At 64.9% G+C, this 56391-nt stretch carries 58 protein-coding genes, 2 tRNA genes and 2 riboswitches (2 of these 62 cut by a window edge); of the genes, 32 read left to right on the top strand and 28 right to left on the bottom strand.

Features of this window, described 5'->3' with window-relative positions; all coding sequences use genetic code 11:
• A protein-coding gene (locus IPG14_RS07885) for a hypothetical protein (protein WP_343391432.1) crosses the window boundary here: on the top strand, window positions 1-891 show its 3' portion. It extends 366 nt beyond the left edge of the window; 891 of the gene's 1257 nt are visible here — the last part of the coding sequence; its start codon lies beyond the left edge, outside the window; the stop codon is at window positions 889-891.
• A gap of 156 nt (window positions 892-1047) precedes the next feature.
• On the opposite strand, the gene IPG14_RS07880 is transcribed toward IPG14_RS07885, so the two are convergent.
• The 6 genes from IPG14_RS07880 to IPG14_RS07855 form a co-directional block, all read right to left on the bottom strand.
• Complete coding sequence (locus IPG14_RS07880) at window positions 1048-1869, bottom strand: ABC transporter permease (RefSeq protein WP_343386866.1); 822 nt, start codon at window positions 1867-1869, stop codon at window positions 1048-1050.
• Entirely contained in the window at window positions 1866-2777 is a 912-nt protein-coding gene (locus tag IPG14_RS07875; RefSeq protein WP_343386867.1) for an ABC transporter ATP-binding protein, read from the bottom strand. Before IPG14_RS07875 ends, IPG14_RS07880 begins: the two co-directional genes overlap by 4 nt.
• 7 nt (window positions 2778-2784) lie before the next feature.
• Window positions 2785-4812, bottom strand: a complete 2028-nt coding sequence (gene nosD, locus IPG14_RS07870; RefSeq protein ID WP_343391431.1) for a nitrous oxide reductase family maturation protein NosD — start codon at window positions 4810-4812, stop codon at window positions 2785-2787.
• Window positions 4813-4815: 3 nt separating this feature from the next.
• Entirely contained in the window at window positions 4816-5295 is a 480-nt protein-coding gene (locus IPG14_RS07865) for a nitrous oxide reductase accessory protein NosL (RefSeq protein ID WP_343391430.1), read from the bottom strand.
• A 76-nt stretch (window positions 5296-5371) separates the two neighbouring features.
• Window positions 5372-7411 (bottom strand): Sec-dependent nitrous-oxide reductase, encoded by a 2040-nt coding sequence (gene nosZ / locus IPG14_RS07860; RefSeq protein ID WP_343391429.1) that lies wholly within the window; start codon window positions 7409-7411, stop codon window positions 5372-5374.
• A gap of 92 nt (window positions 7412-7503) precedes the next feature.
• Entirely contained in the window at window positions 7504-7983 is a 480-nt protein-coding gene (locus IPG14_RS07855) for a cupredoxin domain-containing protein (protein WP_343386871.1), read from the bottom strand.
• A gap of 275 nt (window positions 7984-8258) precedes the next feature.
• A riboswitch (SAM-I-IV-variant riboswitch) is annotated at window positions 8259-8359 on the top strand.
• A gap of 117 nt (window positions 8360-8476) precedes the next feature.
• Between IPG14_RS07855 and metK the strand changes: the two genes are divergently transcribed.
• From metK to IPG14_RS07825, 6 genes are all read left to right on the top strand, one after another.
• The gene (gene metK / locus IPG14_RS07850) at window positions 8477-9637 is read left to right on the top strand and encodes a methionine adenosyltransferase (protein WP_343386872.1); all 1161 of its coding nucleotides are present in this window, start codon (window positions 8477-8479) and stop codon (window positions 9635-9637) included.
• A gap of 10 nt (window positions 9638-9647) precedes the next feature.
• Entirely contained in the window at window positions 9648-10646 is a 999-nt protein-coding gene (locus IPG14_RS07845) for an NDP-sugar synthase (RefSeq protein ID WP_343391428.1), read from the top strand.
• Between the two features lie 5 nt (window positions 10647-10651).
• Entirely contained in the window at window positions 10652-11905 is a 1254-nt protein-coding gene (locus IPG14_RS07840) for a phosphoglucomutase/phosphomannomutase family protein (protein ID WP_343391427.1), read from the top strand.
• A 163-nt stretch (window positions 11906-12068) separates the two neighbouring features.
• Window positions 12069-13136 (top strand): SIS domain-containing protein, encoded by a 1068-nt coding sequence (locus IPG14_RS07835; RefSeq protein ID WP_343391426.1) that lies wholly within the window; start codon window positions 12069-12071, stop codon window positions 13134-13136.
• A 71-nt stretch (window positions 13137-13207) separates the two neighbouring features.
• Entirely contained in the window at window positions 13208-14014 is an 807-nt protein-coding gene (locus IPG14_RS07830; RefSeq protein WP_343386876.1) for an enoyl-CoA hydratase/isomerase family protein, read from the top strand.
• A gap of 19 nt (window positions 14015-14033) precedes the next feature.
• Window positions 14034-14534: an 8-oxo-dGTP diphosphatase gene (locus tag IPG14_RS07825; protein ID WP_343386912.1), complete on the top strand. Its 501-nt coding sequence runs from the start codon at window positions 14034-14036 to the stop codon at window positions 14532-14534.
• A 31-nt stretch (window positions 14535-14565) separates the two neighbouring features.
• On the opposite strand, the gene IPG14_RS07820 is transcribed toward IPG14_RS07825, so the two are convergent.
• The 3 genes from IPG14_RS07820 to IPG14_RS07810 are packed head-to-tail and all read right to left on the bottom strand — an operon-like array spanning window position 14566 to window position 17154.
• Entirely contained in the window at window positions 14566-15015 is a 450-nt protein-coding gene (locus IPG14_RS07820) for a hypothetical protein (RefSeq protein ID WP_343389007.1), read from the bottom strand.
• Window positions 15012-16607 (bottom strand): SPFH domain-containing protein, encoded by a 1596-nt coding sequence (locus IPG14_RS07815; protein ID WP_343386878.1) that lies wholly within the window; start codon window positions 16605-16607, stop codon window positions 15012-15014. Before IPG14_RS07815 ends, IPG14_RS07820 begins: the two co-directional genes overlap by 4 nt.
• Window positions 16608-16617: 10 nt before the next feature.
• Window positions 16618-17154 carry a hypothetical protein gene (locus IPG14_RS07810; protein ID WP_343386879.1) on the bottom strand — a complete coding sequence of 179 codons (537 nt, stop codon included), beginning with the start codon at window positions 17152-17154 and terminating at the stop codon, window positions 16618-16620.
• Between the two features lie 154 nt (window positions 17155-17308).
• Between IPG14_RS07810 and IPG14_RS07805 the strand changes: the two genes are divergently transcribed.
• The 7 genes from IPG14_RS07805 to IPG14_RS07775 all read left to right on the top strand — a co-directional run bounded on the left by IPG14_RS07805 (window position 17309) and on the right by IPG14_RS07775 (window position 21574).
• Complete coding sequence (locus tag IPG14_RS07805) at window positions 17309-17764, top strand: redoxin domain-containing protein (protein WP_343391425.1); 456 nt, start codon at window positions 17309-17311, stop codon at window positions 17762-17764.
• A gap of 221 nt (window positions 17765-17985) precedes the next feature.
• Entirely contained in the window at window positions 17986-18516 is a 531-nt protein-coding gene (locus IPG14_RS07800) for a GNAT family protein (RefSeq protein WP_343391424.1), read from the top strand.
• Entirely contained in the window at window positions 18513-19091 is a 579-nt protein-coding gene (locus IPG14_RS07795; protein WP_343391423.1) for a GNAT family protein, read from the top strand. The genes IPG14_RS07800 and IPG14_RS07795 overlap by 4 nt, the downstream gene beginning before the upstream one ends.
• 67 nt (window positions 19092-19158) lie before the next feature.
• Entirely contained in the window at window positions 19159-19482 is a 324-nt protein-coding gene (locus tag IPG14_RS07790) for a SemiSWEET family transporter (RefSeq protein WP_343389012.1), read from the top strand.
• 144 nt (window positions 19483-19626) lie between these two features.
• A riboswitch (cyclic di-AMP (ydaO/yuaA leader) is annotated at window positions 19627-19771 on the top strand.
• 78 nt (window positions 19772-19849) lie between these two features.
• Window positions 19850-20068, top strand: a complete 219-nt coding sequence (locus tag IPG14_RS07785; RefSeq protein WP_133117461.1) for a hypothetical protein — start codon at window positions 19850-19852, stop codon at window positions 20066-20068.
• 108 nt (window positions 20069-20176) lie between these two features.
• On the top strand, window positions 20177-20464 hold the full coding sequence (locus IPG14_RS07780; RefSeq protein WP_343386885.1) for an antibiotic biosynthesis monooxygenase: 288 nt from the start codon (window positions 20177-20179) through the stop codon (window positions 20462-20464).
• A gap of 318 nt (window positions 20465-20782) precedes the next feature.
• Window positions 20783-21574 (top strand): response regulator transcription factor, encoded by a 792-nt coding sequence (locus IPG14_RS07775; protein ID WP_343389013.1) that lies wholly within the window; start codon window positions 20783-20785, stop codon window positions 21572-21574.
• 109 nt (window positions 21575-21683) lie between these two features.
• Here the strand turns inward: IPG14_RS07775 and IPG14_RS07770 are convergent, their stop codons facing one another.
• Complete coding sequence (locus IPG14_RS07770) at window positions 21684-21839, bottom strand: hypothetical protein (protein WP_343386887.1); 156 nt, start codon at window positions 21837-21839, stop codon at window positions 21684-21686.
• Between the two features lie 142 nt (window positions 21840-21981).
• The gene (locus IPG14_RS07765) at window positions 21982-22170 is read right to left on the bottom strand and encodes a hypothetical protein (protein ID WP_343386888.1); all 189 of its coding nucleotides are present in this window, start codon (window positions 22168-22170) and stop codon (window positions 21982-21984) included.
• Window positions 22171-22326: 156 nt separating this feature from the next.
• Here IPG14_RS07765 and IPG14_RS07760 point away from each other — a divergent pair, with 156 nt between their 5' ends.
• Window positions 22327-24072 carry an NAD+ synthase gene (locus IPG14_RS07760; RefSeq protein WP_343389015.1) on the top strand — a complete coding sequence of 582 codons (1746 nt, stop codon included), beginning with the start codon at window positions 22327-22329 and terminating at the stop codon, window positions 24070-24072.
• Between the two features lie 90 nt (window positions 24073-24162).
• Window positions 24163-25197 (top strand): alcohol dehydrogenase catalytic domain-containing protein, encoded by a 1035-nt coding sequence (locus IPG14_RS07755; protein WP_343389016.1) that lies wholly within the window; start codon window positions 24163-24165, stop codon window positions 25195-25197.
• Window positions 25198-25206: 9 nt separating this feature from the next.
• Here the strand turns inward: IPG14_RS07755 and IPG14_RS07750 are convergent, their stop codons facing one another.
• Together IPG14_RS07750 and IPG14_RS07745 are read right to left on the bottom strand one after the other, a co-directional pair.
• Window positions 25207-26019 (bottom strand): enoyl-CoA hydratase-related protein, encoded by an 813-nt coding sequence (locus IPG14_RS07750; protein ID WP_343386891.1) that lies wholly within the window; start codon window positions 26017-26019, stop codon window positions 25207-25209.
• Between the two features lie 20 nt (window positions 26020-26039).
• A complete protein-coding gene (locus IPG14_RS07745) occupies window positions 26040-26996 on the bottom strand; it encodes a hypothetical protein (protein WP_343391422.1) in 957 nt (318 codons plus the stop codon).
• A 45-nt stretch (window positions 26997-27041) separates the two neighbouring features.
• On the opposite strand from IPG14_RS07745, the gene IPG14_RS07740 reads away from it, so the two are divergent.
• The 4 genes from IPG14_RS07740 (at window position 27042) to IPG14_RS07725 (ending at window position 30162) form a co-directional block, all read left to right on the top strand.
• Complete coding sequence (locus tag IPG14_RS07740; protein WP_343386893.1) at window positions 27042-27950, top strand: lysophospholipid acyltransferase family protein; 909 nt, start codon at window positions 27042-27044, stop codon at window positions 27948-27950.
• A complete protein-coding gene (locus IPG14_RS07735; protein WP_343391421.1) occupies window positions 27947-28816 on the top strand; it encodes a hypothetical protein in 870 nt (289 codons plus the stop codon). Before IPG14_RS07740 ends, IPG14_RS07735 begins: the two co-directional genes overlap by 4 nt.
• The gene (locus IPG14_RS07730; RefSeq protein ID WP_343386895.1) at window positions 28809-29525 is read left to right on the top strand and encodes a PHP-associated domain-containing protein; all 717 of its coding nucleotides are present in this window, start codon (window positions 28809-28811) and stop codon (window positions 29523-29525) included. The genes IPG14_RS07735 and IPG14_RS07730 overlap by 8 nt, the downstream gene beginning before the upstream one ends.
• 61 nt (window positions 29526-29586) lie before the next feature.
• Entirely contained in the window at window positions 29587-30162 is a 576-nt protein-coding gene (locus IPG14_RS07725; RefSeq protein WP_343391617.1) for a CDP-alcohol phosphatidyltransferase family protein, read from the top strand.
• Between the two features lie 50 nt (window positions 30163-30212).
• Here IPG14_RS07725 and IPG14_RS07720 read toward each other — a convergent pair whose 3' ends face one another.
• Together IPG14_RS07720 and prfB are read right to left on the bottom strand one after the other, a co-directional pair.
• On the bottom strand, window positions 30213-31610 hold the full coding sequence (locus IPG14_RS07720) for a peptidase MA family metallohydrolase (protein ID WP_343391420.1): 1398 nt from the start codon (window positions 31608-31610) through the stop codon (window positions 30213-30215).
• A protein-coding gene (gene prfB, locus IPG14_RS07715) for a peptide chain release factor 2 (protein WP_343389021.1) occupies window positions 31610-32714 on the bottom strand; the annotation gives its coding sequence in 2 pieces (ribosomal slippage) (window positions 31610-32659 and window positions 32661-32714; 1104 coding nt in all). The genes IPG14_RS07720 and prfB overlap by 1 nt, the downstream gene beginning before the upstream one ends.
• A gap of 76 nt (window positions 32715-32790) precedes the next feature.
• On the opposite strand from prfB, the gene IPG14_RS07710 reads away from it, so the two are divergent.
• Complete coding sequence (locus tag IPG14_RS07710) at window positions 32791-32976, top strand: hypothetical protein (protein ID WP_343391419.1); 186 nt, start codon at window positions 32791-32793, stop codon at window positions 32974-32976.
• A gap of 440 nt (window positions 32977-33416) precedes the next feature.
• Here IPG14_RS07710 and IPG14_RS07705 read toward each other — a convergent pair whose 3' ends face one another.
• Window positions 33417-34298 (bottom strand): tetrahydrofolate dehydrogenase/cyclohydrolase catalytic domain-containing protein, encoded by an 882-nt coding sequence (locus IPG14_RS07705; RefSeq protein ID WP_343391418.1) that lies wholly within the window; start codon window positions 34296-34298, stop codon window positions 33417-33419.
• Window positions 34299-34387: 89 nt separating this feature from the next.
• Between IPG14_RS07705 and IPG14_RS07700 the strand changes: the two genes are divergently transcribed.
• Window positions 34388-34463, top strand: a tRNA-Arg gene (locus tag IPG14_RS07700).
• Between the two features lie 131 nt (window positions 34464-34594).
• Here IPG14_RS07700 and IPG14_RS07695 read toward each other — a convergent pair.
• Entirely contained in the window at window positions 34595-34987 is a 393-nt protein-coding gene (locus tag IPG14_RS07695) for a hypothetical protein (protein ID WP_343391417.1), read from the bottom strand.
• Window positions 34988-35188: 201 nt separating this feature from the next.
• Between IPG14_RS07695 and IPG14_RS07690 the strand changes: the two genes are divergently transcribed.
• The 3 genes from IPG14_RS07690 (at window position 35189) to IPG14_RS07680 (ending at window position 38031) form a co-directional block, all read left to right on the top strand.
• Complete coding sequence (locus tag IPG14_RS07690; protein ID WP_343391416.1) at window positions 35189-36193, top strand: MBL fold metallo-hydrolase; 1005 nt, start codon at window positions 35189-35191, stop codon at window positions 36191-36193.
• Between the two features lie 760 nt (window positions 36194-36953).
• The gene (locus IPG14_RS07685) at window positions 36954-37556 is read left to right on the top strand and encodes a GNAT family protein (RefSeq protein WP_343391415.1); all 603 of its coding nucleotides are present in this window, start codon (window positions 36954-36956) and stop codon (window positions 37554-37556) included.
• Entirely contained in the window at window positions 37537-38031 is a 495-nt protein-coding gene (locus tag IPG14_RS07680; RefSeq protein ID WP_343391414.1) for a pyridoxamine 5'-phosphate oxidase family protein, read from the top strand. The genes IPG14_RS07685 and IPG14_RS07680 overlap by 20 nt, the downstream gene beginning before the upstream one ends.
• Window positions 38032-38033: 2 nt before the next feature.
• Here IPG14_RS07680 and IPG14_RS07675 read toward each other — a convergent pair whose 3' ends face one another.
• Window positions 38034-38582, bottom strand: coding sequence for a carboxymuconolactone decarboxylase family protein (locus IPG14_RS07675; RefSeq protein ID WP_343391413.1), 549 nt, complete (start codon window positions 38580-38582; stop codon window positions 38034-38036).
• A 147-nt stretch (window positions 38583-38729) separates the two neighbouring features.
• Here IPG14_RS07675 and gltA point away from each other — a divergent pair, with 147 nt between their 5' ends.
• The 3 genes from gltA (at window position 38730) to IPG14_RS07660 (ending at window position 41596) form a co-directional block, all read left to right on the top strand.
• Entirely contained in the window at window positions 38730-40178 is a 1449-nt protein-coding gene (gene gltA / locus IPG14_RS07670; protein WP_343391412.1) for an NADPH-dependent glutamate synthase, read from the top strand.
• A gap of 112 nt (window positions 40179-40290) precedes the next feature.
• Window positions 40291-41088, top strand: coding sequence for a GGDEF domain-containing protein (locus tag IPG14_RS07665; protein ID WP_343389032.1), 798 nt, complete (start codon window positions 40291-40293; stop codon window positions 41086-41088).
• A gap of 136 nt (window positions 41089-41224) precedes the next feature.
• Window positions 41225-41596 carry a limonene-1,2-epoxide hydrolase family protein gene (locus tag IPG14_RS07660; protein WP_343391411.1) on the top strand — a complete coding sequence of 124 codons (372 nt, stop codon included), beginning with the start codon at window positions 41225-41227 and terminating at the stop codon, window positions 41594-41596.
• A 12-nt stretch (window positions 41597-41608) separates the two neighbouring features.
• Here the strand turns inward: IPG14_RS07660 and IPG14_RS07655 are convergent.
• A tRNA-Gly gene (locus IPG14_RS07655) sits at window positions 41609-41682 on the bottom strand.
• A gap of 61 nt (window positions 41683-41743) precedes the next feature.
• On the opposite strand from IPG14_RS07655, the gene IPG14_RS07650 reads away from it, so the two are divergent.
• A complete protein-coding gene (locus IPG14_RS07650) occupies window positions 41744-42220 on the top strand; it encodes a pyridoxamine 5'-phosphate oxidase family protein (protein WP_343389035.1) in 477 nt (158 codons plus the stop codon).
• A 149-nt stretch (window positions 42221-42369) separates the two neighbouring features.
• Window positions 42370-42807, top strand: coding sequence for a CBS domain-containing protein (locus tag IPG14_RS07645; RefSeq protein ID WP_343389036.1), 438 nt, complete (start codon window positions 42370-42372; stop codon window positions 42805-42807).
• A 2-nt stretch (window positions 42808-42809) separates the two neighbouring features.
• Here the strand turns inward: IPG14_RS07645 and IPG14_RS07640 are convergent, their stop codons facing one another.
• The 4 genes from IPG14_RS07640 to IPG14_RS07625 form a co-directional block, all read right to left on the bottom strand.
• Complete coding sequence (locus IPG14_RS07640; RefSeq protein WP_343391410.1) at window positions 42810-43742, bottom strand: succinylglutamate desuccinylase/aspartoacylase family protein; 933 nt, start codon at window positions 43740-43742, stop codon at window positions 42810-42812.
• Between the two features lie 44 nt (window positions 43743-43786).
• Window positions 43787-45139, bottom strand: a complete 1353-nt coding sequence (gene radA, locus IPG14_RS07635) for a DNA repair protein RadA (RefSeq protein ID WP_343391409.1) — start codon at window positions 45137-45139, stop codon at window positions 43787-43789.
• A 73-nt stretch (window positions 45140-45212) separates the two neighbouring features.
• Window positions 45213-47735, bottom strand: coding sequence for an ATP-dependent DNA helicase RecG (gene recG / locus IPG14_RS07630; protein ID WP_343391408.1), 2523 nt, complete (start codon window positions 47733-47735; stop codon window positions 45213-45215).
• Window positions 47732-48571 (bottom strand): DegV family protein, encoded by an 840-nt coding sequence (locus IPG14_RS07625; RefSeq protein WP_343391407.1) that lies wholly within the window; start codon window positions 48569-48571, stop codon window positions 47732-47734. Before IPG14_RS07625 ends, recG begins: the two co-directional genes overlap by 4 nt.
• 63 nt (window positions 48572-48634) lie before the next feature.
• On the opposite strand from IPG14_RS07625, the gene rpe reads away from it, so the two are divergent.
• Both rpe and IPG14_RS07615 read left to right on the top strand, forming a co-directional pair.
• Window positions 48635-49294: a ribulose-phosphate 3-epimerase gene (gene rpe, locus IPG14_RS07620; protein ID WP_343389042.1), complete on the top strand. Its 660-nt coding sequence runs from the start codon at window positions 48635-48637 to the stop codon at window positions 49292-49294.
• Window positions 49295-49438: 144 nt separating this feature from the next.
• Entirely contained in the window at window positions 49439-50119 is a 681-nt protein-coding gene (locus IPG14_RS07615; RefSeq protein WP_343391406.1) for a hypothetical protein, read from the top strand.
• Window positions 50120-50197: 78 nt separating this feature from the next.
• Here IPG14_RS07615 and IPG14_RS07610 read toward each other — a convergent pair whose 3' ends face one another.
• The 5 genes from IPG14_RS07610 to IPG14_RS07590 all read right to left on the bottom strand — a co-directional run.
• A complete protein-coding gene (locus IPG14_RS07610; RefSeq protein ID WP_343391405.1) occupies window positions 50198-52642 on the bottom strand; it encodes a V-type H(+)-translocating pyrophosphatase in 2445 nt (814 codons plus the stop codon).
• A 198-nt stretch (window positions 52643-52840) separates the two neighbouring features.
• A complete protein-coding gene (locus IPG14_RS07605) occupies window positions 52841-53167 on the bottom strand; it encodes a hypothetical protein (RefSeq protein ID WP_343391404.1) in 327 nt (108 codons plus the stop codon).
• Window positions 53168-53347: 180 nt separating this feature from the next.
• Window positions 53348-54919 carry a sigma-70 family RNA polymerase sigma factor gene (locus IPG14_RS07600; protein WP_343391403.1) on the bottom strand — a complete coding sequence of 524 codons (1572 nt, stop codon included), beginning with the start codon at window positions 54917-54919 and terminating at the stop codon, window positions 53348-53350.
• 162 nt (window positions 54920-55081) lie between these two features.
• Window positions 55082-55876: a hypothetical protein gene (locus IPG14_RS07595; protein ID WP_343391402.1), complete on the bottom strand. Its 795-nt coding sequence runs from the start codon at window positions 55874-55876 to the stop codon at window positions 55082-55084.
• A 124-nt stretch (window positions 55877-56000) separates the two neighbouring features.
• Window positions 56001-56391, bottom strand: partial view of a DUF2332 domain-containing protein gene (locus IPG14_RS07590; RefSeq protein ID WP_343391401.1) — the final stretch only. It continues 689 nt past the right edge of the window; the window shows 391 of its 1080 coding nt (coding positions 690-1080); its start codon lies beyond the right edge, outside the window; its stop codon occupies window positions 56001-56003.

The raw sequence follows: 56391 nt of genomic DNA, 5'->3' as shown, positions 1-56391 counted from the left end.
ATACACCCGGGGTCTGTCGTCGTGGAGTTCGGCGAGGTGAGGGTCCACGAAGGTCGCGACAGAGTCGCGGGACGTTGGACGCTGCCGCTGGTTGGCCCCTCTGAAACCGAGTTCGGTGACGTGATGCGGGTTGAGGAACTCCAAGTAGGGACTGTGGACGTTGAGGGGGAGAAGGTGACTTTGACCGGCCGGCGTTCAACGAGCCGTACGATCATCGAATATGACCCGCCGTTGACACTCCGCGAGCTCGCGCTCCCCACGATCACCGTGGACGGCAAGACCTTGCTATCACTCGGCAGCCGAACCGGGCCCTCAACCGTGGGGGTGGCGTTTCCAGGAACAGCCTTCGGAAGGCCGGTTACCGTCTTTCTCGGCCCGTTCGCTACCGCGGGGGAGCCACCGGATGCGATGGTGCTCGCGGTTGGCGACGCCCTCGACGATGCGGCGAAGGGGACAGATGTCGCGTTGACGGCGAGCCAAGTGATCTCCGGGCCGAGCGGACTGGTGTTGGCAGTGAACAGTCACGAGGAAGACCTTGGCATGAGCATTGGTCGGTCGAGCGACCCACGGCCCTCGGGCCGAGTGGATGTGCTCGAGTTCACACTTCGGGGAAACTGGCATCCAACGGATCCAATTGTGACGGAAACCACTATCCTGGCAGATCCCAAGACCACGACCCCGGCCCTTTACGATGCTCACGGGCGCCAACTGTTTCGGATCCACGCCGTGATCAACTACAGCAAGGATTGGAAGGGCAACATCGGGGAAGGCCAGACCAGGGTGGCCTTCTGGCTTCAGGATGATATCGACGTAGCGCGTATGACCGTGGTTTTGGGCCCGCCGTCGCGAGTGCTCAACGGCCCCTGGAGCGTGACACTCGACGCTCCTTAGAAACCCGCTCGGCGGCGTTCAGCGGCCGGCCCCTGACTATGGCCGTCATGGCTTTGAATGCACTGTTTCACGCGACCCCGCCGTCAGCGGGCCAAAGGCGGCCTCCGTCGACCGCCACTACCGCGAGTTCGGTTACTGGCCGTAACGGGTAACTGTTCAGGCGTCCTGGTTGCGGAGGAAGTAGGCAGCGGCGGCGAGCGGGGCAACCGTCCATGCGGCGACGGCGCCGCCGAGGAGGGTGGCTGCCTTCGCCGTGCCAAGCCGTTCGGTGAGGTAGGCGCCGAGCGGGCCGAGGATTTCGAGGTCCGGTTCCAGGCTCATTACGGCGATGATGCGGATGGCTTCGACCGGGTTCAGGACCGCCACAGCGGTGAGGGCTCGGCCAGAGGAGGCGACGGCGAGCGCGAGGGCGATCGCACCGAGGTCGTAAGCCAGGACGAGAAAGAACCAGAGGAGGATGGCCGCGCCCAGCGCCTTCGCACGGTTGTCTGAAAGCACCGAAACGAACAGGCCGGCGCTAAGCATGGCGCAGGCCAGAGCGGCGGAGAGGACGACGAAGAAGAGGTAGTGGCCGATATCGGTGAATGGTTCGACGAGCGAGACAAGGAGCCCGGCGCCGCCAAAGCCGGCGGCGAGCGCGCCCCAGACGGCGACAGTCAGGCCAAGGTACTTCCCGAGCAGGAGTTCGGTGGAGGTGATGGGCTGGGAGAGAAGGGTCGCGAGGGTCCCGCGTTCGCGCTCTCCAGAAATGGCGCCCGCGCCGAGGATGAGCGAGAGAAGCGGTACGAGAAGCAGGCAGAGGTTGATCAGCCCGGCTGTGGTGCGGTTGAAGCCCTGCTCGCCGAGGCCGCCAGAATCGGACTGGACGCGGGAGATGACGAGCGCAAGGGCAGCGAAGGTAATGGCGAATGCGATGAGCCAGCGGCTGCGGATGGCATCGCGCAGTTCCTTCCTGGCGACGATGACGATGGCGTTCACTGGCGTGCTCCATCGGCGGCGTGGACCTTGAGGGCCGAGGCATCGATCGAGGCTTCTTCGACGCGAAAGTCGAGGATGTGGACCCCGGCGCGGACGAGAGCTTCGACAACGCGCGCTTTATCGGCCGCGACGCAGGTGAGGATGATCCAGTCTCCGGAGCGGGTGATATCGCTCGCGACGGAAGTGGATTCGAGGACATGGATGGCATCGGGGCTGCTGCCGTTGAGCCGGAGGAACAGCCGGCTGCCGGTAACGCCGGACGCGGCAAGGGCGAGTGCCGGTCCCTGGAAAGCGGCTTTGCCGTGGTCAAGGACGAGGGCGTGGTCGGCGATATACGGGACGTCCTCGATCCAGTGGGTGGAGAGAAGGATGGCCTTGCCGGCGCCGCGCTGGTCTTTCACAAGTTCCCGAAGTTCCAGCCGGGCTCTGGTGTCGAGGCTGGCGGCAGGCTCATCCAGGATGAGGAGGGGGGGATCGGCGAGGAGAGCGATGGCGAGACCGAGCCGCTGGCGCATGCCGCCGGAGAGGGCGGCCACCTTCTTGTCGACGTGGTCTCCGAGGCCGACCTGCTCGATGCGTTTGTGGGCTGCGGGGCCTTCCACGCGCTTGAGCGCGGCGTAGAGCAGCGCTGTCTCACGAACGCTCAGGTCACCGTGAAAGGCGGGGATCTGGGGAAGGTAGCCGATCATCCGGCGCGTGTCCTTCCCCTTGCGGGCGACATCGACACCGCCCACGGTGATGGTGCCCTCGAACTTGATCAAGCCAACCACGCTCTTGATGAGCGTTGTCTTACCGGCGCCGTTTTCTCCGACGACTGCGGTCACGCTGCCGGCATCGAGTGCCAGGGAGACCGAGTCCAGGACGGTGGTGTTCCCGTAGCGGCGCGAGACACCCTCAATCCGAAGCATCAGAAAGTCACCATTTCTTCCAGGTTCGCCCTGAGACGCCGAGGACGGCGACAGCGGCAACAATGAGGATAGCGAAGGCCGAGGTGGTCGCCCAGCGACCGGCGTCCTCGGAGGACTCGCGGAGGTGGCGGGTCGGCTGCATAAGCGGACTGGTATCGATGACGGCTGGAGCATTGCGATAGACCGGGAACCAGCGCGCAGCGAGATCGATGGCCAGCTGGGCGGGAGTGTTGGCGAACGCTGTGAGGGCTTCGTTTCGTTGCACCAGTTCGCCATAGGCCGGCCGGTACCGGTACTCGATGTCTCCCATGCCGTCGCCGTCCGCGTCGTAGCCGCGGTAGTCGTCCCAGTAGTTGCCGCGGCCGTCGATCTGCCAGGAATTGTGATGTTCGATGCTGCCGCCGGTGGTATCGGCCTGGCGCAAGTTGCCAACGAAGGTGTTTCCGCCGAACTGGGCGCCGACGGTGGTCGACATGGCGATCGCGAGCTGGTTGAAACCGATGAGGTTATCGCGGAGGCGAACATAGGCGCCGGGGGTGAACGGCGCCCCTTCGAAGGTCAGGCCGATCCGGTTGTGGTGGAACGAGTTGTGGAGCATCTCGACGTTGTCGACATCCTTAAAGAGGAGCCCGTAACCCGAGGCCTTCGACTGGCTCCGCGAGAACTCGTTGTCTTCGAAATAGAGGTCGTTCGAATACATCAGGGAGCCGCCGGTCAGGTTGTCACGGAAGACGTTGTCGATGATCCGGGCATTGTTGGCATACATGAAGTGAATGCCGTAGCGGAGCTCGGTCACTCTGTTTCGGAAGATGTCGTTGTGGTCTGAGAAGTTGATGTAGATGCCGTCCTTGGCGTGGGAGATGACGTTGTCTTCCAGGACGTTGTTCTTGGTGTAGTAGAGATAGAGCGCATGGCCGCGGCGTTCAGGCAGGAATTCGCGGATGCTTTCGACGGTATTGCCGCGGACGACATGGTTGTCACTTTCGTGGAGGGTGATGCCGTAGAGGACGTCGCGGACGCGGTTGCCTTCGATGCGCGACCCGCTGGCGCGGACGAGGATGCCGGAGGGCTCATCGGAGACTTCACGACCCGACCCCTGGATAACAAGACCGCGGAGGGTGACTCCCTCCGCGGTGACCTTCACGACGTTGCCGGTGCGCTGCCCGTCGATGACCGGCCACCCGACGCCTTCGATGGTGAGGGGTTTGTCGATGAGGACGCCACCGGGATAGACGCCCGCGGGGACAGTCAGTGTGGAACCGGCGGGAGCAGCGTCGATCATGGCCTGGAGGTCGCCGGCGGCGTTTGCCGCTGTGACACCGCCCGGCCGGCCGGAGAATGCGGCCCCAACCACGACCAGGGCCACGATCGCGGTGGTGACCGCCTTCGCGGTCCCGGTGTTCGACCAGCTGTCGCGGAGGAAGCGAATAGCGGGACTGCCGAAGGTTATCAGGACGGCGCCGGCGAGCATCACCCACCAGCCCCAGTCAACCATGCACTCGCTGTGGAAATTCACGACCTTGGTACTGCCCAGTACGTGAGGAGTGAAGGGCCCGGGGTAGAGCGGCGCCTCTTCGTTCAGGTCGTGGCCGTAGTTGTAGAGCCAGTACTGGATGTCGACGAGGAACCCGATGATGAAGCCCCAGGCGACCAGCATTGCGGCGAGACGGACTATCCGGCGCTTGACCAGCGCCGCGGCGACCATGAGGCCGACCGTCCCGGCGAGGAGGAAGGGGAAGAGCTTCAGTTCAAGCACGTCATCGGGGTGAATCTCTTTCACGCCTGCGTAGTGATTCAGCGAATTGATTTCCTGGAGGTCGCCCTTCATGGTCGTCCCATAGGCCGTCAGGTAGAGGTTGCCGGGGTACTGAGGAGCGACCAGTGCCATGTGCCAGAGGGGCATGAACGCGGCAGCGACGAAAAGGACGGCCGCAGCGATGGCGCAAAGCGACCAGGTGTCGAAGCGTGCCGTGATCGAACTGAGCGGAGAGGCGGCGGAGCGCCCGGCCTCCTCGGTGATGATGCTTTGAGCCACGACTTAGCCTCGATCCTTCAGGCTGGCGAGCAGCCCCTCCCAGGTCTGAGGCTGACCATCCCGAGTGTGGGAGTTGGTGGTCGCCTCCGCGTTGGAGGCGAAGGCGGCGATGTCATAGGACATTGGGCTCTTGATGCCGGGAGCCACCATGTAGGCGGCAGTCTCGGCGTTGAGCCAGGCGTCGGCGGCGAAGGCCCGGACGAAGAAGACCGGTGGTTCGGCCGGCGGCTTCGCTTTGAAGGAGGCCACCATGCATCCGACATCGTCGAAGTACCGTTCGCGTTTGGTCCCTTCGCGCCAGGCTGCGGCGAAGCGGTCATCTGAAATGACCATCGTGCAGTGCGTGCACGAGTCTTCGCCGTACTTGACCCTGGGATCGCCGGTCAGTGGCTCCGAGCCCGGGAGCAGGAGATAACTGCCCCCTCCGGCGACAACCACGGCAGCGGATCCGGCCGAGAGTGTCAGGAACTTCCTTCTCGTCATCATCGTCGTGCCCCCTTCGACGAATGGACGGGGCGGCGAGGGTTGAGCCCACCGCCGCCCCGCTGTGGATGCGGCCTTAGCCGACGACCAGCCACCCCTGCATTTCGAGGTGGAGTGCCGAGCAGAACTCGGTGCAGTAGAACGCGAACGTCCCCTGTGCATCGGCGGTGAATTCGACCTTCGAGTACTCACCCGGGTCGAGGCTGACGTTGATGTTGTACCGCGGGATCGAGAACCCGTGGGTGGCGTCCGGCGTCTTTTCGACGTTGGTGAGGTGAAGGATGACCTTGTCGCCCTTCTTGGCCCGGATGATGTCGGGCTTGAACTGGCTTCGCTTCACGCTGACCCAGGCTTCGACGGTGGTGCCGTTGCGCTGGTACTTCTCGCCGCCGGTGTCGATGGAGTTGGGATCCTTCTCCATCGTGCCGGGGTTGGTACCGAGCGGGTAGACCTCCCAGGCCTTGACCTTGTCGACGGCGATTGCCTGCACATAGTGCGGCTCACCGAGGCCGATAGAGGTCTCGGACAGGATTTCCATTTTCTCGCCGGTGAGGTCAACGAGCTGGAAGTTCTGGGGCTTGAGCGTGCCGACGACCGGGAACCGGTCGATGGACCACTTGTTGAGGGCGATGAGGTACTTGCCTTTGGGCGAGACCGTGTCACCTTCCATCGTGCACAGGTGGCCGATGTTGTAGTGGACGGGCAGCTTGTCAACGAGCTGGAACGCCTTGTCTCCGGAGAAGTAGGGCTCGCCGAGGGAGAACTTCGCGACGGCGCTGTCGAGGAAGAGGCTGATGTAGCCATGTCCCTCGGCGTCGTACTGGGTGTGCAACGGCCCCAGGCCGACTTCGACCCGGCCGGCGACGACGGAGTCGAGCTTCAGGACTGGGACGCCGAACTGGTCGACCTTCTCGTAGTCCTTCTTTTCGATCGCGGCCTTGATCTTCTCCATGGAGTAGATGGTGACGTGCGGGTCGAGCTTACCGCCGACGGAGATGTAGTTGCCGTTGGGGGCAACGTCGACACCGTGAGGGCTCTTCGGTTCCGGCGCCAGGTGGAGGATGCCTTCGGAAACCGCGACATCCATCGGGATGACGCGCATGCCGTTAATCGTCTTCGCCTTGCTGGCGACGACCTGTTCGGCCTTCTTCCAGTTGATGATGTGCATCATGTCGAAGTCGTTGGCGGAGGCGCCGACTTCGAGCGGCTTTCCGCCCTCGTTGTTGCCGCCGAAGGCCATCTCGGAGTTGTAGGAGTTGATGAACACCCAACCATCGCTGACGAGCTTGCCGGAATCGGCGAGGTCCTGGGTGTAAGGAGGCAACTCGATCTGGAAGCTCTTGGCGAGATCCATGCGCCCGGTCTTCTCATCGACCTTGAGGAAGGTTGAGAAGCCGCGGAAAGCGTCCTTGAAGTTCGCGAGCGCCGTTTCGGCCTTCGTGGGGTCGAGGAGCGTCGGCGACATGGTCGAGATGTGGACGTACTCGGAGTTGGGGGTGCAGAAGACGCCGCCGTGCGAGCTATCGAGGTTCGGGACATCGACGATCTGCTTCACCTTGAAGTCGCGGAGGTCGATCATCGCGATACGGCCGTTGGCGCGGTCGTTGATGTACGCCCAGCGGCCGTCGTACTCGCCCTTGGTCTCGCTGAGGGCCGGGTGGTGGGTGTCGCCCCAGGTGAGGTTTCCACCGGCCGCCGAAGTTGGCTTGGACTTGGCGTCGGTGCCCTTGGAGATGATCTCGTTCGAGTGGGCAGCGCCGGTGGCGTGACCCTGCCAGGGCTCTGGCGCGAACACACCGATGACCTTGAGGGTGCGCATGGAAGGCACGCCCATGACGATGACCTGACCCGAGTGACCACCTGAGCAGATCAGGAAGAACTCATCCTTGGCTTCGCCGCCCGGTGGGATGAACGTCTTGACGGCGCGGGTTACGTCGTCCGGGCTGAGCTTGCGCTCTTCGGCGACCTTCGCGGCCTGGCCGCTGAGGCTGGTTTCCCCGCCACCGCCGCCGCCATCGTCACCGCCGCCGATGAGGCTGCCGGTGACGCCGCCGATGACGAGGCCACCCGCGCCCGCAGCCGCTCCGGTGATCAGTTCCCTTCGTGTGATAGGCATTCGGATACTCCCTCTCCATGTGCCGGCACGGCCGGCGTTCTTGACTCACCCGGCACCCGGCCTCGATGGCCCGGGCGCCGGGAATGGGGCCGTTACTGGACTTCGATCGTGCCGACCATGTCCGGCAGGTGGTAGTCGCACTGGAACTTGACGGTACCCTTCTTGTTGAAGGTGGCGGTGAACTTGCTTTCCGTTTCCGGGTTCACCAGGGCGTCACTCATGAAGTCCTTGCCTTCGGTGGCCTTGGACAGGATCTTCATGTCGTGGACGGCCGCACCTTCGTTCTTGGCGATGAAGGTGATCTTCTTGCCGACGGGCACCTTGATCGCGCTGGGGGTGAACTTGTTATCGGTCATCACGACGGTGATGGTTTCGCTGGCCGGCGCATCGCCGCCGCCACTGGGCTTGGTGGGGCTGGTGTCGCCACTGCCGCCGCCGATGGTCGCGACGGAGATGCCACCGTCGCCGGAATCGGCATCGTCGTCATCCCCGGCACAGCCAGCGAACGCCAAAGCGAATGCTGCCGCCGGGGCAAGCAGGACCCATTTGTAAGACCTGATTTTCGTGAACATTTCCCCCTCCTTGGTGGGTCAATCGGCCAGGCTCCTTGCCCGGCTCTTTACTTTTGATTGTAGAACAAGGGTCGACTCCGGGCTGTCGGCAAAATGTGATAATCGTCACAAGTGGCCCTACTCGCGTCCATCGGGCTATAGAAGTCTTCGATGTCGCTGGCCCAGCTTGTCCGGACGCCGGTGTTCATTCTACGGCCGGAAGGGTGAAGACCAGGGCACCGTTCGGGCAAGAAACGGTAGTGCTACCGGCAATCGCCGGGTATCTGCTACCATCGCGGGTGCGTTAAGAGGGCGACCGGCGCCCGGCAACCTGGTAAGCCTCCAAGGTGCCAAGACGACGCGGTCCTTCCGTGGAAGGGCAACAAAAGGCGGGTCCTACGGGAAGGACTCGCCCCTCACGATGAGGGGCGCACCCATTCGGGAGCGAACAGAAACCCCTTACCGGAACGCGAGGGTGTATCCCTTACCATTTCAACGCGACGGATGGGCTGCGATGACTGAACGGAAGCTCCTGACCTCGGAGTCGGTGACCGAGGGCCACCCCGACAAGATGTGTGACCAGATCTCGGATTCCGTGCTCGATACGCTCCTCGCACAGGACAGGATGTCCCGCGTGGCCTGTGAGACAGCCACGACGAACGGACTCGTGCTGGTGATGGGCGAGATCACGACGAAGGGGTATGCCGACATCTCCAAGATCGTCCGGCAGGCGGTGCTCGACATCGGGTACGACTCCTCGGAGAAGGGATTCGACGGTCACACGTGCGGAGTGATGGTCGCGATCAGCGAACAATCACCCGACATCGCAATGGGCGTGAGCCGCGGCGAAGAAATCGAGAACGGTGCGGGTGACCAGGGCATGATGATGGGCTTCGCCTGTACTGAGACTCCGGAATACATGCCGCTGACGATCTCGCTGGCCCACAAGCTGACCAAACACCTCGCCGAGGTACGCAAGAGCGGCAAACTGACGTGGCTGTGGCCGGACGGCAAGTCCCAGGTGACCGTTGAGTACGACGAGAAGTGGAATCCTATCCGCGTCGACACCGTCGTGATCTCGACGCAGCACCGGGACGACATCGACCTCGAGACGATCCAGACGCAGATCGTCAAGGAGGTGATCCGTCCGGTCGCCGGGAAGCTGATGGACGCTGAGACGAAGATCCACGTGAACCCGACGGGGCGGTTCGTGATCGGGGGGCCGCGTGGCGACGCCGGCCTGACGGGCCGGAAGATCATCGTCGACACCTATGGCGGGGTGGGGCGCCACGGCGGAGGGGCGTTCAGCGGAAAGGACCCGACCAAGGTCGACCGGTCGGGCGCATATGCCGCGCGCTGGGTAGCGAAGAACATCGTGGCGGCCGGGTTGGCGACACGCTGCGAGTTCATGCTTTCGTACGCGATCGGGGTGGCGCAGCCGACCAGCATCGGGATCGAGACGTTCGGCACGGGTGTGGTGGACGATTCGGCGATCCTGCGAGCGGTGCGGAAGCACTTCGACCTGCGCCCCGGCGCGATCATCCAGGAGTTGGACCTGCGGCGGCCAATTTACCGGCAGACTGCAGCCTACGGGCACTTCGGGAGGATCGACCTGGACCTGCCATGGGAAGACACGTCGCGGGCGGCCGACCTGCGGAAAACCGCGGGCCGGTAGAGCTCGCCTGGTGGATGCGATTCTGCTTGTCGGTGGCCAGGGCACCCGGCTTCGGCCACTGACGAGTCACCGCCACAAGAGCCTGGTGCCGCTACTGAACCGGCCCGCTATCGAGTACCTGTTCGAGTGGCTTGAGCGTTCGGGATTCGACCGCGTGGTGCTCGCGCTTGGGCAGGCGAACGAAGACCTCGCAACGGCCTACCCCGCCGGGCAGAGAGGCCGCCTCGAGATCATCCCGATACTGGAGCGCGAACGGCTGGAGAGCGGCGGAGCCATTCGAAACGCGGTGAAGACTGCCGGGATCGCCGGCCGGTTCGCGGTCCTGAACGGCGACGTATACGTGGACTTCGATTTCGCCCCGGCCCTGGCAGCGCACATCGAGCGGGAGGCGGACCTCACGATGGCGCTGAAAGCGCTGCCGGACCCCTCCCAGTTCGGCGTTGCCGTGACCGATGGCACGGGGCTCATCACTGGATTCGTGGAGAAACCTCCACCGGGGACTGCACCAAGCAACCTGGTTAACGCGGGCGTCTGGATTTTCGAACCGGGACTGGTGGATGAGATCCCCAGCGGGGCAGTCCGGGTTGAGGAGACGCTGTTCCCATCGCTGGTCGCCCGGCGAAGGACGGTGCTTGGCCACCAATTTTCCGGAACGTGGGCCGACCTCGGCACGCCGGCCCGCTACTTGCAGGTCTCGAAAGAACTGCTCGGCACTCGGAACGAGATCGCTCCCGGCGTGAAGCTCTCGGCGACGGGCAGTCTCTCCGGGTCGGCAATCGGGATGAGTTCCCAGCTCCAGATGGGAACGACGGTCCAGAACTCCATCCTGTGGGAGAACGTGACCGTCTCAGCGGGCGCACAGGTGATCGACTCCATCCTCGCGGACAACGTGTTCGTTGGGACCGGAGCAGTCTTGCAGGGGGTGGTCGCGGGGAGGGGGGCGCAAATCGGGGCGGGCGTGGTGCTCCCGCCGGGGACGAGCGTCGAAGCGGGCGGCCGGTATGATTGAGGCCGATGACTGAGAACCCGGTCCACTTCGGCACCGACGGCTGGCGGGCGATCATTGCGGAGACCTTCACGTTCGAGAACGTGATGGCATGTGCGCAGGCGGCAGCCGACCACTTCGCTGCGACCTATGGCAAGGGACAGCCAATGGTGGTCGGTTATGACACGAGGTTCCTTTCCGATGAATTCGCCCTGTCCGTCGCCCGGGTGTTGGCAGGCAACGGCTTTCGAGTGCAACTCGCCAACCGGCCAGCGCCGACACCGGCACTGAGCTACCGGATTATTGAGACGCAGGCGTGCGGCGGCATCGTCGTTACCAGTTCGCACAACCCGTTCCGCTGGAACGGTATCAAGGTGAAGCCGCACTACGGCGGTAGTGCCAGTCCAGAGTTCGTCGCCGAAATTGAGCGGCGCGTTCCCGCGATACTTGCGACTCCTGGGGCCGTGAAGCTCGCGCCGTCGACGGCTGAGAGCATCGAGCGATTCGACCCGATACCCGGGTATCTCGCGACCCTGGGAGAGAAGGTCGACATTCCGCGAATCAAAGCCGCCGGACTGCGGGTGGCGGTCGACCCGATGTACGGTTCGGGGGCGGGCTTGTTCGAAGAACTCCTCGCGGGCGGAAAGAGCACCGTCACGGAAATCCACGGCGAGCGGAACCCGGCGTTCCCTGGTATCCGCGCCCCCGAGCCAATCGAGTCGAACCTGGGCGAGTTCATGCACCTGATGGCGAGCGGGCGGTACGACATCGGCATCGCGAACGATGGGGATGCCGACCGGGTCGGGCTGGTGGATGAGAAGGGGAACTACGTCGACCAACTGCGTGCGTTCGCCCTGCTTGTGAACTACATGCTCGGCGAGCGGGGACTGCGCGGGCCCATCGTAAAGTCGGTTACGACGACGAACATGGTCGCGCTGCTTGCCAAGCACTACGGAGTGGACTTGTACGAGACTCCGGTCGGGTTCAAGCACATTGGGCCACTGATGATGGAAAAGGATGCACTGATCGGCGGCGAGGAGAGCGGCGGTTACGGATTCCGGGGGCACCTGCCCGAACGCGATGGCATCCTCGCCGGGTTGTACCTCCTGGACTACGCGGCGGCGACGGGAAAGCCGCCTTCGGAGTTGCTTGAACGCGTCTTCCAGATTACGGGGCCGCACTACTACGAACGGATCGACATCGAACTGGAACCGGGCTCGAATGAGCGGTTCAAGCGAACCTTGATGCGGCGAGACCGGGCGAAATCGCGGGGAGGCCGGTAAGGAGCTCCGACCGGACAGACGGCTGGCGATTCTTTATCGACGAGGGCTGGCTCCTCTTCCGGCTCTCCGGGACGGAACCGCTGTTGCGGATCTATACCGAAGTGACTGCAAGCACGCTCGTGCGTCCGGTCCTCGATGCCGGCCGGCAGATTGCCGGACTGGCATGACACGGCTGGACGATCCCGGCGCCTACGCGATCGATGCGTCGGGCATGTTCGGCCACATCGAGAAGCTTGGTGAGGAGTTTGAGCGCGCATGGCTGGCATCGCTTTCGCTGGGCGTGCCGGGGGCGAGCTATGACAGCGTCGTGATCGCCGCGATGGGCGGCTCGGCGGCCGCTGGCGATTACTTCGCCGCTCATTCGGACAAACAGGCCCCAATTCCGATCGAAGTCGTGCGGGGTTACTCGCTTCCCGCCTACGCGGGACCGCGGACGCTCGTCGTAGCGCTCTCGTACTCGGGCGCCACGGAGGAATCGCTGTCGTGCTACCGCGAGGCGCGGATGCGCGGAGCGTCGGTCATGGCCATCTCCACGGGAGGAGAACTGGCGCGGCGAGCGGAAGCAGATGGTATCCACTGGCACCGGATCGCCTACGCTTCTCCACCGCGGGCGGCCCTTGGGCACACGCTCGCGGCGCTAATGCGCATCGGCCAGCGGCTGGGCCTGAACGCGCTATGCGACCCGGATGTCGCCGATGTGGCGCAGGCTCACCGGGAACTCGTCCGTGGGCATGTTGGCCGGAAAGTCGCCGCGGAGCGGAACCCTGCGAAGCAGCTGGCCGAGTTGCTGGCTGAGGCCGACCCCCTGGTGGTACTGGCCGCGGAGCACCTGGCCCCGGTTGGGCGCAGGACCAAGAACCAGTTCGCGGAGAACGCGAAGGCAGTCGCGGTGTTCGAAGAAGTCCCGGAGGCGACACATAATTTTGTCGTTGGACTGGAGACGGGCCAGGTAGCCCACCCCGTGGGGCTCGCGTTCACGTCTCCGAAAGCGTCCGTGGGGAACCAGCGGCGATTCGAGCTGCTTTCGGGGATCTTCGACACGTTGGGTGGTGCGATGGCGGGGCTGCCAACTCGCGGAATCTCGCGGCTGGCCGACCAGTTCGAGGCGACAGCGTGGGGCGACCACCTGTCGTGCTACCTGGCCCTGCTGCGAGGGGTTGACCCCACTCCGACGCCGAGCCTGCAGCGCGTCCGTGCGGCAATGGCTCAGGAGACCGCCCGGCGAGCCTGAAGGATGCACGCCCCCGTGTTCGCGCCAACGCGGCTAGAATGCGCGGACACTTCTCCCGGGGGTTGGACCCGTTGACCTACGAAGCCATTCTCTACGACGTCGCGGACCGCGTGGCGACCATTACGCTGAACAAGCCAGAGCGCCTGAACGCATTTGACGACCACATGCTGACCGAATGGGCGGACGCGATCGGTCGCGCCGACCAGGACCGCGGCGTAGGGGCGGTGATCATCACGGGCGCGGGACGTGGGTTCTGCAGTGGGATGAACGTGGCAGCGGAAGCGGGTGGCAGCGGGGTGCTGCGGACGCAGGCTTCGGTAGCCGACCGGCGGCACAGCTTACGTGACCGGGTGCACCCGATCCCTCGCGCGCTCATCCAGCTGGAGAAGCCATACATCGCGGCAATCAACGGGGCAGCCGCGGGCGCGGGAATGGACATGGCGACGATGGCGGACATCCGGTTCATGAGCACGACGGCGCGGGTGGGAATGACCTATGTGCGCATGGGCCTCATCCCGGGCGACGGCGGCACGTACTCCTTGCCCCGCGTCGTCGGGACGCAACGCGCGCTGGACATGATCTGGACCGGGAAGATGATCACCGCCCAGGAAGCGTTGGAGATCGGCTACGCGCTCGCCGTTTACGAACCGGAAGAGCTGATGCCGCGGGTGACGGAGTACGCGAAGAAGATCGCAAACGGGCCTGGGGTCGCAGTGCAGCTTTCGAAAAAACTGGTGTACCGCTCCGCGAATATCCCGTTCGATGAGCACCTGGACATGGCACAGATGGCGATGTTCATCGCCCAGTCTACCGAGGATGCCCGGGAGGGCCCGCGCGCATTCGTGGAGAAGCGCGAACCGCAGTTCAAGGGAAGCTGACTCCTTTGCCGGTGATGTCCTGATGTATGCGCCGATCCTGGCGACCCTGGGGTATGTGCTGTCCGGGGACGGCCTTTCGGTGCTCATGGTGCATCGCAACGCCCGTCCGCAGGACCACGCTTACGGGAAGTACAACGGCCTCGGCGGCAAGATGGAACCGGGCGAAGACCTCGCCGCCTGCATGGTCCGGGAAATCCGCGAGGAAGCCGGGATCGAGGTCACGTCGCTACGGTTGCGCGGCACGCTCTCCTGGCCGGGTTTTGGCGACCGGCGGGAAGGCTGGTTCGGGTTCGTGTTCCTGGTCGAGGGGTGGGAGGGGACGCCGATGGCTTCCAACCCGGAGGGCGACCTCCACTGGATCTCGATTGCGCGCCTCCTCAACGGCGAACTTCCCATGTGGGAAGGCGACCGGCTCTGGCTGCCGATGGTATTCGACAGCGACCCGCGGCCGTTCCACGGCGTCGAGCCGTATGACGGACTGGCCGTCGTCCCGGACGGCTGGGCTTTCAGCCGGATGTGACGCCGGGACTCGCGGTTCGGCGCTCGACTCCTCACTCGGGGAACAACTGCCGGGGCGTGAACTCGGCTCCCGCGCGTCGGATGAGGACGTGGCCGGTGACCGTCAGGGCGCGACCAGCGACGCGCAGGATCTCATCGCGGGCGATGTAAAGGTCCTGGCCGATGCGGCGGACAAGTTCACCTGGACCGGCGGCAGGAGCACGGTCGTGATACCAGTGGCAGTCCTGGTGGCCAAGGAGCGCGACCTCGCTGACAGAATCACCAGAAATCATCGCTGAGACGCCATCGAGAGCGGCGCTACGGCTGGCGATGATCCGCTTGAGACGGCCTGCCGAGGCAGCCTCGGCGAGCCACCAGCAGCCGCCGGGGAGCAAGACGCGCTCGACCGGCAGGCCAGAAAACCGGGCCGCTTCGAACGCGGCGAGCGCGGCACTCACAGCCGGTTCGCCACAGGCGATCAGGAAGGCCCGGGGCGCAGTCACAGGCCCGGTGCTTCAGACCGTTCAGACGGGGGATCGAGGGGCCGAGCGGAGGCCTCCACCTCGGCGGCGAGACTGTCCAGGGCGGATGCGCTTGAGCCATCGCCCGGGGCCGGCGCCTTCTCGGGACTGAACAGAGCCGGGAGGTCCAAACCGACGGCGCGCAGGGTCTCAATAGCCTGGGCAAGGAGCAGCGGGACGGTGCTGCCGTACTTGCCAAGCGGACCGCTGCCGTTCGCGCCGCCGCCATCGATCATGACGATGCGGTCCACGGACGCGAAGGGCGCTGCAAGCGCGCCAGCGATCTCGGGAAGCCTGGCAATCAGCTCCGGGTAGACGGAGAGCTGAAGTGCGGCCTGGTTGTAAGCGTTAAGCGATTCAGCCAGCTGGCGCTTGCCTTCGGCTTCGCCGAGGAGGATGGCCTTCTGGCCGGCGCCATCGGCTTCGAGTTCGAGGCGATGGGCTTCCGCGTTCAGAGTTCGGGCGCGGGCTTCGCCCTCGCCCTTGGCTTCGATTTCCTTTTGTTGCGCTTCGGCAATCGAGATGCGCTGTTTCATTTCGCCTTCGCCGGCGAGGGCGCGCGCATCGGCCTGGCCTTGTGCACGTTCGACCATCGCCAGCCGCTCACCCTCGGCGCGCAGGACGGCCGCGTGGCGCTCGGCCTCGGCGGGCTTGATGATGCTGGCTTCGAGCGCCTGCTGCTGGCGAAGCACTTCCTGTTGTTCGACGGCGATGTTCGAGCGGACGCGCTCTTCTTCGACGGCGACCTCGGCTCGCGTGACTTGCTTGCGAGATTCCGCATCGGCAAGTGGGCCCGCCTGTTGTGCGCGGGCCCGTTCGGCCTCCACGTCGGCCTGCGCCTTGGCGACGCGCAAGTCCCGGTCACGTTGTGCCTCGGCGATCGAGGCATCGGCGATTGCCTGGGCCGTCTGGCCTTCGCGTTTGGCCTCCGCGGAGCGCATCATCGCGTCGCGCGCGGCTTCGGCTTCGCCGATCTCAGCATCGCGCTTCACTTCGGCGACGCGCTTGCGTCCGAGGCTCTCGAGGTAGCCGTTGTCGTCGCTGATGTGCTGAATGGTGAGGACGTCGAGGTTCATGCCGAGCCCGGCGAAGTCCGAGCCAGCTTCGTTCGTGACAGCCGAGACGAGGGCTTCGCGCGAACTGTTGATCTCCTCGACGGTCATCTTCGCGCAGATGCTGCGGAGGTGGCCGGAGAGGATCTCCTGGACGGTGGCGTGGAGCTGGTCGCGGTCGGCGTTGAGGAAACGCTCGGCAGCAGTGCGGATGGCTGCGTCTTCAGAATCAAAGCGGACGAGAGCGACTGCGTCGACGTTAACCTGGACTCCTTCCTTCGAATATGCGCCCTTGATCGGAAGCGTGGTTTCGAAGGGTGCGAGGGTCATGTAGTCGACGCGTTCGATGATCGGGACGCGGATGCTGGCGCCACCGCGGACGACACGAAAGCCGCCGCGGCCGGTGAAGACGGCGACCTGGTCTGGCGGGACCTTGATGTAGAACCGCGCAAAGAGCGCGGCCACCAGGATGACAGCGAGGACGATGCCTCCGACGACGAAGGGGATTGCGGTTGCGACCACGAGGGGCTCCTTACTGGGCTTCCGTAGCAGGGGACGAACTTGGGGTTACGACGGCCGGGCCTGGGCCCGCCATCTCGATTCGGACCGTTGCCCCGAAGGGGATCCGCTGGCCATCAGCGGACCGGGCAGGCAGACCGATCCGGGCCTTACTGGTGGGCGCGATGACGGTCACGCGGCCGAGGCCACCTTCGGGTATTTCCGAAGTGACCTGCCCCTGGAGGCCTGTGAAGTCCGCTTCGTGGACGTCGGTCGAACCCTGCTGGCGGGAAATGGGCAGGACGATGAGGAAGAATGTGCCGCCTGCGACGCCGAGCCCCCCGCCGACCGCGAGGAGGGCGGAAGCCCAGGCAGGCCAGTCGAGCGCAGTGCCGATGAAGCCGCAGCCGCCAAATGCGGTGGCGAAGACGAAGATCACGCGCGAGCTCAGGGGACTCGGATCGGCGCCGAGGTCTCCGTGGTCACCGAAATCGAAGATCTCGCCGAGGATGAAGGTCACAGCGAGGAGCGCCAGGCCGACTCCGAAGATGACGAGGAACGCAAACTGCATAGTGCCTCCACTCAGCCGCGCGATGGGCGTGCCGTCTTGCCGGCAGGACGGGGGAATCATAGGGCCGCAGGCACCCGGCGTCAGCAGTCGGACCAGGGGTGCCATCGCTGCGGTGTGAGTGGGCCATGAAATTCGCAGCTGGTACGGTTGGAACATGACGATAGAAGTTGGTCAACCTGCCCCGGCATTCGCCCTTCGGAACAAGAAGCGCGAAGAAGTCACTCTCGATTCGTTCCCAGGGAAACACCTGGTGCTCGCGTTCTACCCTCTCGCGTTCACCGGTGGCTGAACGAGTGAGATGACGGCCTTCCGGACCCACACTGACCGGTTCGTGGAGGCCAATGCCCAGGTCCTGGGCATCTCAGTCGATTCTTTCGCGGCAGCAGGTGAGTTCGAGGAGAAGCTTGGGCTGGAGTTCCCCCTGGTGAGCGACTTTCCGAAGAACGAGGCCGGCAAGGCGTATGGCGTTTACAACGAGGCTGCCGGAGTGATGAACCGGACGACGGTAGTGATCGACAAAAACCACGTCGTCCGGGGCATCTACATCGAAGCGCGCGACTTCGAATCGCACCCGGTGAAGGCGCTGGAATTGCTGGCGGCATTGACGTAGACCAAAGGCTGGCCGGGCCGCTTGCCGGTACAAGCGTTGTGATCCCCCGCGTCCTTCGCTTAGGATTCGGGCACGACGAAGGTATCGGTATGCATGTGTCAAACTGCATTTTCGGAGCCCCGGATCGAACATAGAACCACCTGGCCGCTGAACCGGCACGAGGCCCGCCAGAACCTGGCGGGCCTCTTCCGGTTCTCTGTAGCCGAGAGAGAAGTGGAGCCATGCCGCAACCCTTACAGGGGGAACTCATTCGCCTGCGCGCGCGGGAAGAGACGGACGTCGACCATTTCTACCGTTGGATCAACGACTGGCAGGTGACGAAGTTCCTTGGTGCCCGCTATGTCCAGAGCCGAAAGTTCGAATCCGAGTGGCTCGCCTCGGGAGATCCCGGTCCCCAGGAGGCGCGTTTCGTCGTCGAGACTCTGGACGACCAGAAGCCGATCGGCTGGGTGGGCCTCCACCCCGGCTTCCCCGAGAACCGCACCGCTGGACTCGGTATCGCCATCGGAGAGCACGAATTCCTCGACGGAGGCTACGGCACCGATACGATGCGCACAGTCTGCCGCTTCGGGCTCGAGATGATGAACCTCCACCGAATCGAGCTCAGTGTGTTCGATTGGAACACGCGCGCGATCCGCGTGTACGAAAAGGTCGGCTTCAAGCACGAGGGCGTCGCCCGGGACGCGATGTGGAAAGCCAATAGATGGCACCAGTTGGCCCATATGGGCCTCCTGCGAGGAGAGCTTCGATGAGCCAGGCAAAAGCCGAACCCACCAGCACGTCGTACGCCGAGTCGCCGTACGAGGGACGACTGATCAGGCTTCGGGCCAGGGAACCCGAGGATGAGCAGCTCCTGCACGAATGGTTCAACGACCCGGAGGTGACCGAACATCTCGCCCTTCGCTATCCCCTCTCGCATCGGACCGAGCGCGGGTTCATAGAGAGGATGTCGGAGGTTCGGTACGGAAACGCGAGCTTCGCCGTCGAAACGCTGGAAGGGCGCATGATCGGCGGTTGCGGGCTTGAAGGCGCCAGCCCGGAGAACCGGTCAGCGACACTCGGCATCGCGATCGGCGACAAAGCGTACTGGGATGGCGGCTACGGGACGGACACCATGCGCGTGCTCTGTCGAGTCGGGTTCGAGGTAATGAACCTGCACCGCATTGAGCTGGATGTCTACGCAAACAACAAGCGCGCCATCCGCGTGTACGAGAAGGTCGGCTTCCAGCTCGAAGTGACGAAACGGAAGGCGCTTTACAAGTTCGGGCAATACCACGACATCCACGTGATGGGGTTGCTGGAAGGGGAGCTTAAGCTGGAGGACTGACCGGCCGGCCCGCCGTACTAACGCGTTATTCATCGGAAAGCTACGCTGGGGCGGAGGAGACAACTCGTTGTCGATTGAGCTCGTTGGCTGGGTGGCGGTTGTGCTGACCCAGGTTTTCTGGATCCCCAACATCCTGCGGATCTTCCGGACGAAAGACGTCCAGGGCTATTCGCTGAGCGCCTGGCTGATCATGTTCGGTGGGTTGAGCTGCTGGCTCGTCTACTTTGTCTCCAAGGGCGACCTTGTGGGCACGGTCGCGAATATTTCCGGCGTGGCCGGGGCAGGAGTCACACTGGCCTGTATCTGGCACTGGGGGCGGAAACGGCCCGATGCGGCCGCCGACGGGGCACGAAGTCGGGTGGGCGAAGTGTTCACGACGGATCAGGGATAACCCCAATAACGGCTCGAATTCTGTCAACCAAGCGGTAAATTTGTGACGAAAATCGCAATCAGGGGTTGACACCCTTGTCCGAAGATTGGTAGCTTCCGGCTGTAAGCGGTTTTCCCGCCGTTTACAAAGCGCTCGGTTAAACAGTGCAAACACCTGCCTAGTGCGCCGACAAGGCGCAACGGGGGACCCAGTTCCTCGGGGCGAATTTAGCTGCTCCCGCTGTGCAGCTAATAGGGCGCCTTCCGCCCGAGCCCGTCAGCTAACCCCGGAGGCAGTCTCGGAAGGCCTGGCGAGCAGGTCGCCCGCATCGAGGTCTTTTTTTCTGCCCTCGACTACTACTTACGACTCGTTAGAGGAGGAGATCCCTATGCCAGCTTTGCAGGAAGCCCCCCCCAAGTCATGCCCGAAGTGCCGCGGCTCGATGATCGTCGAGCGGGACTGGCACGGCACGTACGGTAGTTGCATCATGTGCGGCTACGTTCATGAAGTGCTGACGAGCCCGCCGGTGGACCTCGCGGCCGAGGAAGCGGCACTGCCGCAGCGGCAGCGCCGCCGCCAACCGTCCCATGGCAAGCTTCGGCTCTGAGTCGAAAACAGCGAAAAGCATCACACGAGCCCCCGATTACGGGGGCTTCGCTTTTCCCGGAGATAGGTTGTTCCCTATGATTCCGGGGCACAGGGGGTTCTCCAACTCATGGCATACATACGACTGACGATCGCCAAGCCAACGCGGGGCCAGGAAGCACGGCTCGAAGAACTCATGCGGAAGCTCGACGCGCTTTCCGAGGGCCGGCCGGGATTCATCCAGAGTTACTTGCTTCGCCCGCATGACGACTCGGGCGACATCGCCCGAATTGGAATTTACGAGAACGAGGCAGCGGCCGAAGGGCTGGCCAACACCCAGTCGTGGATGGCGCTGCGTTCCGAGATTCACCTGTGTTCCGAAGCGGGGCACACGGATCGGGCTTTCTTCAGCATCTAAGAGAGGCCCCGGCGCGAAGGCCGGAGGCTTCACACTGTGGCGGGGGCAAGAGCCCCCGCTGTTGGCGTTTTCGCTGCCGAGCGTGCGGCGGAACCCGTCGGCGGAAGGCCGACGTAGACCTGCGGGACGGCCCAGCCGAGTCGTCGGGAAACGCCAATTCCTTATGCGGGTTTTTCCCAATACGCCCCCCGGATGCCGTGCCTAGACTTCAGGGAGTCTTAAGGGAATCGGAATCGAAGTTCTTAGGACGGGGGAGGCGGCGCTATCGCGAGCGGATTTCGAGGCGCTGACCACGGGAACTCACTGAGGGAGCACACCTTGAATACCACTCGCACCATCGGCCGGCCGGTTGGTCTCCGGCACGCGGCTTCGAACACCCAGCAGGGCTCGCGAGGTCCGAATGTCATCCGGATCGTCCTTGTTGATGACCACGCGGTCATCCGGCAGGCGTTGCGGATGCTTCTCGAAAGCCATGCGGAACTCGAAGTCGTCGCCGATGTGGAGAACGGCCGCGAGGCCGTCCAGGCAGTCGAAAAGCTGCAGCCAGACGTGGTCCTCATGGACGTCGTGATGCCCGGCCTGAATGGCCTGGAAGCGACACGCCAGATCCGGCGCTCTTGCCCGGGCACGCGAGTCGTGATGTTGAGCGGCTTCGTTGACGAAGACCAGTTGCTCGACTCAATTCGCTCGGGGGCTTCGGGTTACATCATCAAGAAGTCGGATGTCTCCGAACTCGTGCTCGCCATCCAGACGGTGCACCGGGGAAACAGTTACTTTTCGAGCGCGCTGAGCGAAGGCTTCGACCTCGCCGAGGTGCTGTACCAGGCGAAGCGGACGGATCAGCGAAACGGCGTTGAGGCACTGACCAGCCGCGAACGCGAAGTGCTCCAGCTGATCGCCGAGGGCTACACCAACCAGGGAATCGCGAACGAACTCTACATCAGCGTGAAGACGGTAGAGGCACACAAAGCGCACATCATGGCGAAGCTCCACGCCCGCAACCGCACCGACCTGATCCGCTACGCGATCCGCAAGGGAATCGTGCGGCTGGAAAGCGTCGAGGAAGCGCAGTCGATGCTCGGTCCGGATGTCGACGCCCTCGCCGGGTAGAACAGAACTAAGATCTACTCATCCGCACATGCCCGGTTAGCAGCCGGGCATTTCCGTTTCTCAAAGGACGACGCCAGGGATGCGGAATGACAGGCAAGGTCCGGTCGACTCAGTCGGAAGTGTTCGATTTACTCGACTTGACGGTGGTGGCTCGCTCGGATGTGTTGGACTTCGACCCCTTGACGGTGGTGGCGCGTGCTGCGGGATTGGCAGCCTGGTCGGCATCCTCGGACATCACGCCGGCAGCGGTTTCTTTTTCACCCATACGGAGTCCCCTGGCGCCCAAACATTGAGCGGCAGTTTCAGCGTAGCGCCTGTGTCAACGGCGGCGAGGCGACGAAAAGCCCCGGAGTCTCGACTTCTCCGGGGCCCTTCTCGATGCGGTGGGCGGCTGCGCTGAGGTTACCTCACACGGCCTGCCTGAGGGACGCGGCTTCGCTGCGGACAACCATGGCGAAGGCGCAGTCACGACAGATCACTGTCGCGTAGCTATTCGCCCGGAGACCGCCGGATTCCATGTCGGCGACCACGAGTCGCGAGTGCGCCCGGGTCACCCGCCCGCAAAGCGGACACGGTGAATGACTGACGAGTTCCATGCTTCGAGACATCTCCCTACCTCAAAGCGCCACCGGAACCAGAATCCCACTGGCGGGAGCGCGGCGAAATCGGGGATCCTGCCTACGGGAAACCCTTAGCGGTGCGCACGGCCACCCGCGTGGCACCGGGCTATACTCGCGGGAGAGGGACGCGTAATGAGGACTGTCCGCCTGGGACTTGCGCAAATCAACACCACCGTGGGTGACCTGACGGGGAATCGCGGCCGGATCAGCGGCGAACTGGCAAAAGCACGACGTGAAGGCTGCACGATCGTCGCGTTCCCGGAGCTGGCAATCACCGGCTATCCGCCCGAGGACCTGGTGTTGCGACGGGCTTTCTGCGAAGCCTCACGGGAAGCGGTTGCGGGCCTTGCGACGGAGACGGCGGGGCTGATCGCGGTGGTGGGCTTTGTCGACTGGCACAACGGCGATGCGTACAACGCTGCGGCGGTCTTCATCGATGGTGAGTGGCACGACACCTACCACAAGCAGCGTCTCCCGAACTACGGCGTCTTCGATGAGGAGCGGTACTTCGCGGCCGGCGACCGAGTGCCGATCTACCGGGTGGGCGACCTGGTCTTCGGCGTAAGCATTTGCGAGGACATCTGGTATCCCGGCTCGCCGCTCGATGCGATGGCGCTGGGCGGGGCGGAGCTCTGCATCAACATCAATGCCTCGCCGTACCATCGGGGGAAGGCGCTCGCCCGGGAGCGGATGATCTCGACGCGGGCGGCCGATAACCTCATCGCGGTGGCGTATCTGAATGCAGCCGGGGGACAGGACGAGCTGGTGTTCGATGGCGCGTCGATCGCATGCGATGCGGGCGGCCAGCTCCTTGCGCGGGCCCCTCAATTCGAGGAAGCGCTGCTGGTCCTGGAGGTCGACCTCGATGCGGTCGCCCAGCGCCGGCTGCATGACCCGCGCCGGCGCGTCGAGCTTCGAGACCGGGAACGACTGATCGACGTCGAGCAACGACACATTCCCGACCCGCACGGCCGCTTCCGGCTGCCCGAGCGGCAACCGGTGACCGGGGAACAGGCTCCCTTGCTCGACGACCATGCCGAAGTCTGGCAGGCGCTGGTCCTGGGCACGCGCGACTACCTGGCGAAGACCGGCTTCAAGCAAGTGCTCATCGGGCTTTCGGGCGGCATCGACTCCGCGCTGGTTGCGGCGATCGCGGTCGATGCTCTTGGGCCGGAGAACGTGATTGGCGTCTCGATGCCGAGCCGTTACTCGAGCGACCATTCGATGACCGACGCCAACGAGCTCGCCGCCAACCTTGGGATCGGCTACCTGACGATCCCGATCGAGCCCGCGCATGCCGCGATGCTTGAAATGATGGCTGACGCTTTCGAAGGAACCGCGCCCGGCACGGCGGAAGAGAATCTCCAGTCTCGCCAACGTGCCAACGTGATGATGACGCTTTCCAACAAGTTCTCGTCGTCGATTGTGCTGACTACTGGAAACAAGAGTGAAATGGCCTGCGGTTACGCCACGCTCTACGGAGATATGGCCGGTGGCTACGGGGTTATCAAGGACGTGCCGAAGACGCTCGTTTATGCGCTCGCGCGCTGGCGAAACGAGCAGGAGACGAGGCCGGTGATCCCCGTCAGCACCATCACGAAGCCGCCGAGTGCGGAGTTGAAGCCCAACCAGTTGGACCAGGACACATTGCCACCTTACGAGATCCTCGACCCAATCATCGAGGCGTATGTGGAGGACGACCGCACCGTCAGCGAAATCGTGGCCATGGGCTTCGATGCCGAAATCGTCCAGCGAACCGTGAGGATGATCGACCGGAACGAGTACAAGCGGCGACAGGCGCCCCTGGGCGTAAAGATCACGCCGCGGGCATTCGGCCGGGACCGGCGACTGCCGCTGGCGGCCCGACTCACGCAGTAGTCTCGATGGCCCGCATTCCGGGGTGATTGTGCGGTCACTTACCGAGCGGTAGAGTCCCTCCTGCCGAATCACCTCCGGTAGGAGTTTTCCGTGCCCATTTCGAATACCTGTGTGAAGACCGGCCAGCATTCCGTCGCGATGACCCAGATCCCCTATCCGGACCAGCCGGGGCCGGGCCAGGCGCTCATCCGCACGACTCTCAGCACCATCTGCGGCAGCGATATGCACCTCGTCGACGAGATGCCGATACCCGCGGGAGTGCCGATGGGCCACGAGGCGATCGGTGTGGTCGAAGCCGTCGGCGCCGGTGTCACGAACTTCAAAGCGGGTGACCGGGTGGCGTCGGGCTGCCTCGCATGTTGCGGCATGTGCAAGCGCTGCCAGGAGGGGGACCACAGCGTCTGCGAGACCTTCAACGCGCCGGGCAACCTCCTATTTGGGGCGCAGGGCGAGTATTTCCTGGTGAACGGGGCGCAGGCCGGACTGGCCAAGGTGCCCGACTCGCTCTCCGACGAGCAGGTGCTTTTCGTCACCGACATCATGTCGACTGGTTTCGCTGCCATCGAACGGGCGGGGATCCGGACGGGCGACACGGTCGCGATTTTCGCTCAAGGCCCGGTGGGACTGTGCGCGACCGCCGGGGCGAGGGCGCTTGGCGCCGGAAGGATCATCGCCGTCGAATCCATCCCGGAGCGAGTGGCCATGTCGAAGCGGTTCGGAGCCGACATCGTGCTTGACCCGGCGGACGCGGTCGCGAAGATCCAGCAGATGACGGGCAACCGGGGCGTTGACATCGCGGTGGAAGCCCTGGGCCACCAGGCGACGTTCGCGAATGCCTGCGCGTCCGTACGCATCGGCGGCACCGTCAGCAGTGTCGGGGTTTACGGGGCGTTCCCGGAACTGACAATGGCGACCGGCGGGACGTTCATCCACAGGAAGCTGGTCACGACCCTTTGCCCGGTGGGGACAAACCGGCTGGAGCGGCTGATGGCATTGATTGCCGGCGGAACGGTGGACCTGACGCCCCTGCTGACGCATTCGATGAAGATCAGCGACACGCCGGCAGGCTACGACCTGTTCCGAAAGCGCGAAGGCGGCGTGCTGAAGATCGCGCTGCGCCCTTAGCCAGCCTAGCTAGAACTCGGGTTCACGCTTCTCAAGGAGGGCCCTGACGCCCTCCTTGTAGTCGTTGCCACGCATGAGCTGGTTGAGGAGCATCTCGCTCTCTGCGACGGAAGAACCGACGTCACGATGGAGGTCGGTGTAGACCTGTTGGCGAGTGACACGAAGTGAGGACGGAGCGATCCGGGCGGCGAGACCCGAAGCGTAGGCACAGACTGCCGGCATGAGGTCCTCGGGCGGAAGGCACCTGTGGACCAGGCCCATCTCGGCAGCCTCGTCGCTCAGGAAGACGCGGCTGGAGAGGAGCAACTCCTGGGCACGGGCAAGCCCTATCAGGCGCGGGAGCAGCCACGACAGGCCAAATTCGGCGGGAAGGCCGAGACGGCCGTGAGCGGTCGTGAGTTTGACCCCGGAGGCAGCGAAGCGGACATCCGCGAAGCATGCGAGGACGAGCCCAACGCCGGCGGCGGGGCCGTTGATTGCCGCGATCACCGGCTTGGTGAGCCCGAAGTGGAATGCGAAGTTCGTATCGAACTCCGGTCGCACACCGTATCCCGGGTTAGCGACAGGCTCGTGGATGCCGGAGTCATAGCCACCTTTTTCGATATGGCCCTCGAGGGCCTGCGAATCCGCGCCGGCGCAGAAACCGCGCCCCGCGCCGGTGACGATGACAACGCGGACGTCATCGTCGAGTTCTGCCTGTTCAAGGCACCACCGGTATTCGGTGTGCATCCGGCCCGTCCACGCGTTCAGGCGGTGGGGACGGTTCAGGGTGATCGTCGCGATGCGGTTCTCAACGGCGTACGTCGTGGCCTTGAGGTCCATTCGGGAGATTCTATCGCACCTCAGCAGTACGGCTCGGCGGCGACAAGCGGCCGGCCGTCGAGGCGGCGCAGCGTGCCGGCGATTTGGCCAGCTTCGAAGAAGCCGGGGAGCGCGTAGATGGTCACCTGGAGCCGACCAGTCCAGACCACGTTCTTCGCACCCGGCGCCGAGGCCCCGATAGGCTCATCCACAAACACGACACCGTCGCGTGTGACGGGCGGCGAGAGGGCGTTTGTGACCTCCGGTGGGGCGCCGCAATGCCATTTCATCGTGAGTGTCACCGGCGGGGAGCACGGGGCCGGGCCGCAGGCGCCATAGACCAGGAGCACCATGTCCGGGGCCCACTGGATGGAGGAGAGCTCGAACGGACCGGCTCGTAGACCGACCCAGACCGGCGGCTCGCCCCGGAGGCTTTCGCGGGCGGCCTGATCGATGGACGATCCGGCTCCGTCGTACGGCCGCCCGGACTGGTAGCGGATGCCGTGCGCTTCGTAGACGACTTCTCCTCGTACGGTGGCGTTCTCGCTCTGCCTGATGGCTGCGAGCACACCGAAGGCGGCGCCAAAGAGAACCACGCCACCAAGAACCGGAACAGGGCGGAGGCAGCTGCGGGCCGGAAACAACCACCGGGCGAGCAACGGTCCCGAGCTGGCGATCCCGCCGGCCACGGCCACGACGAGCAGGGTCCATCCCAGCGGGCTGACGACTTCTTCGCCGCCTCCGCCGCAACCGGCGCAATCCGTCGCCCGATAGGCCAGGACGCTCGCGATCAGCCCTGCTGGGACTGCGAGCCAGGCGAAGCGCAGTCCAGCGACGCCACCAGACACCACAACGAGCGGGAGACTGACGGCGAGGACAAGTCCCACCGAGCTCTTGTCCGGAATCAGCCAGGTTCCGACTGCAGCGATGAGCAGAGCGAGGACCGGCCGGAGTGCGTACTCGGTGGTCCGGGTTCCCCAAGTGTCCGCCCGTGCCATGGCCGAGAACATACCACAAGGCGGACCGCGGCTAAGATTCCGCCTGTGGGTCGCGGGTTCGGTGGCACGTTCCAATACAGGGCATGGCGCGTCGTGTCGGCGACGTTGGAGCACATGCCTCCGCGCGCGGGGTATGCCGTCGCAGCGGCAGCCGGGAACATTGGCTATTACTGCTGGCCACGGGGACGAAGGGCGATGCACGAGAACTTCGCGCATGTCCTCCGAGGGACACCGCGCAAGACACGGCACGCCGTCGCTCGCCGTTCGATGGTGAACTACTGCAAGTACCTCGCCGATTTCGTGCGGTTCCCTGGCCTCTCTCCTGAGGCGATGGTGGGCGCTGTCACGGGCGGACGAGAGTTCGAAGCGCTGGACGCGATCCTCGAACGCGGGCAAGGGGCGGTCATCGCCTGCATGCACTTCGGCAACTGGGACCTTGGCGCCGGCGCGACCGCAGCGCGGGGATACCCCCTGACAGTGGTGGTCGAGACATTTGCCGATCCGAGGCTCGATGCGCTCATCGCAGGAGCGAGGGAGCGGGCGGGAATGAACCTCGTGAGGATGGAGAAAGCTGGACCATCGCTCCTGCGGGCGCTGACGCAGAACGGCGTCCTGGCGCTACTCATCGACCGTCCTGTCGCGGAGGGCGGCGTGAGAGTGACGTTCTTCGGCGAAGAGGTCGAAGTCCCCGCCGGGCCGGCACGACTGGCCTTACGGACCGGTGCGAAGGTGGTGCCGACGGCCTTCGTGCGTACCTCGCCCGGAAAGCCCGACGTCACGGCCATCTGCGACTTCGACATCGAAGCGGTCTCCACGGGCGACCGCGACGGGGACACGAAGGCACTGACGCAAGCAATCATGCAGGCGCATGAAAGGATCATCCGACAGCACCCGGACCAGTGGTACATGTTCCGGCCGATGTGGGCGAAACCGGCCCGGGCGGTCGTACGGTGAGCATTCGACTCTGGGTGTTGCGGGCAAACCAGCCGCTCGTCGCAAGGTTCCCCGGGGCGTTCTACCGGTTCGCGTGGCTTGCCGGTTGGCTTTCGTTTCACCTGCAGCCGCGGGCCCGCCGAAACGTCATCCGCAACATGCTGGCGTTCACGGGTGGAGATAGGCTCGCCGCACGGCGCGCTGCCCTGGGTGTCTTCCGGAACATCGCGCAGTATTACGTCGACCTCTGCACACTCCCATCGCGCGACATGCAGGGAATCGAGGCGGGACACCTGGAGCTCGTAAGGAGTGACCGGCTCGCAGAACTCGATCATCCAGGTCCGATCGTCATCGTCAGCGCGCACACAGGTAACGCCGAGATGGCCATCCAAGCGCTCACCTACCGGGGTCGGCCCTTCGTCGCACTGGTCGAAGCGCAACAGCCGCCGGCGTGGTCGCGGTACCTGCGCCGTCTGCGGTCGTCCGCGGGGGGCGAGTTCCATGAGACGACCTTCGCCGGCATCCGGGCCTGCATCGAGACCTTGCATGAAGGCGGGCTTGCGGGGTTCATGGGCGATCGCGACATCCAGGGGAATGGACTCTGCACCGCACTCGCCGGGCGCAGCGTCCGGTTGCCGACGGGACCGTGGGAAATTGCTCGAAAGACCGATGCCCGGGTATTCCCCATCTTTAGCACACGCATAAAGCACGACCGCTTCCGGGTGTTCGTGGAGCAACCGTTCAAGGTTGCGTCGACAGAGGACGAAGATGCCGACATCGCCGCGGCCGTCCGCCGGTTCGCGGCGCTCCTGGAGGAGCATCTCACCCGGGAGCCTTCGCAGTGGGCGTTCACCGAGGACTTCTGGAAGGTGCACACCTGTGGGTAAGGCGGACCTGCACATCCACACTCGAGTGAGCGACGGGATGGCGAGCGTCTCCCAGGTGCTGGAGTACGTCGAGCACCGGACGGACCTCGATGTCGTCGCTATCACCGACCACGAAGATGCGGGGGGTGGGCTGCGGGCAAGGGAGCTCGCGGCGAAGCGCGGCTACCGCTTCGACGTGATCGTGGGTGCCGAAGTCACAACGATGCAGGGGCACGTGATCGGGCTCTTCCTGGAGACGACTCCGGCGAGTTTCCGGCGGGTAGAATCAACGATCGAGATGATCCACAACCAGGGCGGACTCGCCGTCGCGCCCCACCCGCTGAGCTGGCTGACACGTTCGATTAGCAGCCGGACGCTCAACCGCCTGGCGCGACAGGACGGCCCCCGGTTTGATGCGATCGAGCTGGCGAGTCCGAGCCCAGCGGCGCTTCGGACGCGTGAGCGGGCGGTCCGCCTCAACAACGAGGTCTGGCGACTTCCGGCCATCGGAAGTTCGGATGCACACCACCTCGGCCACATCGCGACCGGTTGGACCGAATTCGAGGGAAGCAGCGCGGACGCAGTGCGCGATGCCATGCGGAGCGGACAAACGACCGCCCGGATGTCGGTCTACCCCAGCATGCGAGAGATCGGCTTCGCGCGACTGGCAGCAGGGCTCGCCTGGGGCTACAGCGCGACCCCGCGGAAGATGTTGAGGCGCCGGATATGAAACGATACGGATACCGATCGCGTCCGCGATCGCCGCGGATGGGAGGTCCCCGAGCTTGCCTGTGAACGTGCTGCCTACGCGGTTGCCCAAGGGCGTCCAGGACACCATCGGGCGGACGGTGGGTGGGCTGGGCATCACACCGAATGCGATCTCACTCTTTGGATTCGGGGGCAACCTTGCCGCGGCGTGGCTGATCGCGAACGGAGAGCTGCTGTTCGCCGGGATCGTTTTCCTCTTCTTCTCGGCACTCGACATGGTAGACGGCGCCGTCGCGCGGGCCACCGGCCTGGCGAGTCCCTTCGGGGCGGTCTTCGATGCCGTGCTCGACCGTGCGAGCGAAGCAATCGTGTTGGCGGCGTGCGGCTGGTACTTCACGGAACGGGGCGAACAGGTCCAGGCGGCGTCCGCCTACGGGGCGATCTTCGGGAGCATTGCTGTGAGCTACATGCGAGCCCGGGCAGAAGTCGCGGGGATGTCGATGCGCGACGGCCTCTTCCGCCGCCAGGAGCGCGTCGCGATGCTGACCATCGGCCTCTTCTTCAACGGCCTTACGGTGGTCATTGGGCTTCTCGCGGTGCTGGCGAACTTCACCGCGCTCCAACGTTTCTGGATGCTGCGGAACGGGATGCGGGAGTAGGACCGGGGGCGCGGGGCCAGGCGTCAGCGCGGTGTCGCCGGAGACGCCGATCAGCGGGACTCGGGCGGTGGACTGCCCCGGGAGTTTCCGGCGGATGACTTGCGGTTGTTCGCCATCATCAGGGAGATGAGGAGCGCAAAGACGGCTGCGAGCAAAAAGAGGACGGCGATGCCGCCGATGACGATCGTCCCTCGCCCGACGCTGTCATCGTCGCCGGCCCCAGGGGAGGCGGCGGCCGCGGATGTCCGGGTGGCCGTCGCGGACGCCTGCGCGCGGGGAGTTGGCGTCGCCGCAGTCGTCGGCCGGACCGTGGGCGAAGTCTGCTGCGGCGCTCCAACTGCGCTCTTGAAAGCGCTCTCGAAGGCATTCAGGTCGGCGAATCCGTAGACCTCGGAGATGGCCTGGTCATAGCGTTTCCCGGCCTTGATGGTCGCCATCAGCCGAGAATAGGCCTCCGGCCCGCCCTTGTTTATGAGGTAGGAGACCATCGCCCAGCTCTGGCCGTAGAAGACGCCAACCTGGTTCGGGTTGGAAGTCGGGACAGCCATCTGACTAAACGGTATGAGACGCCCTGAGCGAACGGCGCTCGCAAAATCTGATTCGAACTCTCCGGGCACAGACTGCGCGTAAACCGCTGCTCCTTCGTCCATCCACGAAGGGAGTTTCCCCAGACCTCGCTCTCCGGGCACACCTTCCCCGGCCGTTTCATTCAGCGTATGCGCGAATTCGTGGCGGAGCGTGTCTGTTCGGTCGGGGGTTCCGCACGTAACGGGGATGAGAAGGATGATGTCTATCTCCACCTTGGTGCCACAGGTGGTCACAGCCGAATCATAGGTGCTTCCACTGCCGGGGCGGGCAAGGTCACTTTCGGACTCGTCGGCGAACATGATCACTTTCACGGGGATCTGTTTGAGCGTGATGTTGTAGAGCTGCTTACCGATGCGCTCGTACGTCTCCACACCGGCCTTGAGGTAGGCGCTGGCGATGTTCTCACGGTCGCCGTGGTAGTAGACCGTCATGAACTCGTTGGAGACGTTCTTCCAGTCCTTGCCGGGGGGCAGGAAGAAGAACTCCAGGTCAGGCCCTCGGTACGTGCCGCCGTCGGCAGTGGTGATCTCCCAGTGATAGGTGAAGTCGGAGCCAACAGGGATGTAGTTGCTCGATGAGTTGACCTGGATCACGACTTCGGTGCTGAGATTCCGGGCCGGGGTGAGGTTCTTTGGCTTGTCGAGGGCGCTCGTGCCCCGCCCCTTGATAGCGTAGTTGAGCGTGACATCAGTGATATCCGAATCGGCCCTGGCGGTGACCTTGAACGTCAGCGTTGCAGGGTAGCCGTTGACGAGTGCGGAGGACTCGATGACGGTTTCGGCAGAGGCGGTTGAAGGAGCGGCCATGAGGGAGAGGCTGGCGACCAGCGCCGCGAAGAAGGTGAGGGCGACGCGGGGCATTACGACTCCTCGCCTACGCGTGACTTGAGGTACGCCGCGATGAATCCGTCGATCTCGCCATCGAGCACGGCCGTCGTGTCGCTGGTCTCGAAGTCGGTGCGGACGTCCTTGACCATCTTATAGGGATGCAGGACGTAGTTACGGATCTGCGAACCGAAGCTGACATCGACGTGTTGCCCCTTTAACCGCGCCTTTTCCTCTTCGAGGCGGTTCACCTCTCGTTCGAGGAGGCGCGCTTCGAGAACCTTCATGGCGCTATCCCGGTTGCGGCCCTGGGAGCGTTCGTTCTGGCAGGTGACGACGATGCCGGTCGGGATGTGGGTGATACGGACGGCCGTCGAGTTCTTCTGGACGTTCTGGCCGCCGGCGCCGCTGGAGCGGTAGACATCGATGCGGATGTCATCTTCGGGGATCTGGATCTCACCGACCTCTTCGACCTCGGGCATGACTTCGACCTTGGCGAAGCTCGTCTGGCGGGCACTCGCCGAGTTGAACGGGGAGAGGCGGACAAGGCGGTGGACACCGCGTTCGCTCTGGAGGTAGCCGAAGGCGTACTTGCCCTTGATCTCGAGGGTTGCGCTCTTGATGCCTGCTTCTTCGCCCTCGGTCATATCAAGGAGGTCGGTGGAGTAACCCTTGCGCTCTGCCCAGCGCAGGTACATGCGCAGGAGCATGTCGGCCCAGTCCTGGGAGTCGGTGCCCCCGGCGCCGGCGTGTACCGCGAGGATGGCATTGCGGGAGTCGTAGGGGCCGGAGAGTTGGAGCTGGAACTCGAGCGCCACGAGATCCCGCTCGGCGGCATCGAGGTCGGCGCCGGCGGATTCGGCGACGGACTCATCACCCTCGGCCTCGCCGAGTTCGAGCAGGTCGCCCGCATCACGGACTCTGCGTTCGAGCGACCGCCACGTCTCGACCCGTTCGCGGGCCACCGACAACTCTTGCATGAGGGTGCGGGCGGCTTCGGCGTCGTCCCAGAAACCGGGCTCGGAGGACCGGTCTTCGAGTTCGGCTACGCGTGCTTCATCGTTGGCGAGGTCAAAGTCGCACCTGGAGGTCAGAGATGCGCTGAGAGAGTTCGCGTGCGCGAAGAAGGAGTTCGTTCATAGGGAGATGGTGGCACGGGCCGAGCGAACGCGCATTTGCGCATTGACATGCATGTGCATGCATGCATCATGAAGACATGAGGACGACGATCGAGATCGACGAAGCCAAGCTCGTGAAGCTCAAGAAGATGGCAGCCGAACGGGGCGAGCGGGGGTTCTCGGTGCTCATCGACGAGACTCTGAAGCGGCACCTGGGGATGCCGCCGCAAGCAATCTCGAGAAGAACGGGCGTCGAGCGCTCAAGCCCTGAGTGGCGTATGTGACGAGGAAACCGCGCAGCAGAGGTCGCGAAGCCATCGAACGTTCGAGGACGCAATGGCGGAACGAATCATAGACTCGGATGTCCTGATCGACGCCTTGCGGGGCGTGCGAAGGGTGGTTTCCTTGTCCCGCGTTCGTCAGCGAGGGTTGCGTTATCGACAGCCGTCAAGGTTTTCGAACTTGTCTTGCGGCGCGCTGACGGGGGATGACGAACAGCGGGTCGCGGGATTGATAGCTGACCCGTTGCCGTGGTTCCGCACGACGTCCGTCGGCGTTGGAGGCCGCGCGAATCGACCGGGACCCGAGCGCAGGCGAACGAATCGACGCCCGGGACCTGATTATCGCGGGCGTCGCGATGTGGCACGAGGCCCCCGCTGGTCACGCGCAATCACCGGCACTTTGAGCCGGATCAACGGCCTGACCTTGGACGGCTCGACCCGGACTAACCGGCGACCTTCTCTGCGGCGCGGACCGTGTTCACCAGGAGCATCGCGCGGGTCATCGGTCCGACTCCACCGGTATAGGGCGTGACCCACGAAGCGACTTCGCGCACGTCCATAGCCGCATCGCCGACGAGGCGGTAGCCGCTGGGGCGGGAGGGCGCATCGACGCGGTTGACACCGACATCGATGATGACGACTCCCGGTTTGCACATGTCCGCCGTAAGCGTGTTCACGTGGCCGGCGGCGAGGACCACAATCTCGGCGTCGCGCGTGAAGCGGGCGATGTCCGGGGTGCCGGTGTGGCAGATCGTAACGGTCGCGTTGGCGCCATTCGCCTTGTTGCTCAGAAGCACCGCGAGCGGCCGGCCAACGAGCGTGCTCCGGCCGACGACGACGACGTGCTTGCCGGCGGGGTCGATGCCGGTCCGCCGGAGCAACTCAAGGACTCCGTTCGGCGTGCAGGGGATAGCGCCATCGAGCTCTCCGCGGAGGAGGCGGCCAAGGTTCACCGGATGGAGACCATCGGCGTCCTTGCGGGCGAGCATCGCGTCGATGACTTCCCTTTCGTCGATCTGCCTTGGCATGGGGAGCTGTGGGAGGATGGCGTGGAAGCGGTTATCGGCATTGAGGCGTGCGATGAGTGCGAGCACTTCGTCGTGAGTCGACGACTCCGGTAGACGGAGCGTCTCGGAGAAGATGCCGACTTCGGCGCAGTCGGCGGCCTTTCCGGAGACGTAGCTAATCGAAGCGGCGTTGTCGCCGACGATGATGGCTGCGAGTCCGGGGGAAATGCCGCGGGCCTTGAGGGCGGAAACCCGCCGGGAGACATCGGCCTTGATATCGGCCGCGATCTGGTTGCCATCGATGAGCTGAGCTGCCATGCACTAAGCGTAGCGGGGAACAGGAAACGGGGAACCGGACAGCGCGGCCGAAGGAATGCCAGCAGGAATGGGCGGTAGAATCGAGGCACGCCCTCGTAGCTCAGGGGATAGAGCAGGCGCCTTCTAAGCGTCTGGCCGCAGGTTCGAATCCTGCCGAGGGCGCCAGGTTTTCGAGAGGAAAGGCGAAAGAGGAAAGAGAAAAGAGAGACGAGGAGCGGCGGGACCCTTTTTGTTTCGGGGTTGGTTCGAACCAGTGTGGCCGGAGATACCAAGGAGCCCGGTCGCCAGCTGCGTGGCTATGCGGCGCTTCGGCCGCCGCGGACCTCGACCGAGAGCGCCATGATCAGGGTAGCGAGCTCGTCGATGCGGCTGGTTAGCTCCGAAGCGGCCGTTTCGCTGATGTAGTTGGCGGTCGCGACAGTGTGGACGCGGTCCCGGAGTTGCTTGAGTTCTTCCCGTGCTCCCCGGAGCGAACTCGTCGCGCGCAAACGGCCATTGAAGCCACCTTCGGAGAGATCCGCCGACGCCGATGCGACATGGGCGAGTGCGGAAACGCCGCTGTCAGCGATGAGGCGGGCGTGGACCCCCCGGCCGCAGAGACCAGGAGCTCTCTCGAGATCGAGCGACGCCTCCGAGACTTCGTGGGCAAGTCCGAACGCCAGCTGCATGAGCCCGTGGATGTCCCTCATCTGCCCCTGTCCCCTTCCACCACTTCGACCGCGCCGATCCCTCCGGAAGTATTGTCATGAAAGTCGGCAACCTATGCTGGGAGTGAATGGGGAATCCCCCTATGACTCGGCCCGGCGGCGGTGCACGTTCGGCGGCCGGGCCGGGTGTTGCTGGAGAGCACTCCGTTCGACAACCTCCACGCATCCCGCGACAATCGCGCCATGCAGATTTCTGAGTCCGTGCGGGCGGCTTTGGTGCCCGATGAGAACCCGATGCATCCCGATTTCACCTGCATCTACCTGGTGGGGGCGAAGGGGCAGCAATCCCTGACGATCGACTCCGGCGAGGCGATTGACCGGTACCAGTGGTTCCTCCGGGGCTACCTGGCGGCGGTGGAAAAAGAGGAGATCGGGGTCGCGACGATCACGCATCACCATTCGGACCATTCGGGAAACCTGAAGTGGGCGAAGGAGTTCCTGAAAGCGGACATTTCGATCCCTGCGAACGGACGTGCCCTGCTGAAGGGGCGCATCCCGGCGAAGGTGGACACGCTCAAAGATGGCGACGTGATCGAACTGGACGGCGGCGTGCGCGTGCAGGTGATGGCGACGCCGGGGCACAGCGTCGATTCGCTTTGCTACTACATCGAAGAAGAAGGCGTGCTGTTCACCGGCGATACGCTGCTCGGCAGCTCGACGACGACGGTCTGGGAGCTGGCGAGCTACCGGAAGTCGCTTGAGCGGCTGCTGGCGCTGCCGAACCTGAAGGTTATCTGCCCGGGCCATGGGAAGATCGTGCATGACCCGCGCGAACGGCTGCAGATGTACGTGAACCACCGGAACATGCGCGAGAACCAGATCCTGAAGGTTCTCGAAGGCGGCGGGGCCGTCAGCAGCTGGGACATCATGCTCCAGCTCTATCCGGACATTCACAAGCAGCTCCGGCGCGCCGCCGATAGCAACGTGCGCTCTCACCTGAAGCAGTTGGCTGACGACGGAAGAATCAAGGTGTACGAAGGCAAGCCGCGCCGAGCCCGACCGGCAGCAGCACGCGAACGGGATGTGGAACACGTCAGGCAGCGGGACCTGGTGATCAAACAGGCGAAGAAGTTCGAAACGGAAAAGCGGCGGAACGAGATCCGGATGCAGGAGAACCCGCCTTCAGCGGAGTGGAAAGAGCCACCGCGATACGAACTCAGTGGTACCGCGGCTGACGCGTCACGGTGAGTTTCCTACCGGCGGGGCGACGGCCGTAGGCGAGAGTGTCGCCGTCGGAGCTGGCGACGGCGTTACGGTCGGCCTTGTGGTCGGCGCAACTGTGGGTGCAACGGGTGTGGCCCGGGCGGGTGTGGCTACTGCGACCGTCGCGTCTTTTCGGGGCGGGTTCAGCGGATCGAGGACGATTACGGGCACGCTCAAGCCCGTGAAATGCGCTCTCCCGGCGATGCCGTGGCGGTCCGTGAACTGGAATCACATGGAAACAGAGAACAGTTCCGAAGACGGCGGGGCGCAGGCCCAGCACCACGCCACGCCCTCCCCCCCCCCCCCCCCCCCCCCCCCCCCCCCCCCCCCCCCCCCCCCCCCCCCCCCCCCCCCCCCCCCCCCCCCCCCCCCCCCCCCCCCCCCCCCCCCCCCCCCCCCCCCCCCCCCCCCCCCCCCCCCCCCCCCCCCCCCCCCCCCCCCCCCCCCCCCCCCCCCCCCCCCCCCCCCCCCCCCCCCCCCCCCCCCCCCCCCCCCCCCCCCCCCCCCCCCCCCCCGGACTGGCCTCGACCACCAGCAGGCTGCCAAGAGCCATTATTGGCCCAAAGCGCCCCATGCCCCATGACCACGGCGAGCTGCCACAGGCCCAACGTTGCGATAACGCAACTGAAGACGATCAGGGCGATCGGCCGCCGCCCCCCCCCCCCCCCCCAGGCGCGGTCTTCCGGATTTCAGTTCGAGCCTTCGCCGGCCGAATCTCTGGTAGAGACCGGTTTGGGGAGAGGTCATGCTCAAAGGCGAGAAAGTCATCCTGAAGCCGATGCGGCGGGACTTCCTGGAGCGATACAGCGAGTTCCTGAACGACGTCGAGCTGCTGTTGCTTTCGAGCGATGTGGCGCCGATGCCGATGGAGTACGAACGCGTTGTGGCGCAGTTCGAGGAACACCTGAAGCGGCCTCGCGGTGATCTGCTCTGGTTCGGGATCGAAGTCCAGGGAGGGAAGTTCGTCGGGCAGTGCATCCTGCACCACTTCGACTACGCGGCGCGGACGTGCGAGCTCGGCATCACGATTGGCGACGGAGACTACCAGAACCGGAAGTACGGCCGTGACGCCGTGGCCCTGTTGGCCCGGTACGCGTTCCGGCTGCTGAACATGGAGAAGGTGTGGCTGACGACGATCGCCAGTAACGAGCGGGCGGCGAAGGCGTTCCGGGCAGCCGGGTTCGAAGAAGAGGGACGGCTCCGGCGCCACGTCTGGCTCGATGGCCGTTACGATGACCTGGTCTACATGAGCTGCTTCCGCGAAGGTTCGCGTCCGGCGGAGCCGGAGAGCCAGGAGCAGGTCGAATCAGACCCGGAGATATCAACCAATGCCACGGATGAAGCCTGACGTCCTCCAGGAGTACCTCGAACAGCCTTATGTGGGCGTTATCGCCACCCTGAGGAAGGACGGCATGCCCTACACGGTGCCCGTGTGGTGGCTCTGGAAGCCCGACGGGATCTGGATCACCGGGACGTACAACCGTGTCTGGTGCAAACAGCTCCTGAACGACCCGCGGGCATCGCTGTGCATCGAATCGGGACCGCCGATGACGGGCCACGTCGAGTTCGATGGACGCGTGACGGCGTATCACAAGGACACGTTCGACATCTGGCCCATCTCGAAAGAGCTGGCCACCAAGTACGTCGGGCGGGGCGAGCCTGCGAACGCTGAAGCGGTCGAGAAGTTCTTCGCAAACATGCAGACGGAACCGCGATTGCTCTTCAAGCTCGTCCCAGAGGCGTCCCGCGCGATCGATATGCGGGTGTACCGGGGCAAGCGCGCGGACCGCGAATTCCAGGAGTCCCGGGGGGACGCTGAGTAGCGCTATTCGAGCGGGTTGGTTTCGCCGGGCGGCAGTTCGACTTCGAAGACGTTGAGCGTCATGGAGACGAGGCCGTAATAGCCGACGACGCCGATGATGTCGACGACGCCGTTTTCCCCGAAGGTCTCGACCGCGCGACGGTAGTTCGTGTCGGAGACCCGGTGGGTGGCCAGGTATTCGGACACGAAGTCGAAGACGACTCGCTCCATCTCTCGCTTGAACGGCGGCTCGGCGCCGGTGCGGACGGCCTCGACGATGGCGGGATCGAGGCCCGCCTGCAGGGCAAGGCGGGCATGGGCCCAGAACTCGAACTGGGCCTTCCAGTACTTGCCGGTCATGAGGATGGCCATCTCGTTGAGGTCGGACGGGATGCTGGAGCCGTAGCGGCAGTAGGCGCCTACCCGCTGGGCCGGGTCGGCGAAGCCGGGGGAGCGAAGCCACGCTTCGAACGGTCCGCGCAGTCCGCCGCGCGGGCCGTTGCGGATGGCATCGGCCACGGTGGTTTGTTCGGGAGTGAGGTTCTCGAAGTCGATGGGGGCGAGCCTGGGCATTGCGATCCTCCGGTAGAAGCAGGGTATTGTGGGCCCGAACAGGGTTTCGTTGACATCCCCGGATGCTCGGATACGATCCCAGTACTTTCCGACAAGGACGACGACACAGGGCCAGCCGGAAACGGGTGGCCGCTGATGATTTGCCCTATGACACATGAAGTAGCTCGCCGACTCGCGATCAGCGTCCAGCCGGTACCGAAGCAGGATGCGGAAGCACGCAAGAAGAACTTCGATGAGACCTACATCGGGTTCGACCTAAACGCGGCCCGGATCGAAGCATCCCGGTGCATCCAGTGCCCCTCGGCGCCCTGCCAGGAGGCGTGCCCGGTCTCGAACGACATCCCGGGGGCGTTCGCGCTGCTGGAACTGGGGGACATCGCGGGAGCGGCGAATAAGTTCCGCGAGACGAGCAACTTGCCGGAGATGTGCGGACGCCTGTGCCCGCAGGAGAAGCTTTGCGAAGGCGCATGCGTCGTCGGCTTCGCCATCCGTAAGGACGGGAGGAAGGAGCCACCGGTAACGATCGGAAAGCTCGAGGCGTTCTGCACCGACTACCAGCGCCAGTCGCTCGGGGGCTACCCGATGCCTCGCTACCTTCCGGAGCCCACCGGAAGAAACGTGGCGGTTGTCGGCTCGGGGCCGGCGGGGCTGGCGGTAGCCGAACAACTGGCGGACATGGGCCATGGTGTGACGGTGTACGAGTTCTGGCCGGAGCCAGGCGGGGTACTCGTGTATGGCATTCCGAACTTCAAGATGCGCAAGAACATCGTCGATGAGTACATCGCCCACCTCGAAGCGATGGGCGTGAAGTTCGTGTGCAACACCTACGTGGGCAAGGACGTAACGATCGACTCGATGCTCGGCGGCGAATTCGACGCCGTTTTCGTCGGCACTGGTGCGGGCGTTGGCAACCAGATGGAGATCCAGGGCGAGAACCTGAAGGGTGTCTACAGCGCCACCGAGTTCCTGGTCCGGGGCAACCTCGCACCGGAACAACTCCCCGACATGTACCGCGAGGCGTTGCCGTCGCTCGAGAACGTGGTGGTCATCGGAGGCGGAGACACCTCGATGGACTGTGTCCGGACGGCGATCCGCCTTGGCGCGAAGAACGTGAGTTGCGTCTATCGGCGTACCGAGGCGGAGATGCTCGGCCGCGGAGAAGAGCGCAAGAACGCCCGTGAGGAGGGCGTCAACTTCGAGATGCTGACGCTCCCAACGCGGATCATTGGAGATGAGAGCGGGAAGGTGGTGTCGGTGGAGTGCCAGCGGATGGAACTGGGCGAGCCGGACGAATCTGGGCGGCGGCGGCCGATCCCGGTGAAGGGGAGTGAGTTCCTCATCCCGGCGGATGCCGTTGCCATCGCGATTGGGTACGGGGCCGACCCGCTGGTACCGCAGACCACATCTGGCCTTCGATCGGACCGCAAGGCGCTGATCGAGGTCGACAGGACGATGCGCACGAGCCGGCCGGGAGTGTTCGCCGGTGGGGACAACGTGAACGGCGCCGACCTTGTGGTGACAGCCCTCGCCGATGGCCGAGTGGCAGCCCAGGCGATCGCCGACTACATCGCGACGTTGCCACCGAAGCGGCGCTAAGCGCGAACCATCGCCCCGCACGAGGAAGAGATTACGCGCGGTTTACAAATTGCCACTGTCCGCCGGAGCCGAGACGTTCGACCTTCAATGTAGAACGCCAGAGGACCGTCGCATGAATAGGCCGCCAGTGCTTAACGCCTTCCTGTTTCCTTCGACCGAGCAGACCGAACTCGGTTCGGTGGAGTCGTCGCTTTTGCTCCGGCTGATGCGACCGGTCAGTCTCGGGCTGTGGCTCGTGATCTTCGCGGTGGAGGCACAGACGGTCATAACCACTGGCGGGCGCGGGAACGTGCTGGTGATCGGTCTCTCGACGCTGCTGTTCGCGGGAATCCACGCGCAGTTCTGGTACGAGCAGTCCGAACAGGGCCGCCGATTCCATCGTGCCCTCGACCGGATGCGCGGGCGGATTTACGAGGACGAGGAAACCGGCCTGCCGAACAGCCGTCACTTCGTCTTCGAGCTTCGGCGCCAGATGATGCGCTCGGTGCGGAACGGGCGAGGCTTCTCATTGGTGTTGACGGACTTCGGTGGGTACGAGCGGGTGAAGACGAGCGAAGACCGCTTCCTTCCGACAGCCTCGCGAGCGCTGCGGCATGCCGTCGGCGAAGGCGACTTCGTCGCCCATCTCCAGGGGCCGATTTTCGCGGCGATTATTGCCGATGACCGGGACCAGACGGCAGCGGAGAAGGCGGACAACCTCTTGCCGGCGCTGGGCTCGGCGATTCCACACGAATACGCGAACCAGGTGTTCCCGGTGGTCTCACTCTCAGGGTATGAGGGTGAACTTGAGGTGCGGGACTTCCTGCGCCGAGCACAACGCGACCTTGCCGGGGCGCGCGCGAACGGCCCGGTCGTCACCCCGGCGACGGTGCGGAGCGCCAACCGTCATTCACAGCCGGCGGTGGCCTGACTCAGTCTCTCCCCTGCCAACCTGGTTGGGAAACGAAAGCCCGCTGATCTGGCCATCAGCGGGCTTCTTGCTTGGTTGCCCCGCCCGCAGGCGGATACCGCTAGAATCCGGGCAGCCTGTTCCAGGAGACATCCCGATGGCAACCGACAATGTCGCGGTGATCCGGCAGTTCTGTGCGGCGTGGTCCGCGCTCGATACCGACCGGATGATGACGTACTTCAGCGCGGAACCGACGTACCACAACATGCCCGGGCCTCCCGCCGTCGGGGCTCCGGCCGTGCGGGGAACGATCGAGCGATTCCTGGGGAGCTGGCAGAAGACGGACTGGGAAGTGTTGAACGTCGCGGCGGCGGGCAACGTGGTCTTCGCCGAGCGGATCGACCGGACCGATGCGGGGGGAAAACATGTGGACTTGCCGTGCGTGGGCGTCTTCGAGATGGATGGCGGCAAGATCCGTGTGTGGCGGGATTACTTCGACCTGGCCACGTATACGCGAGCGATGAGCTAGGTGGGGGAAACTTGGAGCGGGCGAAGGGAATCGAACCCTCGTCTCAACCTTGGGAAGGTCGCATTCTGCCATTGAACCACACCCGCCCGGGTGTAACGCCGTTCATCGTATCATCCCGACACACTCAATTCGAGGAGCCACACTCGCATGCCGATTCCGCAAGAACTGTCACTAACCAAAGACGAACTCGACGACCTCATGTTGACCTCGTGGAACATGCGGGTCGCAACAATCGGGCCCGGCACGCGGATCAACGTAACGCCGCTCTGGTTCGGCTGGGCCGAAGGCAAGATCTTCTTTTACTGCCGGGGGCAGAAGGTCGTGAACCTGAGGCGGAACACGACGTGCACGGTGCTCGTGGACAAGAACGAACGGTTCCCCGAGCTCCAGGGAGCAATGTTCCAGGGACAGGCGAAGGTGCTCGAAGACCCCGAGGCCGAGGCCGCCGAGCCCGGCATGGAAGAAGTCCGCTGGCAGATGGGCAAGAAGTACGCCGGTGGCCACGGGGAGGCTGCGGAGCCCCGCAAGAACGAGTCCTCGGCCCGTGGCAGGCACTGGCGTTGGGTGGTTTTCACGCCCGCGAAAATGGTGACCTGGGACAACAAGAAGATCCGGCGGGCCTAGAACACTCGCCGAGGGCAGGCAGGCGGACCACGCCGACTGTATCTCGCGGATCCGAACATTCGCACTCCCCGGCAGCCGCCAAACGCCAGCGCCGCGGCCTCCCTTGACAGCTTCCTATACTGGGATGAGCCCTATTCGGAGGTGTTGCGATGTTCGGACTGGTGAGTAGCGTCCTCGCCGAAAAGGGGAGGCACGTCTACACCGTGGGGAAAGCGGCGACCGTCGCGGAAGCGGTCCGCGAGATGAATGAGAAGGGCGTTGGTGCGCTGCTGGTGATGGATGGGCACAAGCCCGCGGGGATCTTCACTGAGCGCGACGTGCTTCGCCGGATCGTCGATGCCGACAGGGACCCGGCACTCATCCGGGTGGCGGAAGTAATGACCCGCCAGTTGGTGACTATCGGGCCGGAGTCCCGGATCGACGAGGCGATGGGGATCATGACCGAGCGCCGGTTCCGCCACCTTCCGGTGCTGGACGCGGGTGAAGTCGTTGGGATGGTTTCCAGCGGCGACCTGATGCGATGGGTGACGATGAACCAGGAGGACTCCATCCGCCAGATGACGGAGTACATCAACGGCCGGGCGTGAGTTCAGATCTGCCCCTGTAGTTGCAGCACGGCGCGAGCGGTGATGAGGTGGAGTTCGACCCGACGATCGAGCGGCTGGTCGGTCTGGCCCATCTCCACGAGGATCGGCGTGAGCCCGGGGACGTGCCCGCCGGCCGAGAGAGAACTGCGGCCGCGCAGGCTTTGCGGCTGGCCAGACGGCGCGGTTGCCGTGGGACGCCCGAATTGCGTGCCTTCCCGAACGATGAACTGTTCGCGTTGCGCCACCTGGGGGTTGGCGATCGAGGCGATGCGCTGACCAAAGCTGTCCTGCTGTGGTCCGGGTCCGGCGGTGATGGTCTGGCCGAGGGCGCCAGTACCGCTGTTGGGTGGGTACTCCGCGTAGAACGCCCAGGACTCGTGCATGTCGAGGAGGAGCTCGACTCCGAATTCCCTGCACGTCTGGAGAATCTCGAACGCCAGCCGTTCCATGAGAAAGACGCTGTCGGGGTCCCCGGGATACATCCGGTTCAGGTCGGCGATTTCATCGAACGTCCGGACGAACGCGTTGAGCGCCTGGATGTTGGCGCGAGGAAGGACAATGAGACTGCCCGCCGCCGGCTCCCAGGAGGCGACTTCGTCGGCGGCGAGCCAACCGCCGGGCTCGTTGCCGTGGACGCCGCCGAGAACCATCGTCGCGGGCCCGCGTGCGCCGCTGTGGCGTATCGAGAGGCGCGTTTCGGAAGGGGTGCCCGCGAGCAGGACGCGTTCCTCCGACCCCCGAGGGAGAGGTGTGGGCGACGGAGCCGGTATCAAAGTCGACGCAGGCGTGGGCACCGGGGGTTCGTTTCCCTCGGCCGCCAGCTGCGGTGCGACGACGACCTGTTTCGAGCCCGATCCCGAACCGCCGGGAGTGCAGGCAGCGAACGCGACGGCGGCCGACGAAGCGAGGAAAGCTCGGCGGGTGATCGGGCGCATGCGTGGATTGTAGGCGACTTACTGATCGTCTCGGGAAAGACGGGCTACCGATGAAGCGACTGGAGCGCATCGCGCACGTTCCGCACCGGGATGAGCACTATGCCGTCCACGGCGGGGGTGCCGTTCGGGACGAGACAGCGTTTGAAGCCGACGCGCGAAAGTTCGGCGAGGCGGCGTTGCGACTGGTGGACCGGCCGGACTGCGCCGGAGAGGGCCACTTCGCCGAGGCAGGCTGTCGCGCGGGGAAGGGGCTGGTCCGAGGCGGCCGATGCCAGGGCGGCGAGGATCGCAAGGTCGGCTCCGGTGTCGCGGAGGCGCATCCCGCCGGACACACTGGCGACGACATCCATCGCACCGGTGTTGACTCCGCCCCGGCGCGCGAGCACAGCAAGGAGAAGGTGGAGGCGCGAAGTCTCCAGACCCGAGGCGATGCGCCGCGGCGAAGCGAGGTTGGTCGGGACTGCCAACGCCTGGACTTCGAGCGCGAGCGGGCGGGAACCCTCGATAACGGCGGTCACCGCGCAACCGGAGGCATCAGCGTCGTGGCTTTCGAGCAGCGCTGAGCTCGGGTTTTCGACACTCTGGAGGCCCTCGCCCGTCATCTCGAAGACACCGACCTCATCGGTCGCGCCGAAACGGTTCTTGATCGCGCGAAGGACACGAACGGAACCTCCTTCGGCGTTCTCGAAGTAGAGGACGGCGTCAACGAGATGTTCGAGGAGGCGAGGCCCGGCGATTTCGCCGCTCTTGGTGACGTGGCCCGTGACGATGGTGGTTATCTCGTTGGTCTTGGAGAAAGCAACGAGGCGGGCGCCGGCTTCGGAGAGCTGGGCCGGGCCGCCGCTGCGGGTGTCGAGCCCTTCGACGTACACCGACTGGATCGAATCGATTATGACGACCGAAGCGCCGGCGCCTTCGGCGGCCGCGAGGGCGGCGTCCAGGCTCGACTCAGGTATGAGTGTTACGGGAGCTTCGCCGACTCCCAGGCGGGTCGCGCGCAATCGCACCTGGCGGGGTGACTCCTCGCCGCACACATAGGCGACAACGGTGCCGCGTTGTGCAAGGCGGGCGGCGGCCTGGAGCATGAGTGTGGACTTGCCGATACCGGGATCGCCTCCGACCAGGACGAGTGAGCCGGGCACGAGCCCCCCGCCAAGAACACGGTCAAACTCTGGAATCTCGGTGGAGAGCCTGCGGCCCGGCTCATCGGGGACGTCGGCGAGCCGGACGGTCCTGCCTGGAACAACAACGCCGGCTGAGCGCGCGGGACCAGAACGCTGTGTTTCGGTGAACTGATCCAGGGTGTTCCACGCCTGGCATTGGGCACAGCGGCCAACGTACGCTGGCGTCGCCCAACCGCATTCTCTGCACCGGAAACCACGAGCTGCACGCGCCATCGGTGGTGAGTCTACAGGCCGGTCGCGCTGGCTCCGAGTGGGGCATGGCGCGAGGCAGCGCATCGGAGTCCGGTCAATTTGCTTCGGTCGCTCGTTCGAGCAACGGCTTCGCGGCGGCAGCAAGCGGGTGGTTTTCGGGTTTCTGGAGGCGCGGGTCACGGGAGAGGACTGACCGGGCGATTTCGCGTGCCTGGATCAAGATCTCGCGGTCCGTGAGACGGGCGACGCGGAGCATGGTGTTGGCGCCGCTCTGGAGGCGGCCCCATGTCTCGCCCTCGCCGCGCATGCGCAGGTCGACCTCCGCAAGCTCGAAGCCGTCGGTGGTCTGGCACATGGCCTCGAGACGTTCGCGGGCCTCCGGGCCGGGGTCTTCTTCACTGCTGAACAGAAGGCAGTAGCTCTGGGTCTCCGAGCGGCCGACGCGGCCACGGAACTGGTGGAGCTGGCTCAGGCCGAAGCGTTCGGCGCCTTCGATGACGATGACGGTAGCGTTCGGGACGTCGATCCCGACCTCGATCACGCTCGTCGAGACGAGTGCCTGCGTCTCACCGCGGCCGAACCGGCCCATGACTTCGTCCTTCATCCTTCCCGGCATTCGGCCATGGAGCAGTTCCAGGGAGTATCCAGCCAGGGGGCCGTTGCGCAGGTGCTCGAACTCTTCCTCCGCGGAGCGGACATCGAGCGTCTCAGACTCCTCGACGAGGGGACAGATTACGTACGCCTGTTCGCCGGCATCGAGGTGTTTGCGGATAAACGCATGGGCGTCGTCGCGCTCGCCGGGCTGATACCAGCGCGTCTTGATCGGCTTCCGCCCTGGCGGCATCTCATCGATGGTCGAGACTTCGAGGTCACCGTATACGGTAAGAGCGAGAGTGCGGGGAATCGGCGTGGCGGTCATCACGAGGAGGTGGGGATTGAGGCCCTTCTGGCGAAGTTTGGCCCGCTGCAGGACACCGAACCGGTGCTGCTCATCGACGACGGCCAGGCCAAGGCGTGGCATTTCCATGCCGTCTTCGAGGAGTGCGTGGGTCCCGATGACGATGTCCGCTCCACCGTGAGCCGCATCGCCGCGGACCTGTTGCTTCTGCGCCGCGGTGAGTGACCCGGTCAGCAACAGGACGCGGAGCGGCCTCCCGAGCCAGGGAGGGACAAAGACCCCTGCAAGTGGGGTGACTTCGTCTCCGCCGAGGAGGCGCGAAAACGAGCGGTAGTGTTGTTCGGCGAGGATCTCGGTTGGTGCCATGAGGGCGGCCTGGAATCCCGAACGGACGGCTGCCAGCATCGAAGCGAAAGCGACAACCGTCTTCCCCGAGCCGACGTCGCCCTGGAGGAGCCGCAACATCGGGTGGGGGCCGCGAAGGTCGGAATCGATTTCCTCGATGCAGCGCTGCTGGGCCCGCGTGAGCCCGAACGGCAGGGACTGCAAGAAGCCGTCGTTCTCGGCTTCGAGCGAAAGGCGGGGGGCGTCGTTGTCCTCCTGCCATTCCGCGCGGCGCATGAGGACCGCGGCCTGGACGGCCACGAATTCCCCGAGTGCAAGGCGGCGGCGGGCGATCTCGGCGGCGGGTTCGCTCTCCGGGTAGTGGTAGGCGCGGATGGCATCAGCGATGGGCGGGAGTTTCGCCGCCTCCCTCGCGCGATCGGGGATGGGGTCGTTGACGTCGGCAGCGAGGGCCTCGACGGCGGCCTTCACCGCCCTGCGGATCGTCCGCTGGCCGAGACCGCTCGTTGCCGGATAGACCGGGACCATGCGCCCCGCCGACATCGTGTCTTCGTCGAAGACCTCGTACTCGGGATTCTCCAATTGAAGACGGCCCCGGTACTCGCGGACACGGCCGGAGAGGACCACTTGCGCTCCCTCAGGGAGCCCTCGGACGACATAGGGCATGTTCCACCACATGGCTTTGAGGAGCCCCGAGCCATCGGTGATGACTGCCTGCGCCCCCCTCGCCCGCCGCCCGAAGCGGACCTCGCTCACCGAAAACACCGTGCCGACGACGGTTTGGGGTTGCGAGCCGGGGCGAAGGTCACGGATCTTGCGGACATCGGTGAAGTCGTTGAAGCGGCGCGGGAAGAGGAAGACGGCGTCAGCGGCGGTGGTGACGCCGAGCCGTTCGAAGCGTTCGGCGGCGGCCTTCCCGACGCCGGGGAGGCGTGTCAGGGGAGAGTCAAGGCGGAGAGAGCCCGCGGCCACAGAGAGGGCGACGCGGCCGTCGCCGGCTTCTTCGCCGGGCTGCGACACTGGTCGCCCTGTCCCGCGCCCCCGGGGTGCCGTCGCCCGGCGGGCGGTTTGCGCTCGACCTGGCGCAGACGGGCGGGCGGGGGGCGCGAAGCTCGGTGACGTGGACAACGCGGCTATCGTCGCCTCAACCCACGACCGGCGTTCGTCTTCCGGAAGGGAACGATAGCCGGCCCGAGGGAGGGCTTTGAAGCGGATGCCAAGCGGGCTGGCGGTGGTCATCAGGCCGTCTTCGGCCATCTGGATGAGCATACGGTCGAGACCGCCCATCACTGCTTTGTTGTCGCAGCCACGGTCCCGCTCAAGTTCGAAGACACGGCGCAGGCGGAGGGTGTCGGCGCCGGCGACCGCCGTCATTCTCGCTCCAGCGCCGCAATGCCGATGGCGCCAGGGCCGGCGTAGACGCCCACAACTGGCCCGATCTCGCCGAGGATGAGGTCGGTATGAGGAAGCCTCGGGCGCAGCTGTTGGATCATGTCGCGCGCCTCATCCTCGTTCCCTGAATAGGCAACGAACATCTCGCGGGCACGGGCCATGGAGGAGGCGATTTCGTACATGCGAGCGAGCGCCTTCGCGTGCGTCCGAACGCGCTCGAACGGCGCTACTTCTCCGTCTTCGACCTTGAGGATGGGCTTGATGCTCAAGACGGAGCCGAGAAACGACCTGGCCCTGCCGATGCGGCCGCCCTTCTGGAGGTATTCGAGGGTATCGACGTAGACGTGGACGGAGACGCGATCCATGGCACGGCGCGCCGTGGCGACGACTTCCGACAGCGACGCCCCTGACTGCGCCGCGCGGGCTGCTTCGAGGACGATCAGTCCGAGCCCAAGGCTCACCTGGTACGAATCGATGAGGTCGACGTGGATCAGGGGGGCGACTTCTTCGCGCGCGATAGAGGCAGCGTTGAGCGTCCCGGAGAGCTTCGACGAGAGGTGGATGGAGACGATTTCGTCGCCATCGGCCGCGACTCGCTCGTATGTCTCGCGGAAGAGTTCGACGGACGGCTGGCTGGTTCTCGGGAGCTCGGATGATGCCCGAAGGCGATCGTAGAATTCGCCCGCGGAGATTTCGACACCATCGAGGCGAGCTTCATCGCCGAAGAAGACCGTGAGCGGGACGACGGTGATCCCGTGGGCCTGGACGAGGGCCGAAGGTAGGTCGCAGGTTGAGTCAGTGACGATGCGGACTGCCATAAATGATCAGATGCCTACTCGGGATAGTATAACGGTCTCGCGCGAACCCGTAGAATAGGTGGCATGGCGTTGGTGAAGATTGCTCCTTCGATCCTGACCGCGGACTTCGGCCGGCTCGCGGAGGAAGTGCGGGCGGCCGAACTCGGCGGGGCCGACATGCTCCACCTGGACGTGATGGACGGCCGGTTCGTACCGAACATTACGTTCGGAGCGGTGGTGGTCGATGCGCTCCGGAAGGTCACACGGTTGCCGTTCGACATTCACCTGATGTGCGTAGAACCGGAACGTCTCATCGAGCAGTACGCCGAGACCGCGGACACCATCAACGTCCACATCGAAGTCTCGCCCCACATCAACCGGACACTCGATACGATCCGGAGGATGGGCAAACGCGCGGGCGTCTGCATCAACCCCGGCACGCCGATCGGGGCGATCGAAGAGTCGTTTCCGGACCTGGACCAGGTGATGGTAATGACGATCAACCCAGGTTGGGGCGGCCAGCAGATGATCCCGGCTCAGCTCGAGAAGGTGGCGCGCATCCGCAGGCTGCTCGATGCTGGCGGCTTTCCGGCTGAGATCGAGATCGACGGCGGGGTGAAGACGGGGAATATCGCCCAGTGCGTCCGCGCGGGAGCGAACGTCGTGGTGTGCGGGAGTTCGGTTTACAACCCGGCAAAGCCGGTGGCAGAGAACATCGCGGAGCTGCGGCGGGCGGCCGGGTAGGCAGAGATTGGCGAAAGTTGGCCGGGCGCTGCAGGTCGCTCCCCGGTTCGCACTCCGGTCTCAGGAAAGAGGCCGGAGACGGCCTGTGTAAGAGTCTCGGCACTCGCGGGTCTAACTCCCAGCACGCAAATGGGAGCAGATCCAATGCACACAGCAATCTTCCAACTTCGAACATGGCGGCTGCAGCGCCTTCCGCGGAGCATCGTTTCCGCGGCGATCGCAACCTTCGTTGGCACTGTCATGTTCGCCACGTCCGGAAGCGCCCAGCCGGCGCACGCCGACACCCACATCATCGAGTACCACAACGAAGACGGGAGTGTCATCGAGATCTGGCAGGACAACAACGGCAAACTCTACGCCTGGGGCACCGAAGCCGACGGTGAACAGTGGTCCTACACCTTCGACGACAACCCAAACCCGGACGATCCTTCCTCGTCCGATGGCCCCATGACGCCGGAAAAGATCAAGGAGATGATCAGGAAGTACGCCGGCGAGATGTCCAAGCCAGAGGAGGAGTTTTGGGACAACTTCATCGGGAAATACGTGAGCGGCAACGGCGATGGGCTCATCCCGCACTACAACCCGAGCGATATCGGCCAAGCCTACGACGACGGCACCGGGACCGGAGGTGGCTTCGACGGCAACGGCGGGGACATCCTGGACCAAATGCGCGGGCACGGCAGCGGCGGCGCGAGCGGCGGCCAGGACAAGGGCGAACACGCCGACGATACGTACGGCACAGAGACACCGAAGGACGGCATGTACGAGGACGACATGCCCGGCCCGCCGGAGCTCATCAACCCGAATCCAGTCCTGCGCCCGTAGGGCAGGCCACGGACCCCAGCACAAAGACGAAGGCCGGGATTGCTCCCGGCCTTCGAGTTGGTTGGCTGGTGTGTGGCCCTAGCTGATGAACAGCGGAGCAAGCACGAGGGTAATGGTGCTGAGGAGCTTCACGAGCACGTGGAGCGCCGGGCCAGCAGTGTCCTTGAACGGGTCACCGACGGTGTCGCCGACGACGGCGGCGGCGTGTGTGTCGCTACCCTTGCCGAGGACGTTGCCGTTCTCGTCTTTCAGGCCACCGGACTCGATGAACTTCTTGGCGTTGTCCCAGGCGCCACCCGCGTTGTTCAGGTAGGTCGCGAGAAGGACGCCACCGATGGTGCCGACCATCAGCATTCCGGCGACGGCGAGCCAGCCTTCGTTACCGTCTCCGCCAAAGGCGTAGCGGAAGATGACGCCCGTGGCGATGGGCAGGCCGACGGCGAGAATGCCGGGCATCACCATCTCACGGAGCGCAGCAGACGTTGTGATGTCGACCGCGCGGGTGTAGTCCGGGCGGACCTCGCCGGTCATGATGCCGGGGCTTTCCCGGAACTGGCGGCGAACCTCTTCGATGATCGACCCGGCGGTCTTGCCGACCGCGCGGATGGCGAGGGAGCTGAAGAGGAAGGCCAGCATCACGCCGAGGAGTGCTCCGACGAACACTTCGACCTTGCCCAGGTTGATTGGCATGACGCGAGGAAGCGGGATTGGGCTGGCGGAGAGTGCGGCCGCCTGATCAGCGGTGAGGTCTCCGTCATCAACCTTCTTGCCGACAATTGCGTCGCGTTCCTGCTGGTCGGCGACGGCGAGCGTGTCGATGGTGATTTCGTTGAGCTTGTCGTCATCGTTGACTTCGCTGCGGACGGCCTCAAGGTTTTCGACGTGGTCCTTGATGGCGTTCGCCGCCGCGGCCTTGACATCGTCACCATCGAAGATAATGCCAAGGTCCTGGACGAGCTCTGCGTAACGCTCCGGGTCTTTGCCTGCGATCTTGCCGAATTCGAGCCTGACCTCATCGAGGAAGGCGGTGAAAAGCAGGAACGCCGCGAGGGCGGCGGAGCCCACCGCGTAACCCTTGGTGAGGGCCTTGGTGGTGTTGCCGACGGCATCGAGCTTGTCGGTGATTTCGCGGGCTTCCGGCTTGGAGTCCGTCGCCATTTCGTTGATGCCGCCGGCGTTATCGGTGATAGGCCCGAAGGTATCCATGGCGAGCACGTAAGCGGCCGACATGAGCATGCCCATAGTGGCGCAGGCGGTGCCGAAGACGCCGACAGAAACGCTGTTGACGTTATCGAGGTCTGCCTGGCTTCCGAGGACGAACGAGGCGACGAGCGCGAGGCCGACGGTGACGGCGGTGACGGCGGTGGTTTCGAAGCCCACTGCCGTACCGATGATCATGTTCGTCGCGGAACCGGTGCGGCTCGCGCGGGCGATCTCCTGCACCGGCCGCCAGGCGCCGGCGGTGTAGTACTGGGTGATGTAGACGAATGCGATACCGGTCGCGATGCCTATGAGGCCGCAGAAGAAGAACCAGTACCAGACGTCTTCAAGCATGACCTTGGTGCAGACGCCGAGGCCGAGAATGCTGAGGACGGTGATGGTCCAGTAGCCGCCGTTGAGGGCGCCCATGGGGTCGCTGATGCGCTTCGCCCAGAACGGGACGGTGAGCATGCCGATGATGGTGGCGAAGACGCCGAAAGAGCGGAGGACGAGTGGGAACATGATCCACTCGACGCGGTTGGTCGCGGTGAAGATGGCGACGCCGAGGATCATCGCGCCGATGTTTTCGGCGGACATGGATTCGAAGAGGTCGGCGCCGCGGCCGGCGCAGTCGCCGACGTTGTCGCCCACGAGGTCTGCAACGACGGCCGCGTTGCGCGGGTCGTCTTCGGGGATACCGGCCTCGACTTTGCCGACGAGGTCGGCGCCGACGTCGGCAGCCTTGGTGTAGATACCGCCGCCGAGCTGTGCGAAGAGGGCGACGAAGCTGGCGCCGAAGCCGAAGCCAACGATGAGGAACGGCGTTTCGTCAATGGGATGGCCGAGCACGCGGCTGTAGATGGCGAACATGCTTGAGACGCCGATGAGGCTCAGCGCCACCACGAGGAAGCCGCTGACGGCGCCGCCGCGAAGGGCTGAGTTGATGGCGTCGGCGAGGCTGTTGTTGGCAGCAGCGGCAGTACGACCGTTGGCTCGAACTGCGATGGACATCCCGATGTAGCCAGAGACACCGGAGGCGAGTGCGCCAACGATGAACGCTGCTCCAGTCAGGACACCGACTTCGACGGAGTCCTTGAAGATGCCAACGATTGCCGCCACCACAACGGAGGTAACGACGGCCATGATGGCGATGGTGCGGTACTGGCGGTTCAGGAAGGCGTTGGCGCCTTCGAGAATCGTGCCCGCGATTTCCTGCATGGATGCGGTGCCTTTGTCCCGCTTGAGGACGTCAAAGGCAAGCCAGATCGCAAACAGGACCGCCGCGGCGCTTGCCGCGGGGATCATGATCTGGGCCAGGAGCATTGGGTTCTCCCCTCCGGAATGTGCTTGCAGCCCCGTGCAAACTCCCGAGCACACGGAGCCACCGGCCGCCCTGATTGACGCGCCGAAAGCGTCCGCCACTCTATCAGCGGGAAGGCTAAAGGGAAATTTCCGAGAAAGATCCGGGAGGGGCCGACAGGACGGTTGAGCCGCAGTCCGGGCAGTCCGCGACCGGGCGACTCACCCTGTTTCGGCGAGCGACCATCCCCGGACTGCTCCCCGGCTGCGCAGGTCGTCGAGGCATGGACCGCAGAGCTTGCCCTCGAGACCGTGACCCGAGCCGGCTCCGTGGATAAGCCTGGCGCCGTGTTCGCCAGGGATTTCGCAGATCATGCAAGTTCGGCGGCCGAGTAGCGCGTTCTTGCCGCAAACGGCGCAGGTCACCCGGTAGCGGTCGAAGGCGCGATACCGGTGTTCATCCGGGGGGCAGTAGCGGTCGAGCCAGTGCTCGACCCAGCCGTCCGTCCCAGGGTTCGGCCTCTGCGTCATGTCTTGCATCACGGCCATCGCGTCCTCGCCTTCTCGTGGTCGGGTTTGCCGTCGCCAGAGCACGCCCTCCACTGTTTAGACACCGGCGGGCGCCACCGATTACCGGACCGAACGAGAATTCCGCGGGTCTTTACGTCGGAGCCGGCAGCACGCCGAGGATCCCGGCGGCGGGATCCGAGAACGGATTCGCAAGACCTGCTATTTCTTCTGCTGGCCGGGCGGCATCCCGGAGTTCCCCTTGCCATTCTTCCCGGACGAGTCGGAATTACCGGGCGGGCCGTCGGAACGCCCAACGGGACACACAATGGCTTGCGCCTTTTCTGGCAGGCATGACGCCGGCGCCGGGGTCGGTGTCGCTACGGCGGGCGTCGAGGTTGGCGTGGGCGGCACTGGGGAAGGAGTCGCGAGAGGAGTCGTCGCGATTGCAGGCGGGGAAGGCCGTGCCGGTGGCGGCGGCGGTGGTGCAGGTGGTGCGACGAATCGGACCAGGTCTGGCGGCGGCAGCGGCGGCGCAGGTGTGGGAGATTCGGACGGCGGCGGCGCCGCAGCCGGCGTCGTTGGGAGAGGCTCCGCGGTGGGTTGGGGCGTAGCCTGCGGCGGAGTGGGCGAAGCCGGCGGAGCGACAACCGAAGAGGGGGCGGGTATGGCGACGAGGCGGGCGGGAGGAGAGCTGGCAACCCCGGCGATCTCGGCCACCGAACCCGGCGGCGTGGTTGGTGTCGGTGACACCGGTGACGGCGGCAGCTCCTGGGCGGCACTGGCCTGGACAGCACCGATGGGCCGGGTCTCGCCGGCGAAGGGATTGAGGACGGCCAGCGCGGCGAGCGCTGACCCGACGACGAGCGCCGCAACCCCGGCGGCAACCGCGATCGGGGTGGTGCCGACTCCGGCTCCTGCGGCGCCGGCGCCGGCGGTTGCAGCCGAGCCCCCGGCCCCGGCGGCGGAACCCGCAGCGACCGTCAGCCCGAGAGCCAGGCCGACCTTCGCGGCGATGTCCGCACTCAATGGGACCACGGCGAGCGCGCTGAAGACGGATTCGGGCGAGACGATCTTCATCTGGGCTTCGCGGCATGAGGCACAACCAGCGGCGTGACGCTCGATGCCCTTCCGGACAGCCGGGGTGAACCGGTCCGCACCAGCGACGCGGAGCTCTGCATCGAGCGCGGGACAGTGGCGGCGGCCGGACTGGAGCATGTACAGCGCGGTAACGGACCGCCGCATGGTCTCCTTCACGCGATTGAGCTTCACGGCAGCATGATTGCGGGTGATGCCCAACGCCTCGGCGATCTCGGGCGAATCGAAGCCCTGGCGGAGGTGCAGGTCGAGGACGGCGTAGCTGGCGGGGTCGAGTCCGGCGGCGGCGGCCCAAACGACCGACCCGAGAGCGGCGGCCTCCGCAGCGGAGGCGGGATCGCCGAAGCGGTCCTCATCGACGACTTCCAGCTGGTGCTCTTCGCAGCCTGGGACCCCGCTGAAGAGCATGGCGGCACGGTCGCTCCGAAGCTGATTGAGTGCGGTGCGCCGAGCGATGGTGAATAGCCAGCTCTTGAATCGTTCGGCGCTGGCAAGCGTCTCCAGGGACCTGGCAGCCTTGATGAAGGTGTCCTGGGCGGCGTCTTCTGCGGCGGCAGGGTCCCGCAGCGTGCGTAAGAGGAAGTCGTAAACGCTGTCGAAGTAGCGGCTGTAAAGGACACCCAGGGCGGTGGAATCACCGGCGCGCGCACGACGGACGAGCTCATCATCCGAAGCCAGCCGCGTCGCGACTACCATGTCAACCCAACCCCACCGCATTCAACGCCCGAACCGGCCAGCTGCGACGGCCAGTCGAGGGTGAACGGGCGATAGTTGAACGGTATTTACCGCGTTTTGTCAACCTGTTACGGATGAAGCGACTCCCGGACGGGACGTCCGGCAGCCTTCCGGCGACTGGTACTAGAGCGGCTTGCCGGTGAGGAAGAGGAGTCCCTTCGCGAGGACCTCGCCGCAGAAGACCGCACCCATGGCGATGTAGAGCAGCCCGGTGGCGCTTTGCATGGCTTTCATCTGGGTCGTCTTGTAGGAAAGGACTCCGAGGATGATGGGGAAGACCAGTCCGACTCCGATGCGGAGGTAGAGCGCCGGATTGGCGAAGATGCTCACGTCGATCGGGTTCGAGGGCGTTGGCGTTTCGCGAACGGGGATGAAGAGGTTCACGGCGAGGACGGCGACCTGGAGGCCAAGAGCTGCCAGGAGGACGACGTCCAGGTCGCGGAGTGGCCACGATGGGAGTGCGCCTTCGGTGAGGTACCAGTGCCCCCAGACCATGGAGACGGAGACTGCCCCGAGGGCGACGGTGCCCCCAAGCAGCGCGAGGAAGGAGCCGGGAAAGCCCCAGGTTGGAGGGGCGAGCAGGACGGCGAGCAGCACCACGGCAAGGACGCCGGCGACCGAGCCAGCAATGCCGAAGAGGCGGCCAATTGGGTCCCAGCCCATGAACACACAGAACATGTAGACCGCACTGGTGACGACTACGACCATGAAGGCCCGCTTTATGTCGTCGAACGGGTCGGCGTCGATGCGGTAGCCATCGATCTCCTTGCCAATGGCGATGCCCGAGGCGGTCCAGTAGGCGAGGCCGGCGGCGATCGCCACGGAGAGGGCCATCGTCATCACGAAGCCGCGCGTGACGCCACCGCGCAGGTCACTCCCGAGCGTGATCCAGAGACTGCCTATGCTGAGTTCGGCCATTATGAGCAGCAGGGTGTAAGGGAGAGCCTCGGCGTTCACAGAAGATCGAGTGTGCGTTGCTGCGCGGAAAGATGAAAGCGCCGGGCACGCCGCTGTTGGGGCTCAGGGAGGGCGCCTGGTCGGCTCAGTACTCCGGGCGCCAGGGATTCCACGGGGAATCCGGACGCCAATCGAGCCACCGCCCGTGGGGGTTCGCGATCGAAGCAAGGCGGTATTCCCCGCTGCCACCGCGAAGGCGGAGCACCCAGACCTGGGCATCGCCGATCCATGGCGTTCCAGGCTCGATGAATTCGGTGAAACCCATGACAACAAGGTAGACCGGGCGCGAGACCGAGAGTTCGACAAGCATGTTCCGGAGGCTGGCCAGCATCGCAGGGGAGAACTGGTTCAGGACGAAGGTCGCGAAAATGCAAACGACCTGGTGCGGCGGAGTTGCGTTGATGCGGGGCGGGAGGAGTTCGAACAGATCACCCCGGAGGAGTTCCGGCGGAGACTGGCGGGCGACCGAAAGGGCG

The sequence above is a fragment of the Candidatus Amarobacter glycogenicus genome (assembly GCF_016704105.1).
Lineage (GTDB): Bacteria > Chloroflexota > Dehalococcoidia > Tepidiformales > Tepidiformaceae > Amarobacter > Amarobacter glycogenicus.
Note: the sequence above shows the minus strand (reverse complement) of the source record. Positions and strands in the feature narration are given on the sequence as shown.

Coding starts and splice junctions, on each gene's coding strand:
- IPG14_RS07835 (WP_343391426.1), top strand. CDS start 12,069: ATGACACGGCTGGACGATCCCGGCGCCTACGCGATCGATGCGTCGGGC.
- IPG14_RS07705 (WP_343391418.1), bottom strand. CDS start 34,298: ATGGCAGCTCAGCTCATCGATGGCAACCAGATCGCGGCCGATATCAAG.
- IPG14_RS07875 (WP_343386867.1), bottom strand. CDS start 2,777: ATGCTTCGGATTGAGGGTGTCTCGCGCCGCTACGGGAACACCACCGTC.
- IPG14_RS07800 (WP_343391424.1), top strand. CDS start 17,986: ATGCCGCAACCCTTACAGGGGGAACTCATTCGCCTGCGCGCGCGGGAA.
- rpe (WP_343389042.1), top strand. CDS start 48,635: ATGGCGTTGGTGAAGATTGCTCCTTCGATCCTGACCGCGGACTTCGGC.
- IPG14_RS07600 (WP_343391403.1), bottom strand. CDS start 54,919: ATGGTAGTCGCGACGCGGCTGGCTTCGGATGATGAGCTCGTCCGTCGT.
- IPG14_RS07720 (WP_343391420.1), bottom strand. CDS start 31,610: ATGCCCCGCGTCGCCCTCACCTTCTTCGCGGCGCTGGTCGCCAGCCTC.
- IPG14_RS07690 (WP_343391416.1), top strand. CDS start 35,189: ATGCAGATTTCTGAGTCCGTGCGGGCGGCTTTGGTGCCCGATGAGAAC.
- IPG14_RS07615 (WP_343391406.1), top strand. CDS start 49,439: ATGCACACAGCAATCTTCCAACTTCGAACATGGCGGCTGCAGCGCCTT.
- IPG14_RS07625 (WP_343391407.1), bottom strand. CDS start 48,571: ATGGCAGTCCGCATCGTCACTGACTCAACCTGCGACCTACCTTCGGCC.
- IPG14_RS07745 (WP_343391422.1), bottom strand. CDS start 26,996: ATGGCACGGGCGGACACTTGGGGAACCCGGACCACCGAGTACGCACTC.
- IPG14_RS07855 (WP_343386871.1), bottom strand. CDS start 7,983: ATGTTCACGAAAATCAGGTCTTACAAATGGGTCCTGCTTGCCCCGGCG.
- IPG14_RS07680 (WP_343391414.1), top strand. CDS start 37,537: ATGCCACGGATGAAGCCTGACGTCCTCCAGGAGTACCTCGAACAGCCT.
- IPG14_RS07660 (WP_343391411.1), top strand. CDS start 41,225: ATGGCAACCGACAATGTCGCGGTGATCCGGCAGTTCTGTGCGGCGTGG.
- IPG14_RS07640 (WP_343391410.1), bottom strand. CDS start 43,742: ATGCGCCCGATCACCCGCCGAGCTTTCCTCGCTTCGTCGGCCGCCGTC.
- IPG14_RS07840 (WP_343391427.1), top strand. CDS start 10,652: ATGACTGAGAACCCGGTCCACTTCGGCACCGACGGCTGGCGGGCGATC.
- IPG14_RS07865 (WP_343391430.1), bottom strand. CDS start 5,295: ATGACGAGAAGGAAGTTCCTGACACTCTCGGCCGGATCCGCTGCCGTG.
- radA (WP_343391409.1), bottom strand. CDS start 45,139: ATGGCGCGTGCAGCTCGTGGTTTCCGGTGCAGAGAATGCGGTTGGGCG.
- IPG14_RS07605 (WP_343391404.1), bottom strand. CDS start 53,167: ATGGCCGTGATGCAAGACATGACGCAGAGGCCGAACCCTGGGACGGAC.
- IPG14_RS07650 (WP_343389035.1), top strand. CDS start 41,744: ATGCCGATTCCGCAAGAACTGTCACTAACCAAAGACGAACTCGACGAC.
- IPG14_RS07765 (WP_343386888.1), bottom strand. CDS start 22,170: ATGGAACTCGTCAGTCATTCACCGTGTCCGCTTTGCGGGCGGGTGACC.
- IPG14_RS07780 (WP_343386885.1), top strand. CDS start 20,177: ATGGCATACATACGACTGACGATCGCCAAGCCAACGCGGGGCCAGGAA.
- gltA (WP_343391412.1), top strand. CDS start 38,730: ATGACACATGAAGTAGCTCGCCGACTCGCGATCAGCGTCCAGCCGGTA.
- IPG14_RS07675 (WP_343391413.1), bottom strand. CDS start 38,582: ATGCCCAGGCTCGCCCCCATCGACTTCGAGAACCTCACTCCCGAACAA.
- IPG14_RS07710 (WP_343391419.1), top strand. CDS start 32,791: ATGAGGACGACGATCGAGATCGACGAAGCCAAGCTCGTGAAGCTCAAG.
- nosZ (WP_343391429.1), bottom strand. CDS start 7,411: ATGCCTATCACACGAAGGGAACTGATCACCGGAGCGGCTGCGGGCGCG.
- IPG14_RS07665 (WP_343389032.1), top strand. CDS start 40,291: ATGAATAGGCCGCCAGTGCTTAACGCCTTCCTGTTTCCTTCGACCGAG.
- IPG14_RS07760 (WP_343389015.1), top strand. CDS start 22,327: ATGAGGACTGTCCGCCTGGGACTTGCGCAAATCAACACCACCGTGGGT.
- IPG14_RS07695 (WP_343391417.1), bottom strand. CDS start 34,987: ATGAGGGACATCCACGGGCTCATGCAGCTGGCGTTCGGACTTGCCCAC.
- IPG14_RS07785 (WP_133117461.1), top strand. CDS start 19,850: ATGCCAGCTTTGCAGGAAGCCCCCCCCAAGTCATGCCCGAAGTGCCGC.
- IPG14_RS07750 (WP_343386891.1), bottom strand. CDS start 26,019: ATGGACCTCAAGGCCACGACGTACGCCGTTGAGAACCGCATCGCGACG.
- IPG14_RS07810 (WP_343386879.1), bottom strand. CDS start 17,154: ATGCAGTTTGCGTTCCTCGTCATCTTCGGAGTCGGCCTGGCGCTCCTC.
- metK (WP_343386872.1), top strand. CDS start 8,477: ATGACTGAACGGAAGCTCCTGACCTCGGAGTCGGTGACCGAGGGCCAC.
- IPG14_RS07645 (WP_343389036.1), top strand. CDS start 42,370: ATGTTCGGACTGGTGAGTAGCGTCCTCGCCGAAAAGGGGAGGCACGTC.
- IPG14_RS07795 (WP_343391423.1), top strand. CDS start 18,513: ATGAGCCAGGCAAAAGCCGAACCCACCAGCACGTCGTACGCCGAGTCG.
- recG (WP_343391408.1), bottom strand. CDS start 47,735: ATGACGGCGGTCGCCGGCGCCGACACCCTCCGCCTGCGCCGTGTCTTC.
- IPG14_RS07770 (WP_343386887.1), bottom strand. CDS start 21,839: ATGGGTGAAAAAGAAACCGCTGCCGGCGTGATGTCCGAGGATGCCGAC.
- IPG14_RS07595 (WP_343391402.1), bottom strand. CDS start 55,876: ATGGCCGAACTCAGCATAGGCAGTCTCTGGATCACGCTCGGGAGTGAC.
- IPG14_RS07685 (WP_343391415.1), top strand. CDS start 36,954: ATGCTCAAAGGCGAGAAAGTCATCCTGAAGCCGATGCGGCGGGACTTC.
- IPG14_RS07610 (WP_343391405.1), bottom strand. CDS start 52,642: ATGCTCCTGGCCCAGATCATGATCCCCGCGGCAAGCGCCGCGGCGGTC.